The sequence below is a fragment of the Halalkalibacter lacteus genome (assembly GCF_036663595.1).
Lineage (GTDB): Bacteria > Bacillota > Bacilli > Bacillales > Bacillaceae_D > Halalkalibacter > Halalkalibacter lacteus.
Window position 1 is genome coordinate 1 of record NZ_JAWRVL010000005.1, and the last position, 57,671, is coordinate 57,671.

The 57,671-nt window shown below is 41.4% G+C and carries 54 protein-coding genes (1 of these 54 running past the window's edge); 4 read left to right on the forward strand and 50 right to left on the reverse strand.

What is annotated here, in order from left to right; genetic code table 11:
• Nucleotides 1–307: 307 nt before the first annotated feature.
• The 27 genes from spoIIQ to prfA all read right to left on the reverse strand — a co-directional run bounded on the left by spoIIQ (nucleotide 308) and on the right by prfA (nucleotide 26,125).
• On the reverse strand, nucleotides 308–1,207 hold the full coding sequence (gene spoIIQ, locus SAZ04_RS04950) for a stage II sporulation protein SpoIIQ (protein WP_332691962.1): 900 nt from the start codon (nucleotides 1,205–1,207) through the stop codon (nucleotides 308–310).
• Between the two features lie 446 nt (nucleotides 1,208–1,653).
• Nucleotides 1,654–2,679, reverse strand: coding sequence for a stage II sporulation protein D (spoIID, locus tag SAZ04_RS04955; protein ID WP_332691967.1), 1,026 nt, complete (start codon nucleotides 2,677–2,679; stop codon nucleotides 1,654–1,656).
• A gap of 223 nt (nucleotides 2,680–2,902) precedes the next feature.
• Complete coding sequence (murA, locus tag SAZ04_RS04960) at nucleotides 2,903–4,228, reverse strand: UDP-N-acetylglucosamine 1-carboxyvinyltransferase (protein ID WP_332691970.1); 1,326 nt, start codon at nucleotides 4,226–4,228, stop codon at nucleotides 2,903–2,905.
• Between the two features lie 734 nt (nucleotides 4,229–4,962).
• Nucleotides 4,963–5,199, reverse strand: a complete 237-nt coding sequence (locus SAZ04_RS04965) for a DUF1146 family protein (protein WP_332691975.1) — start codon at nucleotides 5,197–5,199, stop codon at nucleotides 4,963–4,965.
• A gap of 347 nt (nucleotides 5,200–5,546) precedes the next feature.
• Complete coding sequence (locus SAZ04_RS04970; protein WP_332691977.1) at nucleotides 5,547–5,948, reverse strand: F0F1 ATP synthase subunit epsilon; 402 nt, start codon at nucleotides 5,946–5,948, stop codon at nucleotides 5,547–5,549.
• A gap of 80 nt (nucleotides 5,949–6,028) precedes the next feature.
• Nucleotides 6,029–7,441, reverse strand: coding sequence for a F0F1 ATP synthase subunit beta (gene atpD, locus SAZ04_RS04975; protein WP_332691980.1), 1,413 nt, complete (start codon nucleotides 7,439–7,441; stop codon nucleotides 6,029–6,031).
• Between the two features lie 235 nt (nucleotides 7,442–7,676).
• Entirely contained in the window at nucleotides 7,677–8,534 is an 858-nt protein-coding gene (gene atpG, locus SAZ04_RS04980) for an ATP synthase F1 subunit gamma (RefSeq protein ID WP_332691983.1), read from the reverse strand.
• A 45-nt stretch (nucleotides 8,535–8,579) separates the two neighbouring features.
• On the reverse strand, nucleotides 8,580–10,088 hold the full coding sequence (atpA, locus tag SAZ04_RS04985) for a F0F1 ATP synthase subunit alpha (protein WP_332691986.1): 1,509 nt from the start codon (nucleotides 10,086–10,088) through the stop codon (nucleotides 8,580–8,582).
• Between the two features lie 21 nt (nucleotides 10,089–10,109).
• Nucleotides 10,110–10,658 (reverse strand): F0F1 ATP synthase subunit delta, encoded by a 549-nt coding sequence (locus SAZ04_RS04990; protein WP_332691989.1) that lies wholly within the window; start codon nucleotides 10,656–10,658, stop codon nucleotides 10,110–10,112.
• Nucleotides 10,655–11,146: a F0F1 ATP synthase subunit B gene (atpF, locus tag SAZ04_RS04995; RefSeq protein WP_332691992.1), complete on the reverse strand. Its 492-nt coding sequence runs from the start codon at nucleotides 11,144–11,146 to the stop codon at nucleotides 10,655–10,657. The genes SAZ04_RS04990 and atpF overlap by 4 nt, the downstream gene beginning before the upstream one ends.
• A 196-nt stretch (nucleotides 11,147–11,342) precedes the next feature.
• A complete protein-coding gene (gene atpE / locus SAZ04_RS05000) occupies nucleotides 11,343–11,555 on the reverse strand; it encodes a F0F1 ATP synthase subunit C (protein WP_332691996.1) in 213 nt (70 codons plus the stop codon).
• 70 nt (nucleotides 11,556–11,625) lie between these two features.
• Nucleotides 11,626–12,339: a F0F1 ATP synthase subunit A gene (gene atpB / locus SAZ04_RS05005; protein WP_332691999.1), complete on the reverse strand. Its 714-nt coding sequence runs from the start codon at nucleotides 12,337–12,339 to the stop codon at nucleotides 11,626–11,628.
• A gap of 6 nt (nucleotides 12,340–12,345) precedes the next feature.
• Nucleotides 12,346–12,738: an ATP synthase subunit I gene (locus SAZ04_RS05010; protein WP_332692002.1), complete on the reverse strand. Its 393-nt coding sequence runs from the start codon at nucleotides 12,736–12,738 to the stop codon at nucleotides 12,346–12,348.
• Nucleotides 12,738–12,965: an AtpZ/AtpI family protein gene (locus tag SAZ04_RS05015; protein ID WP_332692005.1), complete on the reverse strand. Its 228-nt coding sequence runs from the start codon at nucleotides 12,963–12,965 to the stop codon at nucleotides 12,738–12,740. The genes SAZ04_RS05010 and SAZ04_RS05015 overlap by 1 nt, the downstream gene beginning before the upstream one ends.
• Nucleotides 12,966–13,240: 275 nt before the next feature.
• On the reverse strand, nucleotides 13,241–15,496 hold the full coding sequence (locus SAZ04_RS05020; protein WP_332692008.1) for a S8 family serine peptidase: 2,256 nt from the start codon (nucleotides 15,494–15,496) through the stop codon (nucleotides 13,241–13,243).
• 234 nt (nucleotides 15,497–15,730) lie between these two features.
• Nucleotides 15,731–16,360, reverse strand: coding sequence for a uracil phosphoribosyltransferase (upp, locus tag SAZ04_RS05025; RefSeq protein ID WP_332692011.1), 630 nt, complete (start codon nucleotides 16,358–16,360; stop codon nucleotides 15,731–15,733).
• 430 nt (nucleotides 16,361–16,790) lie between these two features.
• On the reverse strand, nucleotides 16,791–18,038 hold the full coding sequence (gene glyA / locus SAZ04_RS05030) for a serine hydroxymethyltransferase (RefSeq protein WP_332692014.1): 1,248 nt from the start codon (nucleotides 18,036–18,038) through the stop codon (nucleotides 16,791–16,793).
• Nucleotides 18,039–18,156: 118 nt separating this feature from the next.
• Nucleotides 18,157–18,711, reverse strand: coding sequence for a TIGR01440 family protein (locus SAZ04_RS05035; protein WP_431308965.1), 555 nt, complete (start codon nucleotides 18,709–18,711; stop codon nucleotides 18,157–18,159).
• A gap of 33 nt (nucleotides 18,712–18,744) precedes the next feature.
• Complete coding sequence (gene rpiB / locus SAZ04_RS05040; RefSeq protein WP_332692020.1) at nucleotides 18,745–19,182, reverse strand: ribose 5-phosphate isomerase B; 438 nt, start codon at nucleotides 19,180–19,182, stop codon at nucleotides 18,745–18,747.
• A gap of 462 nt (nucleotides 19,183–19,644) precedes the next feature.
• Nucleotides 19,645–20,094, reverse strand: a complete 450-nt coding sequence (locus tag SAZ04_RS05045) for a low molecular weight protein arginine phosphatase (RefSeq protein ID WP_332692023.1) — start codon at nucleotides 20,092–20,094, stop codon at nucleotides 19,645–19,647.
• 163 nt (nucleotides 20,095–20,257) lie between these two features.
• Nucleotides 20,258–20,800, reverse strand: coding sequence for a manganese efflux pump MntP (locus tag SAZ04_RS05050; RefSeq protein WP_332692028.1), 543 nt, complete (start codon nucleotides 20,798–20,800; stop codon nucleotides 20,258–20,260).
• 158 nt (nucleotides 20,801–20,958) lie between these two features.
• Complete coding sequence (locus SAZ04_RS05055; protein WP_332692030.1) at nucleotides 20,959–22,020, reverse strand: L-threonylcarbamoyladenylate synthase; 1,062 nt, start codon at nucleotides 22,018–22,020, stop codon at nucleotides 20,959–20,961.
• A 223-nt stretch (nucleotides 22,021–22,243) separates the two neighbouring features.
• Nucleotides 22,244–22,687, reverse strand: a complete 444-nt coding sequence (locus tag SAZ04_RS05060; RefSeq protein ID WP_332692032.1) for a GNAT family protein — start codon at nucleotides 22,685–22,687, stop codon at nucleotides 22,244–22,246.
• Nucleotides 22,688–22,911: 224 nt separating this feature from the next.
• A complete protein-coding gene (gene spoIIR / locus SAZ04_RS05065; RefSeq protein ID WP_332692034.1) occupies nucleotides 22,912–23,553 on the reverse strand; it encodes a stage II sporulation protein R in 642 nt (213 codons plus the stop codon).
• A 143-nt stretch (nucleotides 23,554–23,696) separates the two neighbouring features.
• Nucleotides 23,697–23,924: a hypothetical protein gene (locus tag SAZ04_RS05070; protein WP_332692036.1), complete on the reverse strand. Its 228-nt coding sequence runs from the start codon at nucleotides 23,922–23,924 to the stop codon at nucleotides 23,697–23,699.
• Between the two features lie 259 nt (nucleotides 23,925–24,183).
• The gene (gene prmC, locus SAZ04_RS05075) at nucleotides 24,184–25,044 is read right to left on the reverse strand and encodes a peptide chain release factor N(5)-glutamine methyltransferase (protein ID WP_332692438.1); all 861 of its coding nucleotides are present in this window, start codon (nucleotides 25,042–25,044) and stop codon (nucleotides 24,184–24,186) included.
• 10 nt (nucleotides 25,045–25,054) lie between these two features.
• Entirely contained in the window at nucleotides 25,055–26,125 is a 1,071-nt protein-coding gene (prfA, locus tag SAZ04_RS05080) for a peptide chain release factor 1 (RefSeq protein WP_332692039.1), read from the reverse strand.
• Nucleotides 26,126–26,523: 398 nt separating this feature from the next.
• Here prfA and SAZ04_RS05085 point away from each other — a divergent pair, with 398 nt between their 5' ends.
• Both SAZ04_RS05085 and SAZ04_RS05090 read left to right on the forward strand, forming a co-directional pair.
• Nucleotides 26,524–27,840: an FAD-dependent oxidoreductase gene (locus SAZ04_RS05085; protein ID WP_332692042.1), complete on the forward strand. Its 1,317-nt coding sequence runs from the start codon at nucleotides 26,524–26,526 to the stop codon at nucleotides 27,838–27,840.
• Between the two features lie 339 nt (nucleotides 27,841–28,179).
• Nucleotides 28,180–29,145: a nuclease-related domain-containing protein gene (locus tag SAZ04_RS05090; RefSeq protein WP_332692045.1), complete on the forward strand. Its 966-nt coding sequence runs from the start codon at nucleotides 28,180–28,182 to the stop codon at nucleotides 29,143–29,145.
• A gap of 69 nt (nucleotides 29,146–29,214) precedes the next feature.
• Here the strand turns inward: SAZ04_RS05090 and SAZ04_RS05095 are convergent, their stop codons facing one another.
• From SAZ04_RS05095 to SAZ04_RS05135, 9 genes are all read right to left on the reverse strand, one after another.
• A complete protein-coding gene (locus SAZ04_RS05095; RefSeq protein WP_332692048.1) occupies nucleotides 29,215–29,682 on the reverse strand; it encodes a hypothetical protein in 468 nt (155 codons plus the stop codon).
• 71 nt (nucleotides 29,683–29,753) lie between these two features.
• Nucleotides 29,754–30,374 (reverse strand): thymidine kinase, encoded by a 621-nt coding sequence (locus SAZ04_RS05100; RefSeq protein WP_332692051.1) that lies wholly within the window; start codon nucleotides 30,372–30,374, stop codon nucleotides 29,754–29,756.
• 158 nt (nucleotides 30,375–30,532) lie between these two features.
• Nucleotides 30,533–30,778 carry a type B 50S ribosomal protein L31 gene (locus SAZ04_RS05105; RefSeq protein WP_332692054.1) on the reverse strand — a complete coding sequence of 82 codons (246 nt, stop codon included), beginning with the start codon at nucleotides 30,776–30,778 and terminating at the stop codon, nucleotides 30,533–30,535.
• 171 nt (nucleotides 30,779–30,949) lie between these two features.
• Nucleotides 30,950–32,221: a transcription termination factor Rho gene (rho, locus tag SAZ04_RS05110; protein WP_332692057.1), complete on the reverse strand. Its 1,272-nt coding sequence runs from the start codon at nucleotides 32,219–32,221 to the stop codon at nucleotides 30,950–30,952.
• A gap of 382 nt (nucleotides 32,222–32,603) precedes the next feature.
• Complete coding sequence (gene glpX / locus SAZ04_RS05115) at nucleotides 32,604–33,569, reverse strand: class II fructose-bisphosphatase (protein WP_332692060.1); 966 nt, start codon at nucleotides 33,567–33,569, stop codon at nucleotides 32,604–32,606.
• Nucleotides 33,570–33,905: 336 nt separating this feature from the next.
• A complete protein-coding gene (murA, locus tag SAZ04_RS05120; RefSeq protein ID WP_332692063.1) occupies nucleotides 33,906–35,189 on the reverse strand; it encodes a UDP-N-acetylglucosamine 1-carboxyvinyltransferase in 1,284 nt (427 codons plus the stop codon).
• A gap of 425 nt (nucleotides 35,190–35,614) precedes the next feature.
• On the reverse strand, nucleotides 35,615–36,256 hold the full coding sequence (gene fsa / locus SAZ04_RS05125; RefSeq protein ID WP_332692066.1) for a fructose-6-phosphate aldolase: 642 nt from the start codon (nucleotides 36,254–36,256) through the stop codon (nucleotides 35,615–35,617).
• 131 nt (nucleotides 36,257–36,387) lie between these two features.
• Nucleotides 36,388–37,251: a class II fructose-1,6-bisphosphate aldolase gene (gene fba, locus SAZ04_RS05130; RefSeq protein WP_332692069.1), complete on the reverse strand. Its 864-nt coding sequence runs from the start codon at nucleotides 37,249–37,251 to the stop codon at nucleotides 36,388–36,390.
• Nucleotides 37,252–37,512: 261 nt separating this feature from the next.
• Nucleotides 37,513–37,878: a response regulator gene (locus SAZ04_RS05135; RefSeq protein ID WP_332692441.1), complete on the reverse strand. Its 366-nt coding sequence runs from the start codon at nucleotides 37,876–37,878 to the stop codon at nucleotides 37,513–37,515.
• A 253-nt stretch (nucleotides 37,879–38,131) separates the two neighbouring features.
• Here SAZ04_RS05135 and SAZ04_RS05140 point away from each other — a divergent pair, with 253 nt between their 5' ends.
• On the forward strand, nucleotides 38,132–38,656 hold the full coding sequence (locus SAZ04_RS05140; RefSeq protein ID WP_332692072.1) for a DUF2529 family protein: 525 nt from the start codon (nucleotides 38,132–38,134) through the stop codon (nucleotides 38,654–38,656).
• Between the two features lie 123 nt (nucleotides 38,657–38,779).
• Here SAZ04_RS05140 and SAZ04_RS05145 read toward each other — a convergent pair whose 3' ends face one another.
• The 10 genes from SAZ04_RS05145 to SAZ04_RS05190 all read right to left on the reverse strand — a co-directional run bounded on the left by SAZ04_RS05145 (nucleotide 38,780) and on the right by SAZ04_RS05190 (nucleotide 53,206).
• A complete protein-coding gene (locus SAZ04_RS05145; protein ID WP_332692076.1) occupies nucleotides 38,780–39,373 on the reverse strand; it encodes a CBO0543 family protein in 594 nt (197 codons plus the stop codon).
• A gap of 228 nt (nucleotides 39,374–39,601) precedes the next feature.
• A complete protein-coding gene (pyrG, locus tag SAZ04_RS05150) occupies nucleotides 39,602–41,203 on the reverse strand; it encodes a CTP synthase (RefSeq protein WP_332692079.1) in 1,602 nt (533 codons plus the stop codon).
• Between the two features lie 332 nt (nucleotides 41,204–41,535).
• Nucleotides 41,536–42,069, reverse strand: a complete 534-nt coding sequence (gene rpoE / locus SAZ04_RS05155) for a DNA-directed RNA polymerase subunit delta (RefSeq protein ID WP_332692082.1) — start codon at nucleotides 42,067–42,069, stop codon at nucleotides 41,536–41,538.
• Nucleotides 42,070–42,303: 234 nt separating this feature from the next.
• Nucleotides 42,304–45,567, reverse strand: a complete 3,264-nt coding sequence (gene icmF, locus SAZ04_RS05160; RefSeq protein WP_332692085.1) for a fused isobutyryl-CoA mutase/GTPase IcmF — start codon at nucleotides 45,565–45,567, stop codon at nucleotides 42,304–42,306.
• A 13-nt stretch (nucleotides 45,568–45,580) separates the two neighbouring features.
• A complete protein-coding gene (locus tag SAZ04_RS05165; protein ID WP_332692447.1) occupies nucleotides 45,581–46,183 on the reverse strand; it encodes a TetR/AcrR family transcriptional regulator in 603 nt (200 codons plus the stop codon).
• A 289-nt stretch (nucleotides 46,184–46,472) separates the two neighbouring features.
• Complete coding sequence (locus SAZ04_RS05170; RefSeq protein WP_332692088.1) at nucleotides 46,473–47,615, reverse strand: acyl-CoA dehydrogenase; 1,143 nt, start codon at nucleotides 47,613–47,615, stop codon at nucleotides 46,473–46,475.
• Nucleotides 47,616–47,638: 23 nt separating this feature from the next.
• Complete coding sequence (locus SAZ04_RS05175) at nucleotides 47,639–48,778, reverse strand: acyl-CoA dehydrogenase (protein WP_332692091.1); 1,140 nt, start codon at nucleotides 48,776–48,778, stop codon at nucleotides 47,639–47,641.
• Between the two features lie 33 nt (nucleotides 48,779–48,811).
• On the reverse strand, nucleotides 48,812–49,660 hold the full coding sequence (locus SAZ04_RS05180) for a 3-hydroxybutyryl-CoA dehydrogenase (protein WP_332692094.1): 849 nt from the start codon (nucleotides 49,658–49,660) through the stop codon (nucleotides 48,812–48,814).
• Between the two features lie 70 nt (nucleotides 49,661–49,730).
• Complete coding sequence (locus tag SAZ04_RS05185) at nucleotides 49,731–50,906, reverse strand: acetyl-CoA C-acetyltransferase (protein ID WP_332692097.1); 1,176 nt, start codon at nucleotides 50,904–50,906, stop codon at nucleotides 49,731–49,733.
• 197 nt (nucleotides 50,907–51,103) lie between these two features.
• Nucleotides 51,104–53,206, reverse strand: a complete 2,103-nt coding sequence (locus SAZ04_RS05190) for a heterodisulfide reductase-related iron-sulfur binding cluster (protein WP_332692100.1) — start codon at nucleotides 53,204–53,206, stop codon at nucleotides 51,104–51,106.
• A gap of 185 nt (nucleotides 53,207–53,391) precedes the next feature.
• Here SAZ04_RS05190 and cls point away from each other — a divergent pair, with 185 nt between their 5' ends.
• A complete protein-coding gene (cls, locus tag SAZ04_RS05195) occupies nucleotides 53,392–54,588 on the forward strand; it encodes a cardiolipin synthase (RefSeq protein WP_332692103.1) in 1,197 nt (398 codons plus the stop codon).
• Nucleotides 54,589–54,705: 117 nt separating this feature from the next.
• Here the strand turns inward: cls and SAZ04_RS05200 are convergent, their stop codons facing one another.
• From SAZ04_RS05200 to argS, 4 genes are all read right to left on the reverse strand, one after another.
• Complete coding sequence (locus tag SAZ04_RS05200) at nucleotides 54,706–55,482, reverse strand: alpha/beta fold hydrolase (RefSeq protein ID WP_332692106.1); 777 nt, start codon at nucleotides 55,480–55,482, stop codon at nucleotides 54,706–54,708.
• A gap of 75 nt (nucleotides 55,483–55,557) precedes the next feature.
• Nucleotides 55,558–55,728, reverse strand: coding sequence for a XapX domain-containing protein (locus tag SAZ04_RS05205; RefSeq protein ID WP_332692109.1), 171 nt, complete (start codon nucleotides 55,726–55,728; stop codon nucleotides 55,558–55,560).
• 200 nt (nucleotides 55,729–55,928) lie between these two features.
• A complete protein-coding gene (locus SAZ04_RS05210; RefSeq protein WP_332692111.1) occupies nucleotides 55,929–56,432 on the reverse strand; it encodes a DUF456 domain-containing protein in 504 nt (167 codons plus the stop codon).
• 239 nt (nucleotides 56,433–56,671) lie between these two features.
• Nucleotides 56,672–57,671, reverse strand: partial view of an arginine--tRNA ligase gene (gene argS, locus SAZ04_RS05215; protein ID WP_332692113.1) — the 3' portion only. The gene runs 671 nt beyond the window's last position; the window shows 1,000 of its 1,671 coding nt (coding positions 672–1,671); the start codon falls outside the window, past its right edge — the gene reads right to left on this strand; the stop codon is at nucleotides 56,672–56,674.

A 57,671-nucleotide genomic window follows, 5' to 3' on the forward strand; every position in this document is an offset into this window, starting at 1 on the left:
CATAGTGGACTTAAGAGATTGCAACGGCTCCGCTCATTGCTTCGAGGTTGTTCCAAAAGGGAAATACGCCCTTTTGGCCTTTGAAGTGGCAATGGCTTCTCTCGTTGCTCGTCCACTTTGAGAAGCCCACTCATAGTGGACTTAAGAGATTGCAACGGCTCCGCTCATTGCTTCGAGGTTGTTCCAAAAGGGAAATACGCCCTTTTGGAACAACCTCTCTAACATAAAAGAAGCTGATTCAAGTGATAGTACTCTTGTCCTGTTATGGGCCTCGAGTCTATCTTGAATCAGCTTGATAAGGATAGTATTAACCTAACTCACTTAGTCCGTCTAAGTCTTCTTCTTCGTCATTTTCTTCATCTGGAGTGACTTCTTCATCATCTGTCACTCCATCTTCTTGACCTTCTTTTTCATCGTCAGCTGGCTTTTCTTCTTTTTCTTTTTCTTCTTCTTTTACTTCTTCTTCTTTTACTTCTTCTTCTTTTGCTTTATCATCCGCGATGTCTTTTACAGTATCAATTGGTTGTTGGAACACATCGTTTGGATTTACAGCCATACCATCTTGACGAATTTCAAAATGGATATGAATGCCGGCGTCAGAATTGTAGCTATTCCGTCCAGCCCGTCCAAGGATATCACCTTGTTCGACTGTATCTCCTTCTTCTACTTCAACAGATTCTAAGCTGTGATAGTGTGTGACAACACCAGCTTCATGTGAAATTTCAACGACATAGCCAAGTAATGAATCTTTTTCTGATTTGACAACAGTACCACTAAGAGCAGCAGTAGCTTCAAAGCTTTCGCCATCTACATGAGCAAAGTCCATACCTTTATTCGGGAAATACGTATTATTGTAGTATACGAGAGCTTCTTGCTGTTCCTCAGGTGAACCATTCACATCGTAGAAATAGCCAACAACGGTTACTTCTTCCTCATTTACTACAGGCATTTTTACAACTTCTGATGAAGCAGTTACTTCAACAGCATCTTCACCATACGGATACATATTTCCCATTTGTCCTGAATCTGTTACTTCCACACCTTCTTGCGGTGCAGCTGTTTCATCTCCATCTTGCATAACAAACACGGCACTCAACACACCAGCTGCTGCAACTAAGTAAACTGCAGGCAACACCCAACGCTTACGTAATAAACTTTTAACTTTTAATTCAGATTTAGAAGAGCGATTGTTTTCTTCTTCTCTCATTTTCCATCACCTCAGCAATCATTCTGATCAGATTGCTAGAAATGTATACATCATTAAAAAACTTTTTTGAAATTAGTTTTCGACAAAGGTGGTTTTATTATGCATGAGGGGTCATTTTCTTTTTCTGGACTGGCTTTTTCATGACTGAAATTGTGGGGGCGTTATGTGTGGTTAGACTCGTGAGGACACTGTATTGAATAGAACTTGTTCTCATTTTTTATTTGCGAATTTCAAATTTTATCAGCGAATTTCGATTTTTATCAGCGACTTTCCAAATTTAACAGCGATATTCAAATTTTATCAGCGAAATTTCGATTTTAACAGCGAACCAACTTTTATGAGCAAAAGTTTGGCGATATCAGCGATTTTCAGCTTTAATAAAGACATTTATTCGGCACATAGCAAATAAGCTCTCGAGAAGATCACACTTCCCTAGAGCTCTTGCGTTACTCTGCTTTTGCCATCATATCTGCTACATACGGATCAAGACCTTGAATTTCGATTCCTTGATAATAGTGATTCACAATTGCTTTATAGTCTTTTCCTTCTTTCGCCATTCCATCAGCACCGAATTGACTCATTCCTACGCCATGTCCCCAACCTTTTGTCTGGATCGATATTTGGTCGCCTTGTCGTTGCCATTGAAAGTCAGATGAATCTAATGCTAATTTGTCCCTTACATCGCGACCAGTTAATTCGGTTCCATTTATGACGACTTTTGCGACACGACCACCGTCTGTTCGTTCCACAATCGATCCGACTGAGCCATCTTCTGGCATCGTCACGCCAAGCTTTTCTTGAAATTCAGATAGCGATACGACCTTTTCCCCACTAAACCTCGGAGATGACTGATCCCAAGGGCTTTCGACACTTCGTAAATAAGGATACGCGTCCCCCCAATAGTCTTCCGAGTTTTCCGTATAACCATTGCTTGTTGAGAAGAACATCGCATCAATTGGCTCGCCTTCAAACGTTAAGACTTGCCCTTGAGTCGCTAAAACAGCTTCTTGAATCCGTGCCATGTTCATTTCAAAATCTGCACCCCATTGTTCTCGTAGTTCAGCTTCATTTTTATATACTTGATGCGTCACGGTGTCTGTGACCATTGCCCCTTCTGGGAGCTGAACATCATGTGGCTGCAATATATTTTTCACCATATACGTGCGAGCTGTCAAAGCCTGCGCCTTGAGTGCCTCCATTTCAAAATTAGCATGCATTTCAGAAGCAACTACACCCATCACATATTGCTCAAGTGGAACTTCTTCAATTTCCTCCACTTGCGTCCTATAAATCGCAACTGCTACATCTTCTTCCGGTTCATAAGACCACTTTTCCTGCGTTTCTTCTACCGTAATCGTTCTCGTCACCGTTGTAGTACTTTCTGTAGGATCTGAAACAATTAGTACAAGCATAGTTGGAATAATAAGCACCGTTGTGCATAGAATAGTTGCTACAATGAGAAGTGGTTTCATGTCAGTCCTCCATTTATCATTATCTCTATCAAAGTATATGAGGGCTTGCCATGGGATAGAACTTTTTCTCTTACGTTAGAGCAGTTGATCCGGCTTTTGAGCTTATTTTCCGAGCAGTTGCGCTCGTTTTTCTGTCTTTGTCATCACTACATTTCCGTTCATAGCACCATTGCAATCGGTCCAATCGAAAAAAAGCCCCTACAAGGGACTTCTCTCATTTTGGTTACACTAAATTTGATTTTAAGTGTAGTGGAGCTGGAGCTTCGAGATTTTCGATTTCTTCTTCGATCTCTTCCATTACACGTTCTACATCTGCTCCAAGCAGGTGTAGTTTATCCGCTAGGTCAACGTAGCCGCGGTCAATGTGCTTTAGTTCTGTCACACGTGTAACGCCTTCGGCAACGAGTCCAGCTAAAATTAACGCTGCGCCAGCTCGTAAGTCTGTTGCAGACACTTCTGCACCTTGAAGGTTATTTGGTCCTGTAATAATAGCGGAGCGTCCTTCAATTTTAATATTGGAATTCATCCGACGAAATTCTTCTACGTGCATGAAGCGATTTTCAAATACCGTTTCCGTAATGACTCCTGTTCCGTGCGCTTGAAGGAGTAGGGCCATCATCTGAGCTTGCATATCCGTTGGGAAGCCAGGATGCGGCATCGTTTTAAAATCAACAGGCTTTAATTTGTCTGGACCGATTACGCGCAAACCGTTCTCTTCTTCAATAATCTTAACGCCCATTTCACCCATTTTCGCAATAAGCGGACGAAGATGCTCAGGCACAGCGCCTTCAACTAACACATTACCTTTTGTAATCGCAGCTGCCACCATAAACGTACCCGCTTCGATTCGATCAGGAATGACCGTGTGCTCTGCACCAACTAGTTCATCAACGCCTTCGATTCTGATTTCGCCCGTTCCGGCACCTCTTACCTTTGCACCCATGGCATTCAAGTAGTTGGCAACACAAACGATTTCTGGCTCTTCTGCAGCATTTTCAATGATTGTTGTTCCGTTTGCCATTGTAGCTGCCATCATAATGTTTTCGGTTGCACCAACACTTGGGAAGTCAAGATAAATTTTCGCACCTTGCAAACGTCCATCAATACGTGCTTCAATAAATCCATTTCCGATCTCGACCGTGGCTCCCATTGCTTCAAATCCTTTTAAATGCTGGTCAATCGGACGTGAGCCAATTGCACAACCACCAGGCAAGGCAATTCTCGCTTTCCCTACACGAGCAAGAAGTGGACCCATGACAAGAAAAGACGCTCTCATCTTCCGTACATATTCAAACGGCGCTTCTGTCTTTAATGTTTTCTCAGCATTTACATGAAATACTCCATCATCGTATACAACATCAATATTTAAATTACGTAAAACTTCTTTCATCGTGTATACATCTGCCAATTTAGGCACATCATATATGTGGCTTGTGCCGCGGCCTGCTAAAATTGATGCAGCAATTACGGGTAGAACCGCGTTTTTAGCGCCTTCTACCTTCACTGTGCCGCGTAGCTGATTGCCACCCCGGACAATAATTTTTTCCAACGTATTCCCCTCCGCGTCTAAATTATAGTCTCTTCTCTATCATCAATATTCAGTCGTAACCCTAGGCGTTCCTATTGTCAACGTTGTCCCCGCGCCCAATCAGCAATCTATCTGACCAGCCGTTTCTGGCAAATCGGATGAGAAACGGATTAGAGGAGAAACGACCTTACGTGCTTACTCGATTTTGCAATCGAATTCATGCTTTATTGTAGGACCTGCCTATTGCTTTTTTGAACCTAAACATAGCATTGATCCTTTTACATGTTCCATCACTATATTAGATTCAATTGCAGACCTATACGTTCCAAGCACCTGTTAGTAGGTACATGTAGTTATTTATCTTAGGTGTTGGGATAAGCGAGTATTGAACTGATTTAGCCTTTCATCCTTGGTTTGTCATATGTAAAGTGAGCAATTGATTCTAAACCGTCGTATGAAATCCAACCTGTAAGTTTATTCATTCAAGACAAACGCACGTTCATAATACGTTACGAATAGTCCTAAAGTTTCATTTTTTCCCAATGATTTGAAAAAACTTAGATTGGCAACTAAACGGAACATCACTTATAACTCTCTGAACATGAGGTACCCTCTTTTTAAAAACGTTAAACCAATTCCAACAAAACGCTCTACAACCAAATATGATCTTCTTCCCAAGAGAAAACGTTATTAGTATCATTTTTTCCTGGAAAAGTCTCAGCATACATGGAAGTTGTAGTCATTCCCTGATACTCCTATTCCCACAAAAAACGTAACATTTGCGTAGAATTAAAATAATCAAGAAAAAACTGACTAACCAACTGGGCAATAGCAATCGTTACGATTATCAGTAAGACTTTTGCCTTTGGACCATTTGGTTCCTTTACAAACAGATCAAATCGAAAAGATTGTAATGCCCACCATGTAATGCCTATGAAAAAGACATTGACTACAATATGTAAGACAGCCTGTTGTCCAAATCCACCCAACATTTTCATTACTCCCTCACTTTTGATCGATCATGTAGACTGTAATAGAAATCAGCCCATTTTCCATCATAACTGATTGAAAGTAAAAAATCTATAGGCAGTTTCTAGTTGTTCGGACCTAATTTATAATTGATAAAAAAAGGACGTTCTCCCCTTTTTTTATCAATTATATGCAATAAGTGGAGCCGTTTCCCTCCTAGACCAGCTTTTTAAAATATGAACAAAATAAGAAGATTTTCATCTTTTATTCACATTTGCAGCAAGGAACACATTTTTTTACAGTCTTCATACCAGAAGTATGAACAAAACAAAAAATAAGACGCCTAAAAAGGCGCCTTATTTTGCATGAATTATTTACCTGCCACGTCTAAACGATTCGTTGCTCGCTTCAACGCAAGCTGAGCTCGTTTAAAATCAATTTCATCTGATTTAGCTGAATCTATACGTTTTTTCGCACGTTGTTCAGCTTCGTGCGCACGGTCAACATCAATATCTGAAGGCAACTCAGCTGCCTCTGCTAAAATTGTTACCTGATCTGGACGAACTTCAACAAATCCACCAGTCACAGCAACTTTTTCCACAGTGGTGCCTTTATTTAAGCGTACTGCTCCAACTGTTAATGGAGCAACCAACGGAATGTGGTTTGGTAAAATCCCAAGTTCGCCTTCTAGCGTGCGAACAACGACCATATCCACAGCTCCGTCATACACCTTGCCATCAGGAGTTACAACACTTACTTGAACTGTCGGCATCTGAAAACCCTCCTTACTAGCAAATCCGGGGTTTAATATTTGATAAAGCGAGGGATTCTCGCTTTATCTTTAGCGATTTTTTACGCCATTTGCTTTGCTTTTTCAACCACTTCTTCAATACGACCAACTAGACGGAATGCATCTTCAGGAAGGTCATCATACTTACCTGAAAGAATTTCTTTGAAGCCTTTTAATGTTTCTTTTACTGGTACATAAGACCCTTCTTGGCCTGTAAACTGCTCAGCAACGTGGAAGTTTTGAGATAAGAAGAATTGGATACGACGCGCACGTCCAACGATCAATTTATCTTCCTCAGATAACTCGTCCATACCAAGAATCGCAATGATATCTTGTAATTCTTTATACTTTTGAAGCGTAGATTGAACTTGACGAGCAACTTGGTAATGCTCTTCTCCAACAATTTCAGGAGAAAGGGCACGAGACGTTGACGCAAGTGGATCCACAGCTGGGTAAATACCCATTTCAGAAAGTTTACGCTCAAGGTTCGTCGTTGCATCTAAGTGAGCAAACGTCGTCGCTGGAGCTGGATCTGTATAGTCATCGGCTGGTACATAGATCGCTTGGATTGATGTAACCGAACCAACTTTTGTTGATGTAATACGCTCTTGTAATTGACCCATTTCAGTAGCAAGTGTCGGTTGGTAACCAACGGCAGAAGGCATACGGCCGAGTAGGGCAGACACTTCAGAACCTGCTTGAGTGAAACGGAAAATGTTATCGATGAATAGAAGTACATCCTGTCCATCACGATCACGGAAATGCTCAGCCATTGTCAAACCAGAAAGAGCAACACGCATACGTGCTCCAGGTGGCTCATTCATTTGACCGAATACCATAGCCGTCTTTTTAATAACACCTGAATCTGTCATTTCGAAGAAAAGGTCATTTCCTTCACGAGTACGCTCACCGACACCAGCGAATACTGAGATACCACCGTGCTCTTGAGCAATGTTGTTAATTAATTCTTGGATTAATACCGTTTTACCTACACCGGCACCTCCAAATAGACCGATCTTCCCACCTTTTACGTATGGAGCAAGAAGGTCAACAACTTTAATTCCTGTTTCGAGAATTTCAGTTGAAGTAGAAAGCTCTTCAAACTTAGGTGCTTCGCGGTGAATTGGATCACGCTTCACATCTGCTGGAATCGGATCATTTAAATCAATCGTTTCACCAAGAACGTTGAATACACGCCCTAATGTAACTTCACCAACAGGTACAGAAATTGGCGCGCCTGTATCTACTGCTGCAGTCCCACGAACTAGACCATCCGTTGAATCCATTGCAACTGTACGAACTGAATTATCGCCAAGGTGCAAAGCAACTTCAAGTGTAACGTTGACATCAACAGCATTGTTGTCACTGCCTTTTTGCTCAACAATTAATGCATTGTTGATTTGAGGTAGATTCCCGCTATCGAATTTCACATCGACAACCGGACCCATTACCTGAGTAATGCGACCTTTATTCATTTTTAGTCCCTCCTATTCACATTCTAATCACGGTTGAAGGGTTATTGTTGATTTACCTTCGTCCTTTTTTGTTGAAGCAGCCCTTTTCGCTTTTGTAAGGTAAAAGGGTGCACTGTTATTTAGGGAGGATCAGCCCCCGACTTGTAAGCGAAAATGCAAAAGTGTTGTTCTCTTGTGAAGATCTCAGATACACTTTATTTTGCTTTTGGGGTCAGACCCTCGTGCATATTTCACTCTATTCAAGAGCTGCAGCGCCGCCGACGATTTCGGTAATCTCTTGCGTAATCGCTGCTTGACGTGCTCGGTTGTATACTAACGTTAAATCACCAATTAGAGTAGTTGCATTATCTGTCGCAGAACTCATTGCCGTCATACGTGCACCAAACTCACTCGCTTTTGCATCAAGCAAAGCGCCGAAGATAAGGCTTTCCGCATATTGTGGCAATAAACGTTCTAAAATGGCTTGTTCAGACGGTTCATACTCATACGTCGTCGTTTTCGCACCTTCCGCTATGTTTGTGAGCGGCAAGAGCTTTGACTCCGTTACTTCCTGAGTTAATGGACTTACGAAGTGGTTGTACCAAACGTATAGTTCATCAAACACACCATCGGCAAACATCTCAACCGTTGTTCTTGCAAGATTTTTAATATCATTGAAGTCTGGTTGATCATCAAGCCCAGTGATTTCTTGAATGATTGGAAGATTCCGCTTTTTAAATAAGTCACGTCCGATTCGACCCATGACAACAATTCCATACTCATCAGGTGATTTGTGACGCTCATTAATCGTTTTGAGAAGGGAACGAACTAAACTAGCGTTGTAGCCTCCAGCTAACCCACGGTCAGATGTGATCACGACATAACCAGTTCTCTTTACCGGACGCTCTTCTAGCATCGGGTGAGAGACTTCCGTTGAAGACGATGCAATACTAGCGACAACATCACGGATTTTTTCCGTATAAGGTTGGAATGCTTGAGCATTTGCCTGCGCACGGTTCAGTTTCGCAGCTGATACCATTTGCATCGCTTTTGTAATTTGCTTTGTCTTCTTTGTTGAAGTAATTCGTCCTTTTATATCTCGCATTGAAGCCATTTATTTTCACCACCTTTTCGCAAAACTAAAACGAGTTAACCTGCATTAGTTACTAGGGATAAATCCTTTTTTAAACTCACTGATCGCAGCTTTGAACTCATCTTCATTAGGAAGACCACCCGTTGTGCGAATGTGATCAAGAATCTCTTTCTTGTTATGGTCAAAGTATGTGAATAACTCTGATTCAAAACGAAGAACATCTTCAACAGGAATATCATCTAAGAAGCCTTTTGTTAATGCATAGATAATCGTTACTTGATACTCAACCGGTTGTGGTTTGTGAAGATCTTGCTTCAGAACTTCAACAGTACGTTGTCCACGATTTAACTTTGCTTGTGTTGCACGGTCAAGGTCTGAACCAAACTGTGCGAAAGCTTCTAATTCACGGTAAGCCGCTAAGTCTAGACGCAATGTACCCGCAACTTTTTTCATCGCTTTAATTTGCGCTGAACCACCAACACGTGATACAGAAAGACCTGCGTTAACGGCTGGACGAACACCAGAATAGAATAAATCAGATTGTAAGAAGATTTGTCCATCTGTGATCGAGATTACGTTTGTTGGGATATACGCAGATACGTCACCTGCTTGTGTTTCAATGAAAGGAAGAGCTGTAATCGAACCGCCACCCTTTGCATCGCTTAACTTTGCTGCACGTTCAAGTAAACGAGAGTGTAGGTAGAATACATCCCCTGGGAATGCCTCACGACCTGGAGGACGACGTAGCAATAATGAAAGCTCACGGTAAGCCGAAGCTTGCTTTGTTAAGTCATCATAGATAACTAGAACATGCTTGCCGTTATACATGAACTCCTCACCCATTGTTACCCCTGCATATGGAGCTAAGAATAGCATCGGTGCTGGGTCAGATGCACTTGCTGATACAACAATTGTGTAATCAAGAGCACCACGAGAGCGAAGTGTTTCCACTACTCCAGCTACAGTTGTATCTTTTTGCCCAATCGCAACGTAAATACAAATCATGTCTTGATCTTTTTGGTTCAAGATTGTATCAATTGCAATCGCTGTTTTCCCTGTTTGACGGTCCCCGATAATTAACTCACGTTGTCCACGTCCAATTGGAACCATTGTGTCAATTGACTTGATTCCTGTTTGAAGCGGCTCGTGAACCGATTTACGATCCATAACACCTGGTGCTTTGTTTTCAATTGGACGTGATTTTGAAGTCGCAATTGGACCTAATCCGTCAATAGGTTGTCCAAGAGAGTTCACAACACGGCCAAGTAATTCTTCACCAACTGGAACTTCCATAATACGACCAGTACGTTTTACCTCGTCACCTTCACGGATTCCAGTGTATGGACCTAAGATAATAATACCGATGTTATTCTCCTCAAGGTTCTGAGCCATCCCCATTACCCCGTTAGAGAATTCAAGTAACTCACCAGCCATTACATTTTCAAGGCCATGAGCAAGCGCGATACCGTCACCGACACGGATAACTGTACCTATATCTTGTACTTGAACATCAGACTGAAAATTTTCAATCTGCTGTTTAATTAGAGAGCTAATTTCATCTGCTTTGATGCTCATTACTTTCACCCCTATCTTCTACTAGCGTGTTCCGGCAACTAGCTTGCGCTTCATGCTATCAAGCTGCGCTTTTAGCGTGCCGTCATATATACGATCTCCGATGCGGATTTTTATTCCACCAATTAGCTCTGAGTCGACAATATTCTTCACTTCAAGCTTTGATTTCTTTGCTTTTTTTGCAAATACTTTCGCGATTTCTGCTTGTTCAGCATCTGTTAATGGCTTAACCGAGTAAACGGTCGCTTCTGCCACATCTTGAGCCTCGTAAGCTAAATCTTTGAATTTATTAACCATAGGAACAAGAATGTCCGTGCGTTTTCTCTCAATTAATAAGAGAAGTGTATGTAAGCTAAGCTCACTTACACTGCCTGAAAACTGTTTTTGAACAAATTCTTGCTTTTGTTTCGTTGTTACTTTTGGATGATCAAGGTAAGAAACGAGCTCAGGTGTCGTCTCTACGACTTCCTTTATCGTTTTCAACTCATTGTTCACTTTATCTAGTTGCTTCTTTTCGTTCGCAAGCTGAAAAAGGGCAAACGCATAACGATTCGCTACTGCTTGATTGCTCATAGCTTATCGCCTACCTCTTTGAGATACTCTTGCACAAGTTTTTCTTGTTCTTTCTCATCTAATTCTTTTTCAATTACTTTTTGAGCAATTAAAACAGATAGACTAGCTACTTGTTCGCGAAGAGCCGAAACAGCTTGCTCTTTTTCACGAGTTATTTCAGCTAAAGCAGAGTCTTTTAGACGCTCAGCATTTTCTTTTGCTTGGACTAAAATGTCTTGACCTTGTTGCTCACTTAGCTTCTTCGCTTGTTGAATGATTTCTTGTGCTTCAACTCTTGCTTTTTCTAGCTCTTTACGTTGTTGTACAATAAATTCCTCAGCATCTTTACGGCTCTTTTCCGCTGAGTCGATATTTCCATTAACCAGTTCCTCACGTTTTTCCATTACACCAAGTAAAGGCTTAAGTGCAAACTTATTAAGGAAAAAGAGTAGTGTAAGAAATGCAGCTAATTGAAAACCAATTGATCCCCATGGAATTTCAAAACCCATTCCGATTCACTCCTTTCTTGGATGTGAAAATACTTAACTTAAATACTTAGTAAATTTATGTGCTTAAAATGACTGTAGTAACAGTTATGAAATGTCTAATAAGTTGATGATACATAAGGAATGGCGAAAGGTCCTTTGCCGAACACTGTCGCCATTTTTATGTTAGATTGCTCGCTTAAAAAAGCGAGAACCACTATTAACCAAATAGTAATAGGAAAGAGATAACGATCGCGATGATCGGAACTGCCTCTGCAAGAGGTACACCAATGAACATAAGTGTTTGAAGAGTACCTTTTAGTTCTGGTTGACGTGTTACACCTTCAAGTGTTGCTTTTACGATGATTGCTACTGCAATCGCACCACCGATTGCTGCTAAACCTGCTACAATTGCTACTGCTAATGCTTCCATGAGAATAAGTCCTCCTTAAGGATAATAAGTTTTTTTTTGATATTTTTAAACGCTCTAATTAGAGCATGGTTTAATGATGTTCAACTTTATGTGCCATGTAGACCATCGCAAGCATCGCAAAGATATATGCTTGTAATGTTCCGATAAACATACCAAACGCTTGCCAGATGATCGTTGGAAGGAATGCTCCAAACAGACCAACTAGTCCTGATGAGCCAAGCCCAACTAATAGTACCATGAGAATTTCTTTCGCATACACGTTACCGAATAGACGCATTCCAAGCGTTAACGTATTGGCGAATTCTTCAATAATTTTAAAAGGCAATAGGAACGGTACCGGTCGGACATAGTCCTTAATGTACTCTCCAAACCCTCTAATTTTTATGCCATAGTAGTGGGTCATAATGATGACGAGCGCTGCCATAGTTAAGGTTAGGGCAGGATCGGATGTTGGTGATTTCCACCAAACCTCATGAGTTTCCTTATTATAAATTTCAAAAGGAATCCCTAGCATATTTGCCACAAAGACATAGAACAAAAGTGTAAATGCGAGTGCGATGAACTGACCGCCCACTTTCCAGCCCATGTTTGCTTTGATGATTCCACGAACGAAATCAATCATCCACTCTAGGAAGTTCTGTAAACCACTCGGGCGCATGGCTAGCTTACGTGTTCCGAAAAAACAGACGAAGAATACAATTAGACATGTCACAGTTGTCATTAAAACCGTTGACATATTAAACCATAAGCCACCAAGTTCCCTCATGGGAGATATATGATCCATTTATTTTCACCTCTTTCTACCAGATTCAATAAGTATATCTGCCATAATTATGACATAAATCAGGGCGAACCCTGTAATGACTGAGATTAGATGCAAACGTTCTGGATACTCAAGCGCTAGCCATACACATAATATCGCCAAGCCAATACGAATTAACACACCAAATGCGGCAATTGTGTAGGAAAAAGTTGAATACGTCTTTAATCCAGAAGCAACGTCTCCAATAACTTTTGCTTTTTTAAAGGTTGTCCACAGACTAAGCAAGCTAAAAGAGAGGCCAATAGTAAGGCCGAGGAATTGAGGTTTAAATTCAGTTAGGACGTACATTGTCATAAAGAGTACGATTAAGATACTTGCAACAACTATATAGCGTTTCATCTTACCTTCAAGTGATATCATTACTCTTTACCGTCTCCTAGAAATGGTTCAACAGCTTTGTATACACCGTAAAACCCCGTTGAAAGTCCTAACAATAGACATGTGATGAGAAAGAATGGTTTGGCTCCAAATTGATTCCCTAACCATAATCCAAGAAACACTCCACCAACAGTTCCACCTACTACATACGATGAAATGATAGAAACGAGAGCCATAGCACGCCACGGACTACGTTTGCCATCCGTCATGAACAGGCCTCCTTGTTGTCAAGAATTTCACTTCGGGAACTCTTTCATATTGTTACATATGTAAACCTTCTCATTATACCCTTAGTAATCGTACAATAGTGAAAACCCTGTGTCAATGCGATTTCTCATTAATTTTTGACTTCATTTCCCGTGTTCACATATCTGTCAAAAAAGCTCACATGAAATGTCAGACCACCACAAATGAAAGCTACTGAAAAAGGTGAAAATTGTTTTTTCAGTAGCCTCCCACAAATGGGGCTGACCCCATTTTCTATTTACTTATCTTCAAGCGTTTGCGCTCCAATTACAATTGTTGATTCTAACGTGTCTGCTTTTCCATCCTTTTTTGCATAAATTAGTGCTTTATACGTTCCATCTGGCAAATCAAGCTCTTTCCATTCTTGTTCGACCATTCCTCTTCCAATATCTTGCTTGACATCGAGGAATCGGACAAATTGAAAGGTATCTGGATCATATAAAGCAACGACCAATTCTTCCGCTCCACCTGGTAAATACAGTTCATAACGATATTGTCCAGGACGATCACCATGACCAAAGTTAAAAGCCATCGCTCTCGGATAATCTGGTTCTTCAATAAAAAAGACGTACGGAATTACGATTGGCTCTTTGCCACCTTCAATGACAACATCACCGTGATGGATCCCTTCGGCTAAAACGGCCGGAAATAAATCCAAATGGACGTCGACTTCTGTTTTTTTGCCAGGCTCTACCGTGGTAGAAAAAGGCACATCCCATTGTAAGCCATCTGGCAATTCAAATGGTGGTTTCACATGATAGGTCCGCGTCTTCTCATCATGATTTTCAATCGTAAATGTGACCGTTCGTTTCTCACGCGGGTCGTCTTTTGTATATTTTCCAAATGTAAGCGCCCCAGGATAAGCGAGTGTTGTCGCTTCTAGCGCTTTATCTACTTGCAGTCTGCCCGCCCCTTGCTCGTACGGATAATAGGGCTCTCCGTCTTCTTTTACTAATTTTTTCGCCGTGTTCATGAGTGCCGCCTTAACTTGTTCAGGTGTCCAATCTGGATGTGCTTGCTTAATCAATGCAGCTGCTCCAGCGACATGAGGAGCTGACATGCTCGTTCCATTTAGCCCTAAGTATCCTTTAGGAACAGTACTATCAATGGATACACCTGGCGCAACTAAATCCGGCTTTACTTCCCACGTGTGCGTAACCGGTCCTCTTGAACTAAATGGAGCGATAAAATCTTCTTCGTTCCTGTAAATCGTCCTGGCGTAAGGCGCATCTTTGTCGTTTTCGATTTGTTCTAACAGCCATTCGCCATCCTCTTTTGAAATGCTGACGACCGGAAGTTTCACGCCTAGTTCAACCGCTCCAACAAACGATCCCGGCAAATTGTTGTAAATTAATACGGCTTTTGCGCCATGTTCCAGAGCAAATTTCGCTTTTTCTGAAAAAGGGATCATCCCTCGTTTAACGAGCGCAATTTTGTTTGTTACATCGACTTCTTCCCATTCATTTTCTAACCCACTCCCAACTTCTACTAATTCAAAATCTCGTTTGAGCGCCCAAGGTAGTGCACCTCCGATCGGGTACAAAGTTACTTCTTGATCAAGTCCTGCTATGGTGATATACGGCGTTTTGATCGGGGGAGCCGATGCCCCAACTGAAATTGCTTTTGTTGATGTTCCTGGTGATCCGACCGTCCACATATTCGGTCCACTATTTCCATTTGATGTGACCGCGACAATTCCTACCTCCACCGCTTTATCAAGCGCAATGCTTGTTGGCCAATCAGGTCCGTTCACTGTGTTTCCTAGTGATAAGTTTAAGACATCGACTTCATCTTCGATTGCCTTTTCAATCGCCTCGATTACTTGCTCCGTCGTTCCTTGTCCTCCTGGACCAAGCGCGCGATACGCATACAAATCTGCCTCAGGTGCCACTCCTTTTACTTGTCCATTCGCCGCAATAATCCCAGCTACATGTGTCCCATGTAACGTCGGTGGACCTTGTGAGGCCACCGTTTCCATCGGGTCATGATCATAATCAACGACGTCATAGCCACCTTTATAATTGTTTTTTAAATCTGGATGGCTATAATCAATCCCCGTATCAATAACGGCTACTTTCACACCTTTTCCCGTTACCCGCTCACCATTTTGATCAAGCAATCCTCTTGCGCTATCCCCACCGATAAATGGAACACTGCCATCTAAGTTCGCTCTATATTCAACTACTTTATCGACTCGTTCAACTTCCTGAAAATCTTTTAGCATCCGGACTTCACTTTCAAGCAACTCGATCGAAAACCCATTGAGCGCTCGTTTGAATGTTTTCCGGACTTTACTTGAAGGAAATGCCGCAGATACTTCTTTTACAGCTTGGCTGACATCACCATTTGCCGTAACAATGACTATGACTTTTTCATCTTCCTCATCCACCTCTGCTACGGTTGGGATCTCAGGGTACGTAATGGCACAAACCGTACCAAGACTGACACTACACGCTATTGCCATTGCTAACAAACAAGCGAATCCTTTTTTCATATCCATCTCTCCCACCCTAATCGCATATGTAGATAGTATGAACAGGAACTGAAAAATCATGTATGTTTTTGGGATGAGAGGTGCGGAGGTGTAAACTGGAGGATGGTAAAGAGATTTTTTTGTTTATTTTCTGGTCTTTCTGCCTCTAATTTCGGTCTTTCGCTCTCTTTAAGGATGAAACAAAAAACAAGGACGAAACCAATTTGGTTCCGTCCTCATTAAGCAGGAAATGCTCTACTTCGTTCCAAATAAACGATCGCCTGCGTCGCCTAGTCCTGGAACAATATAACCTTTTTCATTTAATTTCTCATCAAGCGCCGCTAAATAAATATCAACATCTGGATGCACTTCTTTTAAAATTTCGACTCCTTCCGGGGCAGCGACAAGACACATTAACTTAATTGTTTTTGCGCCACGCTTTTTCAAGCTATTGATTGCGTCAACAGCTGAACCGCCGGTAGCAAGCATTGGATCAATGACAATAAACTCACGCTCTTCTACATCAGTAGGAAGCTTGATATAATACTCAACTGGCTGTAACGTTTCAGGGTCACGGTACAAACCAACATGCCCCACTTTTGCAGCTGGAATCATTCGTAAAATTCCATCCGTCATGCCAAGACCGGCACGTAAGATCGGAACAAGTCCTAACTTTTTACCTGCGATTGTTTTAGAATGCGCTGTTCCAACAGGGGTTTCAACTGTTACATCTTGCAAAGGAAGATCACGAGTAATTTCAAACGCCATTAGGCCTGCTACTTCATCAACTAGCTCACGAAATTCTTTTGTTCCTGTTTTTTTATCACGAATGTACGTTAGTTTATGCTGAATTAAAGGGTGATCAAACACGAAAACTTTGCTCATAAGGTTTTTAGCTCCTTTATTCTTTCTCCATCCTTAAGGTGACACTTTACTTCTACAAGATTCTACATAAAAAGCTAGTCCCCTTCAAGGTTTATGAAAAGATTTCACGGAATCAGCTAGTTGAGGTAAGATTACGAATTTTCGCTTACTGGTTTATCTGCTATTTCTGCTAATTTGGTGTCATCTTCCAAAGGACTCGAACCACGATTTATTGGTGGAGTCAGTCTTTCTTGGCGAAACACGCTTAGTTCTTGGCCTTTCCGAGGACCTTGTTGGCTGTTCGACAATGCAACAAAAAAAAGCTGGACCATGGCCCAGCTTTTTTTCTCGCGATATAGTTGCAATGAACTCCGCCGCAACTCGACTGTATCAAGTTTAAAACCAAGCGATGACTTCGCTCATTACACTAACCTTTTGAAACGATCTCTTCTTATAGATGCGTATACATCGGGAACTTCCCTGTTAGGGCTGCTACTCGTGTACGCGCTTCTTCTAATTTTTCTTCATTATCTACATTTTTAAGAGTAAGCGCGATTAACGCACCGATTTCATCCATTGCTTCCGCGTCAAGTCCGCGCGATGTGACAGCTGCTGTTCCGATACGGATACCACTTGTCACAAATGGGCTTTCAGGATCGAATGGAATCGTATTTTTATTCGTTGTAATACCTACTTCATCAAGTGCCTTTTCAGCAATTTTCCCTGTTAGACCAAGCGAACGAAGGTCAAGAAGAAGAAGGTGATTATCTGTACCGTTTGAAACGAGGTCAATGCCTTCGCTCTTTAATTTTTCCCCTAGACGGTTGGCATTATCGATAATTGCTTGTCCATATTCTTTGAAATCAGGCGTTAGCACTTCGCCAAATGCAACAGCTTTTGCTGCAATGACATGCATTAATGGGCCACCTTGGATTCCAGGGAAAATTGATTTATCAATTTTCTTTCCGAATTGCTCTTCACATAAGATCATTCCACCACGTGGGCCACGAAGTGTCTTATGCGTTGTTGTCGTTACAAAATGTGCGTGCGGAACAGGATTTGGATGCAGGCCAGCTGCTACAAGACCAGCAATGTGAGCCATATCAACCATTAAATAAGCGCCAACCTCGTCAGCAATTTCACGGAATTTCGCAAAATCAATTTCACGCGGGTATGCACTTGCACCTGCAACAATTAACTTTGGTTGATGCTCTTTTGCTAGTTCTCTTACAACGTCATAATCTATGAATTGTGTTTCTTTATCAACACCATATTCTACAAAGTTATATTGAACACCACTAAAGTTAACTGGGCTACCATGCGTTAAGTGACCACCGTGTGATAGGTTCATGCCAAGTACGGTATCACCAGGATTTAAAATCGTAAAATAAACAGCCATATTTGCTTGTGCACCAGAGTGAGGTTGAACATTGACATATTCAGCACCGAAGATTTCTTTTGCACGATCACGCGCAATGTCCTCGACGATATCAACGTACTCGCAACCACCATAATAACGACGGCCAGGATAACCTTCCGCGTATTTGTTTGTTAAGACAGAACCTTGCGCCTCCATTACGGCTGCACTGACAAAGTTCTCAGACGCAATCAGTTCAATTTTATCGCGCTGACGTCCTAATTCTAACTCCACTGCTTCAAATACTTTCGGATCTTGATTTTGTAACGTATCTTGTTTCATCTCCAAACCCCTTCCCAAATCTTATCTTTCGTCTTTCTAACAACTGAACAACTTATTCGCTTTTATCTTACCACAAATATTCCTTGATTTCCGTACGAAATTACTCATTTTTTATATTTTATTCATGTTCATTCGTTTTCTCATAATTGGCTCGAATTCCCCCAATTAATTTTGGACGTGTTTTCGCCATAGTGAGATGCGCTTCTCCAATTGATGTAACGGTGCTTCTGATAGGAACGGCGACTTTTTTTAAATGCATGCCAATAAGTGTATCGCCAATATCAATTCCTGCTTCAGCTTCAATTTCCTCCACTAAAACAGGATGCTTCATTTTTGAAAAAGCATACGTCGCCATTGCTCCACCTGCTTTTCGAATGGGAATCGCTGAGACAATCTCATACCCTCGTTCTTTTGCTGTTTCTTCTTCGATCACAAGGGCACGATTTAAATGTTCACAACATTGAAATGCGAGCTGAACCCCTGTTTTTTGCTGAAGATTACAAAGCACATTGTAAATGCCCTTTGCCACTTCATGCGAGCCATTTGACCCAATATGTGAGCCGACCACTTCACTCGTACTTGTTCCAACGACAAGAAGAATTTGATTTGTTAGAGGGAATACTTGATGTAAATCTTCTAGCGCTTGTTTTGTCTCTTGCTCAATTGTTTCAATTGCAAAATTCATAACGCACCCTCCTTGCTTTTTTCATCCTTCGTAGTTCGTAATTTTGTCGACTCGAGTTGCGTGACGTCCACCTTCAAATTCCGTTTCAAGCCAAACACGCGCTATTTCCCTGGCAAGACCAGGACCAATGACGCGCTCTCCCATTGCTAACACATTCGTATCATTGTGTTCACGCGTCACTTTCGCTGTAAATAAATCATGAACGAGCGCACAGCGAATTCCTTTCACTTTATTGGCAGCAATTGACATCCCAATGCCTGTCCCACAAACAAGGATGCCGCGGTCAAACTCACCACTTGCCACTTTTTCTGCTACTGGAAGTGCGTAATCCGGATAATCGACAGATGTTTTGCAGTCACAGCCGAAATCTTCATACGAAATTTGCATGCCATCCATTAGTTGCTTTAGTTCCTCACGAATATGTATTCCACCATGATCTGATGCAATCGCTACTCTCATTGTTACCGGGTCCCCTTTTTAACTATTATTTGCTACAATGTACGCTAACTTTCTAAAAGTGTCAGCCCCACTAATTGGTACAAGATTCGATGGTTATCGCCTTTTTCATGACACAGTATTTGTGCGCTTGGGGTCCGACTCTTGGATTTGCTGCCTTGAAGTGGCTCCGCTCTCCGTTTCGATGTAAAGTTCTTATGCTGCGCTTTCCATTTCATTAATCACTTGCTCTTGTCGGTAGTCATGGAACCAATCTTGGGAACCGGCTGAGGTTTGTTCGACAATGGTCGCGACTTCTTATGACTCGTGAGTTGTTTTCTTTATTAATTCCATTTGTTGTTCCATCATATTCGAAAAATCCGTAATAAAAAAAAAAAGCAACTTCATGAACAGACTTCGCAATGACTTCCTTTTTACGAATGCTCACTCATTAGCTTGTTCGCTCCCCGCCATCCCAGTTCCATCTCAAGTAAGGTCTGATAATTTTTGAGTTAAGTCATCTAAACAACATTCAATTTGTTCAGCTGTCTGCCTATACGCTTCAATTGGTCCTCCAAATGGATCATCGATATCAAGATTGTTCGCCAACGGATCGACATACTCCTTAAGCGTAAAAAGATATTCGCTCACATGTGGATAAAAAAGCTTTATCATCTCTTTATGAGCGTTAGTCATCGTCAATATGATATCCGCCCAATCAAGCAAATCTTCCGTTAAAGGCTTAGACAGATGATTCGAACCAATCCCTTTTTCTGCGAGCACCGCTAACGTATTAGCAGATGCCGGGGAATTCGGAAATGCTTGGACACCTGCAGATTTCACTTGAATGCCACAACCGGCACGAGAACGTAATAACGCCTCAGCCAACGGACTTCTACACGTATTTCCAGTGCAAACAAATAATACGTTCTTCACGTAACAACCCACGTCCTTTCTGTTCTCAATACGATTTCGGCTTCACTATTCCCTACGATGCCATTCCCCTAATGTATTGTTCAAAACTAGTTCAATCTTATCATATTGCTTTTCAAAACGGTACAAGACTGGTGGAGAGTTTTGCCACTATTCAAAGTTGGCCCTACATCGGTAAAATGAGCTTAATTCCAAAGCCAATTAAAATAAATCCACCAAGTAGTTCTCCGTATGACCCGATATATTGCTTAAACCGCGAGCCCATTACTAGTCCAAGCCACGATAACACCATACTTACTAAGCCAATCATCAAAACCGTCAAAGCGGTTTTTGTTCCTAGCATCCCAAAGCCAAGTCCCGCTGAAAAACTATCTAAGCTAACACTGATCGCAAACAGAATTAAGCCAAATCCAACTGGCCGCATTGTCCGGTCATCATCTGACTTAAACGATGACAACGCCATCTGTAAGCCAATGATAAGCAAAAGTCCACCACCAATAAACGTAGCAATCATGCCAAAGTAATTTGATAGTAATTTACCCGTCGCCATGCCAAAAAGCGGCATAATAATATGAAATAAACCGATTATTACCCCAATATTAAAAATCTGCCTTAAACGTAAACCAAGCATTCCCATACCAAGAGCAACTGAAAAAGCATCCATTCCAAGTGCACTTGCCATGATAAACAGCGTCAACATCTCACTCATCCCACGACCACTCCTTGAACATGCTACTACAATGTATGCACGTCCAAAAAGAAATAGACACTTCTTTGGAACAGCTCCCAAAAATATGGAAACGACATCAACTACATTTAATTTATTAAGTTTAACTCAAAAGGGAAAGTGGTCTTTTTTCTTAATAATTATGAGCACGGGAAATCCTCACCCAATTCATTCATAGTGGCTGCTTTTTCAAGTCGGTTCATGATGGCGATTCCGAGGTGTTCATATGGGAAAACTTCGGAAAAGATAATGTCGGCCTCTTTTTCATCAAACATTCGTAAGCTTTCGTATAGTCCACTCGCGATAGATGCTAGATTTTCTCTACTTCCACAGGCAACAATTACATCAGCTTCGTACTTGTGTTCGTTTTCTGTTGTTGTTAAGACACCAACTCGTTTTCCTTCTTCTCGCGCTCGTTTGATTAGTGACGCGATTTTGGTTTGGTCTTCTACTAAATAGAGCGTACCAGTTGGCGAGTAGTGCGTGTACTTCATTCCTGGTGATAGCGGTGCAGCATTTTCTGAATGCAGTGATGGATCTAGGTGAACAGGACCGATAAGAGCTTCAATCTCCTCTTTCGTAACGCCGCCTGGTCGGTACAAAATCGGTGTTGGTTTTGAGCAATCAAGAACTGTTGATTCGACTCCCACGCCAGTTTGTCCGCCGTCAAGAATGCCAGCAATTCTCCCTTTTAAATCATGATACACATGCATTGCTGATGTTGGGCTTGGTTTTCCTGACAAGTTTGCACTCGGTGCTGCAACGGGCACATTCGCTTCTTGCAAAAGTGCTCTTGCAACAGGATGATCAGGGATTCGCACCGCCACTGTGTCGAGTCCAGCTGTTACACTTGGCGCAACTGTATCTTTCTTTTCCAAAATAATTGTTAATGGCCCAGGCCAAAAATGTTTCATTAGTGTATGAGCAACTTCAGGAATATCAGTAACAAGATCCGTTAGTTGATGTTGTTCAGCTATGTGGACAATCAGTGGATTATCGCTTGGACGTCCTTTTGCTTCAAATATTTTTTTCACAGCTTGTTCGTCTAACGCATTTGCCCCTAAGCCATAGACCGTTTCCGTCGGAAATGCTACAACCTCACCTTTTGTTATCCACAGCGCCGCTTCCTTTATCCACGTGAGGTTTTCTCCCCCACTAAAAAAGTTATCCACATTCCAACATTTCGTTTGTTTATAACTCACAGTTCATCTCTCCTATCTACTCCATTTTGCAAGGGATGTCTATTGATGTCAATAAAATGACTCATTTTCGACACAAACCCTTGCCATTCAAAGGGAATAACGAAAGATCTAAACAAATGCCCTCCTCTTTTCGACACTGTTCGCATTCATCACCTAAAAAAAGTTACCCACAGCTGTGGGTAACTTGTGGGTAACCATCTATATTTATCCAGTTATCAACAGATTAATCCAGTAATTCACATGCCCACACCTTAGTTTCGGCCTTTGCATTCCGTTTAAAATGTGGAGAACTTTGCACCGCGCTAGGCACATCTTTTTTTGCAACTTCACGAAAGCCTAATTGATGAAACAATGCATTTGTTCCCTTCGCACAAAGATACACCATTTCAATATGCTGCTCCTCGGCATATTTTAATGTCAGCTGTAAAAATTCCAAACTGAGCTTTGCATTCCAAATTGGAGAGTCTAATACAAGCGAGCGCAGCAGACCATTTTTTTTATATTGCTCGATTCCAACCGTTCCAATTAATTGCTCTTCTTGATCCTCAACAACAAGAAAACTTTTTATCGATTGATCAATTCCTTCATCACGCAAACCAGCTTTTGCAACCAACCTTTGAATAGGAAGCATGTCCTTCTCTTTCGCCTTCCGTACGACAATAGTCATTCGCTCCACCCTCTCTAAATCTAGTACTAGATATGTATGTGGAATGTGAAGCAAATATGCTAGAAAAACTTGGCTCCCGCTAGGTCCCTCTAATGCTAACTATCTTTCTTACTCTTATCTAATCGAAGATCGAACTCAGGCGTAAGCCTTCATCGTCCTTGCTCCCTAACCATTTTAACTCTCTTACCCAGAATACAGTAAGGTTAATCAAGTGATTACCCTTTTTAAACTTTTTCAGATGAAAAAATACGATCTACTAGTTTGGAAAAGATTTCTACTATAAAAAACGAAACTTCAATATTTTCTTCATCTTGCGAAACGGTTTCAACTTGTTCTGCGTCTTCCGTCTCTACTTCTGCTTCTACAGCATCACCGTTCGCCATATCAAGAAAACACAATGGCGGGAATAATACGCACCACCAGTTTTCACCTTTTCCTTCACCTAACGTAATGACTACCGCATCATATAAACCAGCTGGATAAACAATATTGCCATAAAGCTTTGTTGGAAATTGAACTTCTGAAAAACTGACTTCAAACGACTGCTCAAGCCCCATGTTATGTAACTCTTGTTCTACGATCTCTTCAATTTCTACTAGATTGTCTTCAATCATTGTTTTTGCTTCATTTAAATCATGAACACCCATAACCAATTCGGTAATTACCGCATTCACTTCATCACGAATATCGCGTTTTAACGCCTGATCTTTTACCGCATCGCTATTAGCAAGGATTCGCAAACGCACAGCCTCTTCTTGACTCACTTCATTATGTAAAGACGCAACCGCCACTGCATTTTGAGATTCCCAGTTCATGATAAGGACAAATAAAGAGAATAATAGATAAATAATAACATTTGGTTTCATTCGTAAGCACCGCCCCTTCACAAATCATTGTGGACAGGGAAGCAGAATTTTAAACAGAAACTATTCAAAAAAGATTGGGTTTTATCTTTTTTGAATAGTTTCGTAGCAGCGTGCGGAGCCAGTGCTACCTCCTCAGACTTCAACTAGATCCTCTTTTTAACATCTTCCCTTATTGATTCAATGATATCGTCTGATAAATTTGCTGGAATCGATGTTTCATCCTCAAAAAGCCAAGTATTAATAATTTCTAGATCAGATTTATTAAAAGTAATACGATAATCGTTATGATTGTGAGTAAAATCAGCTGTCACCGCTTCTTCGCCATCAAACCCGTCATCAATAATCATCTGTTTTATTTCATATGGTTTCACGATGCAATCTCCTTTTTTCATTCTTTATCATGTATATAGAGTTAACTTCATATTGTCGTTTATTCATTTTTTCTCAAAGAAAAAAGCGTTCCTTTACGTCCTCGGCTCGGAAAAATTAATTTTAATAGCTCACATATATCTGAAGAAGCACTTCCCTTTTCTTTCTGTCACCGACTCTCTACATAATTAATATAGAAAAAGAATGAAACCTTTACGATTTCATTCTCTCAATACTTGTATGCCAGACAGCCCATTTTCATCAACTTCTCATATCCCCATAAGCAAATACCATGCGTTCCTTGCCATTGATATCAACTTTTATTTCAGTCGTTGCATGAGGGAACGTCGATACGAGCATTTTTCTGACGACCTCAGCTTGGCCAACCCCAACTTCAAAAGCAACTAAGCTCTGCTCTTTCAACACGTGTGGAAGTTGCTCCATGAAACGTCTGTACAAATCAAGCCCATCCTCCCCACCAAATAACGCCAAATGAGGTTCGTGATCTCTGACATGAACAGCTAGACCGGGCGCATCACTGAGCGGTATATACGGGGGATTGGATACGACCGCCTCCACTTGCACACTTTCCTCTAGCAAAGGCGTGAGTAAATCACCATGCTTGAATGTAACCTGAGCCTCAAGTTCCTTTGCGTTACGCTTTGCAACGTCAAGTGCTTCTGCCGAAATATCAACAGCCAAAACGTCTAACGTTTCATCCTCAAGCGCAAGCGTAATCGAAATCGCTCCGCTTCCTGTCCCAACATCAACAAGCTTTATTTTTTCTTTTTGAAAAAGTTTCTGTTTTAGCTCCGTGACTGCTACGACTAACTCTTCTGTTTCAGGCCGCGGTATTAGCACATGTTTATTCACGATAAAGCGTCTCCCATAAAATTCTTCATAGCCGATAATATGCTGAACAGGTTCTCCTTGCGCGTGACGTTCAAGATCTTTTTCGAATCTTGTTACTAGTTCAAGTTCGATTGCTTCGTCCAGTATCATGAACAGCTTTGCGCGATTGGCTTGATAGTAATGACGAAGCAACCACTCAGCAACTGGTTGTTCGAGGTTACGCTCCTTTAAAAAAGAAGAAGCCCATTTAAGGGCCTCACGAATGGTCATTTGTTTCATCTTACTGCTCTGCATTTTGCATCGCTTCCGCTTGCTCTTCCAAAATTAATGCATCGATAATTTCATCTAGCTTCCCTTGCAAAATTTGCTCAAGCTTCTGAATCGTAAGTCCGATACGGTGATCGGTTACACGACTTTGCGGGAAGTTATACGTCCGAATTCGTTCTGAACGGTCCCCTGTACCAACAGCAAGCTTACGATTTTGATCGTATTCTGCTTGCACTTCACGATTGATTTTATCGTAAACACGTGCACGAAGAACTTTCATCGCCTTTTCTTTGTTCTTAATTTGTGACTTTTCGTCCTGACACGATACAACCGTGTTCGTTGGTATATGCGTTAGGCGAACAGCAGACATCGTCGTATTAACACTCTGTCCACCTGGGCCACTAGATGTGAACGTATCCGTACGAATATCTTTGTCATGTATTTCAACTTCCACTTCTTCTGCTTCAGGCAAGACGGCAACTGTGGCCGTTGATGTATGAATACGTCCGCCAGATTCGGTTGACGGAACACGTTGAACACGATGGGCACCGTTCTCATACTTTAGCTTTGAATAAGCACCAGCACCATTGACACTGAAAATAATTTCCTTAAAGCCGCCAAGTTCTGTAGTCGTTGACTCAATCACATCTGTCTTCCAGCCTTGTGCTTCAGCAAAACGGCTGTACATTTTGTAAAGGTCGCCAGCAAACAGCTGCGCCTCATCTCCACCAGCAGCCCCGCGAATCTCAACGATTACGTTTTTATCATCGTTCGGGTCCTTTGGAAGAAGTAGAATTCTCAATTTCGCTTCAAGCTTTTCTTTTTGATCGGCAAGCTCTTCAATTTCTTCTTTCACCATTGCATACATTTCATCATCAAGCTTTTCATCCAGCATCGCTCTCGCATCTTTATGCTGTCCATTTACTTCTTTATATTCACGATATGTTTGGACAGTCTCTTGAATATCTGATTGTTCCTTTGAGTACTCACGTAACTTTTTTGTATCATTTATTACATCGGGATCACTAAGTAATTCATTTAGTCGATCATAACGATCTTCTACTGATTGCAAACGCTCTAACACGGCTTTTCACCTCATTAAGATTTTCCAGTGTATAACAGTCTAATTATAGTATACAGAAACAGTCGGGTCAATGTGAGAGGACATTCAAAAAGGCCGATTTTTACCTTTTTGAATGTCCTCGATGCAATGAGCGGCGCCGCCGTTATCTTTTAAGCTTTTTGAGCGACCTTCTCAAAAAGCGCACGGCGAGCAGAGCCATTGCCATTGCCACTTCTACTCTCTCAGCAAAAAGGCCGATTTTTAGAGGCCACTGAAAAAGGTTGCTTTTTAACTTTTTCAGTGGCCTCGATTTTTACCTTTTTGGCGCAACCTCTTTTTATCATGTCCTAGTAGTCTCCCCATTTTTTGCTTAACTACAAGTGAAATGGGGAAAAGTAACATGAAAAGGAGTGATGTCGATGAAGTACGTGATTATCGGTGGAGATGCTGCTGGTATGAGTGCCGCGATGCAAATTGTTCGAGGAGATGAGTCAGCAGAGGTTACGACTCTTGAAATGGGTGAAATTTATTCTTATGCTCAATGCGGACTTCCTTATGTCGCTGGCGGCGTGATTGATTCTTTTGATTCACTTATTGCTCGTTCGGTTGATACGTTCCGCAATAAATACGGCATTGACGCTCGTATCAATCATGAAGTGAAGGCTGTTGATGTAGAAAAGAAACTTGTGTCCGGTAATGGTTTTTCTGTGAGCTATGATAAGCTGCTCGTAGCAACAGGGGCAAGCCCCATTGTTCCTCCGTGGGATGGAGCCGATTTACAAGGGATTCATTCTGTTAAAACGATTCCCGACACAAAAGCATTAGTCGCAGATTTAGATGGCGTTTCTCGGATTGCTGTCATTGGCGGAGGCTATATCGGACTTGAGATGGCTGAGAACTTTGTTGAACTTGGCAAAGAGGTAACAATCATCGAGCGCGGAGAACGCTTAGCTGGAATTTTTGATAAAGAAGTTAGTGAAAAAATCGGTGAAGAAGCGCAAAAGCACGGAGTCTCTCTACGTCTGAATGAATCGGTCGAGTCATTTCAAGGTGGAAGCAGCGGCCGAGTTGAGCAAATTGTGACCGATAAAGGAACATTGGAAGCTGATCTCGTTGTTGTCGCCATTGGTGTGAAGCCGAATACAAGTTTTCTAGAAGGAACAGGCATTCATTTGCATGAAAACGGCGCGATTAAAGTGAATCGATTTATGGAAACAAATATTCGTGATGTTTACGCAGCCGGAGATTGTGCGACTCAGTATCACCTCGTGAAAGAGCGAGATGATTATATCCCACTAGGCACACATGCGAATAAACAAGGACGACTCGCCGGACACGCGATGATTGGCGCCCCTCGTCCATTCCAAGGAATAGTTGGCACGTCGATCATTAAGTTTTTTAACTTGACGCTAGCGCGGACTGGCTTATCCGAAGCGGAGATTGAGGCACAAGGCTATCCCTTTAAGACGGTTACCGCATCGATACCGCATATTGCCGGTTACTATCCAGAACCGAAAAAGATGGATATCCGCCTTAGTTACCATGCAGAGTCCGAGGTATTGCTCGGTGGACAGATCATCGGCGAAGCGGGCGTTGATAAACGAATCGATGTGCTCGCAACCGCTCTTTATCACAGGATGAGGATATCTGAGCTAGAAGACTTAGATTTAGCATATGCCCCACCCTACAACGGCGTGTGGGATCCTATTCAGCAAGTCGCGAGAAGGAAGAAGTAAGTGCGTAGTGCGGCGTGGGGACTATGGAGCGCCCCATACCGCTTCCGCTTCGCTTTTACGCATAAAAAACCGCTGATATCATCTAAACACTCGCTATAAAAGGCTGTTCGCTGTTATTTTAGGAATATAGCTGATATATTTTGATTTTCGCTGTTATATTTCGAAAATCGCTGTTATATTTTCGTTTTCGCTGTTATATTTCGAAAATCGCGATTAAATTTTCTCACCTTTCTCACCTTCAAGTCATAACCCCTCTCTTTAATAAAAAATCCATTTTCAAGCAGGAATTCCTAACTATTTTGTCGTAATATTGAATCAAAACAGTAGTGAGGTGAGGCTATGATTATTAAAAAAAGAGAAATTCCACTCCACATCAAGAAGTTACAAGCTCTTCTTCGACGAACACCACCAAACCATCCAAAGATCCCTGCAATCAAAGAAACACTCGCAAAACGATTAGCCGGTTATCGAGGCGAAAATTCAATTGATTATCCTTTAAGCTTCCTTCCAGAACATCGATATTTTATCATTCATGATCTTCGACTCCTTCATAATATTTATTACTTCCAAATCGATTCACTCGTCATTTCGCAAAATTTCATCTTACTCTTAGAAGTAAAAAACATCGCTGGTACCCTATTTTTCGATCCATCCTTTAACCAGCTTATCCGAACTCTTGATGAAAAAGAGGATCGCTTTCCTGATCCGCTTATCCAAACACAAAGACAGGAATTTCAATTAAGAGAATGGTTACAAACTCATAAATTCCCCGATATCCCCCTAATCTCTTTTGTTGTCATAAGCCATCCTCAAGCCATCATTCGAACAACACCGGAAAACAAGAAAATTGCTCAAAAGGTATCCCATCTCGATGCATTACCTGGTAAATTGCAACACCTAAATAACTCGTATCAAGACGAAAAATACTCCGAAAAAGAAATCAAAAAGCTCATAAGGCTTATTTTAAAACAACATACTCCGAGAGAGGCTGCGATCTTAGAACAATTTCAATTAACCAAAAAGGAACTTCTAAGTGGCGTCCAATGTCCTAACTGCACTTACTTGCCAATGAAACGTATTCATGGAAACTGGTTTTGCCCAACATGCTTAATCAAAACGAAAAATGCTCATTTTGATGCTTTAACAGACTATTCTCTTCTATTCAGTACTACCATTACCAACAGCGAGGCCATGGACTTTCTTCAAGTAGCTTCACCATTTGTCTGTAACCGTCTTCTCCACTCTACTAGCTTTAGCTACACCGGTTCGAAAAAAGGACGTACTTACTTTCTGATCGAAGGTTGAAAACACAATTATTTCCCGGGACAAGAATCGACAATAACTCATACATTTATCAAAAAAAGAACGCCCGACCTAGGCGTCCTTCTCACTTACATGCAACTGGTAACTGGGAATCTCCAGCAGAAGAGACCGCTTTAACTTTCCCATTGTTTCTTTCTTATTTTCTTCATCCATTCCTGCTGGTGGAGTCACATTGACAAAAGCATGACTGCCAGCAATAACGACCACACCTGCATTCATTCCATATTCGTCTTCAATAATATGGCGAATCAACTCTTGATCATTTCCTAGATGTCTACGTTCTCTATTGAGCGTTTTAAAGCTAGTCCCTGAATTTATTTCACCCATATGATCATACGTCGGGGTTTGGCGATACAAGCTTCCATAGTTAATGGGCCCTGGTCCGAGCAAGCCATATGCAACTGACCCCTTCGCTTGTGATTGGACGGTCTTACTTTGCGCCTGTGGTGGCTCTGGATCATTGCAACCAGTCACTAGAAAAAGACCGACCGCAACACAGCTTAACCATTTTTTGTCCATGTCAGAACACCTCCATGCTACCGAAATGGGCTGTATGAATAGTATGCCCAAACATCTTCCGTATCTCGCTGTTAGATTTGACCAGACTTAACAGCAAAATCAGATAAACATTGTGGTTTATTCGGCACTTCATGGCAATGACGACAACGCGGCTCATATGATTCTGATGCACCAACAAGAATAACTGGATCCGTATACGAGGCTGGCTTGCCGTCAATTAAGCGCTGCGTTCGGCTAGCTGGAGATCCGCAACAAGGACAAACAGCTTGTAGCTTAGTGACTTCTTCCGCTAATGCCATTAAACGCTGAATCGGTCCAAATGGTTCGCCGCGAAAGTCTTGGTCAAGACCTGCACAAATGACGCGAACTCCGCTACATGCAAGCTTATCGACGACGGCGAGAATGTCTTCATCAAAAAATTGCACCTCGTCAATCGCCACAACTTGCGTATCCTCTTTCACTATATCTAAAATGTCTAAAGAGTTGGCTACTGGAGTTGCGAGAACCTTCGTTCCGTTATGAGAAACCACTTCTTCTTCACTATAACGGTTATCCAATTCCGGTTTAAATACTTGGACACGAAGCTTCCCAAAACTAACTCGGCGAACTCGTCTAATGAGTTCCTCTGATTTCCCTGAAAACATACTCCCGCAAATGACTTCAATCCAGCCTTCTTGTTTCATAACGTGCATCTTATTAACCCCACCTTACAACTTAAATATATACGTTTATCTTACCGGTCTCAGCGCCCGTAAATGTTTGAATTTTTTCCTAATTAACACGTAGCTATCAATAGTATGTGCAAAAAAAACAGGCAAGAGCTGTGCGCTTGCCTGTTCGTCTATACAATTTACTTCATGTTGTATTTCTTCTTGAACTTGTCAACACGTCCACCAATATCAGTAAGCTTTTGCTTACCAGTGTAGAACGGGTGAGAATCCGAGCTGATTTCAACTTTTAGAAGTGGGTATGTGTTGCCATCTTCCCATTCAACTGTTTCAGCTGATCCTTTAGTTGAACCAGATAGAAACTTAAAACCAGTGCTTGTATCCAAGAATACCACTTTTTGGTATTTAGGGTGAATTCCTTGTTTCATTACTTTCATCTCCTTTTGCCCTGAATCTCTTCGAAACAGAGTTATCTAAATCACACATGTCGAAATTATAACAAGTTGACCAATAAAAATCAACTCAATTTTCAATAGAAAAACTTGGCTTCTGCCAGGTAGCTTCTAAAAAAAGGATCGAGTGTTGCCTTCTGTCTACAATTACGAACGTTTCCCTCTTCGTTTCATTTCTTCATCCATCGCTTCAAAGAAGTCGACATTTGTCTTCGTTTCTTTCACGCGCTTAATAAATTGATCAACAAATTCTGGTGAATCTGTCATCGTTTTGCGAATGGCCCATAGTTTGTCTAGCTGACTTTTTGGCAAAAGAAGTTCTTCTTTCCGTGTACCAGAACGACGAATATCGATTGATGGAAAGATGCGGCGTTCAGCCAATTTACGGTCAAGATGCAATTCCATGTTTCCTGTACCTTTAAATTCCTCGTAAATGACATCATCCATACGAGAACCTGTTTCAACAAGGGCTGTCGCTAAAATCGTTAAGCTTCCGCCTTCTTCAATGTTACGAGCTGCCCCGAAGAAACGCTTCGGACGATGAAAAGCCGCTGGGTCAATACCACCAGATAATGTACGGCCACTTGGTGGAATCACAAGGTTATAAGCTCTTGCTAAACGAGTGATACTATCCATAAGGATGACGACATCTTTTTTATGCTCAACAAGTCTCATTGCTCGCTCAAGAACAAGCTCTGCTACTTTTATATGATTTTCTGGAACTTCATCAAACGTTGAGCTGACGACTTCTGCTTTTACAGAACGTTCGATATCGGTAACTTCCTCAGGACGCTCATCAATCAAAAGAACAATGAGTTCCACATCAGGATGATTTTCCGCTATGCAATTAGCTACTTCTTTCATCAACGATGTTTTTCCGGCTTTTGGAGGAGCGACGATCAATCCACGTTGACCAAAACCAACTGGGGAAATCATATCAATGATACGAGAAGAAACACGGCCTGGCACAGTTTCAAGTTCAATCTTTTGCTCAGGATAAAGCGGTGTTAAAGCTGGAAAATAAGGACGATCTCGTGATGTTTCTGGTGCATCACCATTAACAGCTTCTACATGCAATAATCCGTGATACCGTTCATTTTCTTTCGGTGGTCGTACCTTACCTGAAACTTTGTCTCCATTTCGTAAATCAAAGCGACGAATTTGCGAAGCTGAAATATAAATATCTTCAGAACTTGGCATGTAATTAATCGGTCTTAGGAACCCGAAACCTTCTGTCTGAATAATTTCAAGAACACCTTCCATAAACATAAGGCCATCTTGCTCTGCTTGTCCTTTAAGGATCGCAAAAATCAATTCTTTTTTTGTCAATTTACTGTAATAGGATACTTTGTACTCTTTAGCAAGTCCATAAAGCTCTTTAAGCTTCATACTCTCTAACTCTGAGATATTTACTCCCATTCATAACACCACACTTCTATAGGTAATAAATCCATTCACACGTATACTTCTCGCGCAAAACCGGATTAATGTTTGTTCTTAGTCAACAGGAAACATACAACGTTATGCATCCTCACTATTCTAGTAATCTTATACTTTAAACTTTAAGGAATTCATTCATAAAGTGTAAAGGAAGAATCGAGGTTTCTTGGAGATGAAAGCGGTGATAAGTCTCAAAAAAACAAAATCGAACATATATACTATTTTAACCATAATGTAGCGAAATATTCAACTAAAACATTTATGAGGTTGTTCAAAAAGAAAAAAAACCTCTTTTTCAACAACCTCTTATAACACGCAAAGAAAGCCGAAAATGTATTCACCAAACTTTCTCTGGGTGAGGTTAACGAATGACTAGATCTGGTTTCTTTTTCATACTATGCTTTCCGTCGACAAAACGAACAGTGCCTGATTTTGCGCGCATTACAAGTGATTGTGTTGTAGCTGTGGAACCGTGATAACGGACACCTTTAAGTAGCTCTCCATCCGTTACTCCTGTTGCAGCAAAAATACAATCATCACCTGAAACGAGGTCATCCATATGAAGCACCTTGTTCACATCTTTGATGCCCATCTTTAAGCAACGCTGTAATTCTTCTTCGTTCGCTGGTATAAGTTTTCCTTGGAGCTCTCCACCTAAACACTTTAACCCAACAGCAGCAATCACGCCTTCTGGTGCCCCACCAGAACCAAGCATAATATCAACACCCGTATCTCCAAATGCCGTGTTGATTGCAGCAGCAACATCTCCATCTGAAAGCAACTTAATTCTTGCACCTGTTTTACGAATGTCATCGATCATCTTTGCATGACGCTCACGATATAAAATCGAAACGACAAGATCTGCAATATCCTTATTTTTCGCTTTTGCAACCGCTTTTAAGTTATCTAGTACTGGAGCATTGATATCAACCTTGCCAACAGCTTCTGGTCCAACTGCTATTTTATCCATATACATATCTGGAGCGTGCAGAAGATTTCCATGATCAGCAATTGCAAGTACCGCTAGTGCGTTCCATTGACCAGAGGCAACGATATTTGTTCCTTCAAGGGGGTCGACTGCAACATCGACTCTTGAACCATAACCGTTTCCTAGCTTTTCTCCAATGTAGAGCATTGGAGCCTCGTCCATTTCTCCCTCGCCAATGACAACGGTTCCTTTCATAGGAATCGTATCAAATACATCACGCATTGCTTCTGTTGCAGCACGGTCCGCTTCATCTTTATTGCCTCGTCCCATCCAACGACCTGATGCAAGTGCAGCTGCTTCTGTTACTCGAACCAACTCCATCGATAAGCTTCTTTCCATTCTGCTCCCCCCAGTGTATTTAATTGTCGAGAGTGGAAAAAAAGGGCAAGGTCGGCCCTTCGGCTCGGTGGTGAGCGGCAATGGCTTCACTCGCTGCGCGCGTTTAGGAGAAACCCACTCCTAAACGCTTAAAAGATGGCAGCGGTTCCGCTCATTGCTTCGAGTTAGTGGAAAAGGGCAAGTTCGGCCCTTTTCTCAGCGGAGAGTGGCAATGGCTCCTCTCGCTGCGCGCTTTTAGGAGAAGACCACTACTAAAAGCTTAAAAGATGGCAGCGGTTCCGCTCATTGCTTCGAGTTAGTGGAAAAGGGCAAGTTCGGCCCTTTTCCACTAACTCTCTAGCTCTTCACCTGGTCCAATTCTTCTTCTGTCATTTTCTCTCGCCATATTTTCGCGCCGAGGCCTATTAGTTTTTCTTCTAGGTTGGCGTATCCGCGGTCGATGTGTTCGAGGCCTGACACTTCTGTGATCCCTTCGGCTAACAATCCAGCCACAATAAGGGCAGCTCCTGCGCGTAAGTCACTCGCTCTGACCTTTGCACCTTGCAGATTTGTTTTACCGTTAATAATTGCAGAGCGGCCTTCAACTTTGACGTTTGCACCCATGCGTCTCAGCTCGTCAATATGCTTAAATCTAGCATTATAAATCGTATCTGTTACAATACTCGTCCCTTCTGCTTGAGTAAGTAGACTTGTAAATGGTTGTTGTAGATCTGTTGGAAAGCCAGGGTAGACAAGTGTTTTAATATCTACGCCTATTTTCTCTCTATTGTTATGTATTAACAATTTATCATCAGATTCTTCAATGGTAACACCCATTTCTCTAAGCTTGGCGATAAGTGATTCGACATGGTACGGAATAATGTTATCAATGACTACTTTTTGGCCGACCGCAGCCGCTATGATCATATACGTACCAGCTTCAATCCGGTCTGGAATAATCGAGTGTCTGCATCCTGAAAGAGAATCGACTCCATCGATCCGAATCACATTCGTTCCTGCCCCTTTGATTTTGGCACCCATACTTGTTAGCAACGTAGCGACGTCAATAATTTCTGGCTCTTTTGCCGCATTTTCGATAATCGTTTGTCCTGTTGCTCTTACTGCAGCAAGCATAATATTGATCGTTGCGCCCACACTAACGACATCAAGGTAAATTCTAGCACCACGTAATTCTTCTGCACGTAAGTAGATCGCACCTTGTTCGTTGGTGACCTTTGCGCCTAACGCTTCAAACCCTTTTATATGTTGATCAATTGGTCTAGGACCTAAATTACAACCGCCTGGAAGGCCAATGACTGCTTTTTTAAACTTTCCAAGCATCGCACCCATTAAATAATAAGAAGCACGTAACTTCTTCACTCGACCGTTTGGAAGTGGCATCGATATCATCGCTTCTGGGTTTACTGTAATTTCGTGTTTGCCAAGTTCAACTTCTCCACCAATTTCTCGCAATAGTTCAGCAAGTAAATGAACATCAGAAATCTCTGGTAGATTATCAATTGTGACATGCGAATCTGCTAAAATGGCAGCTGGAATTAAGGCAACTGCACTATTTTTAGCTCCACTAATCTGTACTGTACCTTCTAGCGGATAACCGCCTTGAATCATTAATTTATCCATAACCGCATCCCTTCCATTGGTGCATTTTCAGTAAGGCACACAAATAGCTCTCTTTCTTCTCATTATAACCATATCAATGAAAATGTAACGAGTTTTTCTGTGTCTGATTGTAACGGAAATAACAAAAAAATGCCATAGCAAGGAATGGGTTTGGGTATTTATGCTCTCAAAAAAGAGTATACAATGGCTACAGTTAGTGTACCCACTCCTAACTGACTAAACCTGGCTAGCTGTTCCGCTCATTGCTTCGAGCTTTTTGAAAAAGGTTAAAAACCGAACCTTTTTTATATAATAGCAATGGCTCACTCACTGCGCGCCAGTGAGGAGAAGCCCACTCCTCACTGGCTTAAAACCTTGCAATGGCTCACTCATTGCTTCGAGCTTTTTGAAAAAGGTTGAAAACCGAACCTTTTTCAAAAAGCTCTTTAACGATTATTCCAGTCAGCCAAAAATTTCTCAATGCCTTGATCTGTTAGTGGGTGCTTTGTTAATTGTTTAATAACATTAAAAGGAATCGTCGCAATATGGGCGCCTCTGCGCGCAGCTTCTGTTACGTGTATAGGGTGGCGAACGGATGCTGCAATAATTTCTGTAGGAATGTCATGAATTTCAAAAATCTCAGCGATTTCATTAATTAATTCCAAACCATTTTGACCAATATCATCCAGTCTACCTAGGAACGGAGACACATACGTTGCTCCTGCCCTTGCAGCAAGCAATGCTTGAACACCTGAAAAAACAAGCGTTACATTCGTTGTAATTCCAAGTTCTGAAAACGCATGTACAGCTTTTAATCCTTCTGTTGTCATTGGAACTTTCACCGTAATATTTGGAGCGATTGCTGCTAATTCTTTTCCTTCTTTAATCATTCCTTCAGCATCAAGTGCAATGACTTCTGCACTTACAGAGTTTTCTTTCACAACGTTTGTGATTTCACGGAGGCGGTCATGGAAATCTACGCCCTCTTTTGCAACTAGTGATGGATTTGTCGTCACACCCGCTAAAACTCCTAGTGCTTTTGCTTCTTTAATGTCTTCTATATTTGCTGTATCAATGAAAAATTTCATCTCTCTCATCTCCCTACTTTTCACTTATAGAAGCGTTTACAATTTAGTATTTTCAGAATTCGGTATCCAAAAAAATATAATAATGCCATTAAAAGCAGTTCTAAACGAACTGCTTTTAATGGAACTTTCAATTATGCTTTATTTGAAGAACCAAATTCACGCATCTTGCCGCTAACTGTTTCTTTAATCGCATCACGAGCAGGTCCTAAATATTTACGAGGATCATATTCGTCTGGCTTAGCAGCAAGTGTTTCACGAACTGCTTTCGCAGAAGAGATTTGGCTTTCTGTGTTTACATTGATTTTCGCATGTCCAAATGCAATCGCTTTTTGAACATCGCCAGTTGGGATACCAGTACCACCGTGCAATACAAGTGGAATTCCAACTAATTCGTCAATTTCCTTCATACGGTCAAAACCAAGATTTGGTTCACCTTTGTAAGGACCATGTACAGAACCAAGTGCTGGAGCAAAGCAATCTACACCAGTTGCTTCAACTAGTTCTTTACACTCAGATGGGATTGCATAAGCTGCATCAGCATCATCAACAACAAGATCATCTTCTTGTCCACCGATACGGCCAAGCTCTGCTTCAACTGATACGCCAAGAGCGTGAGCAACAGCAACAACTTGTTTTGTAATCGCAATGTTTTCTTCTAAAGGATGGTGAGAGCCATCAATCATAACAGAAGTAAATCCTGCATGAATCGCTTCAACACACTTTTCAAAACTTGAACCGTGATCTAGGTGAATCGCAACAGGTACTGTTACTTTGTACTCTTCCATAAGAGACTCAACGATTGCAACAATTGTTTTGAATCCACCCATGTAACGAGCCGCACCTTCAGAAACACCTAAAATAACAGGTGATTGTTCTTCCTGAGCTGCTTGTAAAATCGCTTGAGTAAATTCAAGGTTATTTAAATTGAATTGACCCACTGCATAACTTTCCGCCTTTGCTTTGTTAAGCATGTCTTTCATTGATACTAAAGGCATTGTACATCCTCCTTCATAGTAAGAGCGAATCTATAGATTACGACAATCGTCGCCATATCTATTTAACAAGTTACCCTAAGAACTGAGCAAATATCCAACTTGCTTATGTATATAGTCTCTTGCCAAATAAAACAAAATCTATAAAAGCTCTATTATTGAACGAATTCATTATAGCATATATCGCTTAAATTTCACGCTTTTCTGACAGAATTCTAAAAGTTTTTACAAGTAAGCGTTTTATTTAGGGTGAGTTTTTCACATTCACGAAATGGCTAGACTATTTTTGATCACTTCTCTAATATCGTCAATATCAAATGGCTTGGCAAAGTGCGTAATCGCCCCTAAGCTCATCGCTTCATTGATTAAATTCAGTTCTCCATAAGCTGTCATCATAATCACATCAACTTGTGGATTATCTTCTTTAATACGTTTTAATATTTCAAGCCCGTCCATTCCCGGAATTTTCATATCAAGCAAAACAAGATCAGGATTTTCCTGCTCGACAATTTTCAAAGCTTGGACTCCATTTGCTGCTTCATGCATTTTGTAACCGTCTTTTTGAAGAATTTCACAAAGCAAGACACGAATTCCATATTGGTCATCAACAACTAAAATTTTCTTCACGATCAGGTCACTCCTCCCATTTTCAGTGTGTATTTCATTTTTTACAGTTAGTTAAGATAAACGACACACCCTTTTCACACAACAAGAGTAATTCGTCATTTCCTTCTAAAATCCTCCTATAATTTCACGCAATTTTTGAACAATATCCGACAAAGATGTCTAAGTATGTCGATTTATTTATGGTTTCGCTTTTTCATCATCTCCCTTCTACGTTATAATGCTCTTACTTAGTATGTCTTAGAGAGGATGTTTCCATTTGCAAAAAATATTCACAACCCAACTAACCGGCCTCATGAACAACACACTAGATGACTTTTTGATGGAAGATGCTGCACGACTCCTCAGCCAAGCTCTCGTTGGCGATGGCTCTATATATGTATATGGCAAAGAGGAAATGGCTGCTGTAACTGCAGAAGCTCTTTACGGAAAAGAAAAACTTAAGAATGTGAAGCCGTTATTTTTGGTGGATGGTGAGATGGTCGATCTTCATCCTACAGATCGGGTTCTTCTCCTTTCACGAAATTCAAATGATGAAGAGATGGTAGCCATTGTCCAAAAGCTTGAAGAACAGCATATTCCAATTCTCGCCATAACCTCAACACATACAGAAGGCAGACAATGGACCGATGACGCCTGGATCCATCTCGACCTTAATGTAAAAAACAGCCTTGTTCCGACAGACTCAGGTGACCGTATCGGCTATCCTGCTTCTCTGTTAGCTCTTTATACGTATTATTGCTTATTTTTGCTTATTTCTGAGCTCTTATCCGAGTATGAATAACCTTCAAGTATGATGATTACGGGTTTCGAAGTCGGTGAATAATTTCACTGTCTGATCCGAATGATTTATTATCCAATCTATAAAAAAGCAAAAACGTCGCGTTTGGCGTTTTTGCTTTTTTCATTATCTCTTAGTGTTTCTTTTAATAAATATGAACAGTTTTGTTATCCAAAGGACAATAATCGATACGAGATAATTACCTAGAAATATGTAGAAGTTTAAAAATTCATTACGTAATTGGAGTATGTTCATTTTCTCATTGATTTGAAATAAGTTTAATTGCTTATGAACCTCAAGCCAGAGCAACCCGACGAATGCACTAACAGCTAATGACCATAAGTAGAAATTTTTCTCTCGATCCGTACAGTACTGATACAATAACATATAAACTACGGGCAAAATCGCTGCATTTACAGAAAACGAGAAGGGAAATTGAGATATAACCATGTAAGGATGATCAACATAACCATATCTGACTAGATAAGAATCGTTATACGTAATAATCACATGGATTGTGTATCCATAAAATAGAATCTCAAAAAAACGTTCTCTGCTAATGTAACGATATAAAACGACTAGAGGAATAATGACCCAAGCTAAATGATACCAAAATTGCCATGTTGATAGATCCGAAAACTGTATCCAATACTCGTCAGTCATCTGATTAACTTTCGTTTGTAGTTTATTAATATTCTCAATGAATTCCTGTTGCTTCATCAAATCTCCCCTTTATACCAGCGCCTACTACATCCATATTTTAGGCTATCTGAATAATAATTATTCAGATAGCCTAAAAGCGAACGTAAATATGTTGTCCAAAACAAGTAAAAAGCACACCATATCAGTTTGATTTGGTGTGCTAAACGTTAAATTGGCTGTATTCTTCACTTCGATATAAAGGAATAAAACAATCTAGGAGAAGAAGCAAATTGCGCTTCTTCTCTTCTATTTTTTCAATGATGCTCCAACAAACTCTTTAAATAGTGGTTGTGGGCGTGTTGGTCTTGAGCTGAATTCTGGGTGGAACTGAGATGCGATGAAATACGGATGATCTTGTAGTTCAATGATCTCAACCAATCTTCCGTCTGGGCTTGTCCCAGAGAAAATAAAACCGGCCTTCTCCATTTGATCTCGGTATTCATTGTTGAACTCATAACGGTGACGGTGGCGCTCATAGACGATTTGCTCACTATACGTACCAGCCGCAAGCGTTCCGTCAATTAGCTTACAAGGGGCTAAACCAAGACGAAGCGTTCCTCCCATGTCTTCCACATCTTTTTGTTCTGGCAACAAATCAATGATCGGATATGGCGTTTCTGGATTTAACTCAGCTGAGTGCGCACCTTCCATACCAAGAACATTACGTGCATACTCAATCGAAGCAAGTTGCATTCCTAAGCAAATACCTAAAAACGGTACTTTCTTCTCACGAGCGAAGCGAATTGCTGAAATTTTCCCTTCAACACCACGATCACCGAATCCGCCAGGGACTAGGATTCCATCCGCTGTGCTAAGTAATTCCGCAACATTTTCATCTGTTACTTGTTCTGCATCAATCCACTGAATATCAATATCAGCATCGAATGCATAGCCTGCATGACGAAGTGCCTCTGCTACGGATAAATACGCATCTTGTAATGCTACGTATTTTCCGACAAGTGCAATCGACACTTTTCCAGATAAGTTTTGAACTTTATTAACAAGAGCCGTCCACTCGGTCATTTCTGCTTCTTTGCATTCAAGCTTCAAATGTTTGCATACAATTTTATCAAAATGTTGAGCTTGTAAATCTAGCGGTACTTGATACAGTGTATCCGCATCGCGTGCTTCAATTACCGCATTTTTGTCGATATCACAGAATAGGGCAATCTTTTCCTTCATCTCTTGAGGAACAGGCTTCTCTGTACGAACGACAATTACATTCGGTTGAATCCCAAGACTACGTAGCTCTTTTACGCTATGTTGCGTTGGTTTTGATTTCATTTCACCAGCTGCAGCTAGGTATGGAATTAATGTACAGTGAACATACATCACATTATCAAAGCCAACATCACTTTTAATTTGACGAATTGCTTCTAAAAACGGCAAACTCTCAATATCCCCAACCGTTCCACCGATTTCAGTAATAACGACGTCTGCACTTGTCTCACGTCCAGCTCTAAAGACACGCTCTTTGATTTCGTTTGTCACATGTGGAATAACTTGAACCGTTCCACCTAAATAGTCACCGCGACGTTCTTTCTTCAGAACAGTTGAGTACACTCTCCCTGTTGTCACGTTGCTATTTTGACTAAGGTTAATATCAATAAAACGCTCATAATGCCCTAAGTCTAAATCTGTTTCCGCACCATCTTCTGTAACGAACACTTCTCCGTGCTGGTATGGACTCATCGTTCCAGGGTCTACGTTGATATACGGGTCAAACTTTTGAATCGTTACTTTTAATCCACGATTTTTTAGTAATCGTCCAAGTGATGCAGCTGTAATTCCTTTTCCAAGTGATGACACAACGCCACCTGTTACAAAAATATACTTAGTTGTCGCCATTTTTTCGTCTCCCTTGCTTGTATAAAAGTATTCTTCATGGAGCGTATTCAAAAGGTGTTTGCAATGCTACGCTCATTGCTGTCTGAGGAGGTTGTTCAAAAAGGGAAAGCCATCCTTTTTGAACAACCTCTACATAGGGTATGCTATATAAAAATAAAAAAACAAAAGTGACAACTCTCCCTAGGAAGGGGGCGCACTTTTGTTTTTGTTTTAAATAATCATGAATTGATTTTCAAAGCCCTAAATGATTCTACCTATATTAAACAAAGAAGTCAAGAGGATAAACGTCCAAAGGATTAGGTAAACTGATCCATTGAAAACAAGTTCAAATCCTACTTTAATTCTTCGTCCTCATCGTCGAGATCTTCGTCTGTATCATCTGCATCGTCTGCATCATCGCCAAGATCTGGAATCGCTTCCTTGTCATCAAAATCATCATCATCATCGTCATCATCGTCATTCGTAATTTCATCTAACTCGTCTTCAAGATCTTCATACTCATCTTCATAATCTTCAAAGCCATCATCAAGTACGCCAGCAACCAAATCAGCTTTTTTTGCTTTGGTTTTTTTGCGTACTTTTACAGGAGTTGTAATTTCTTCTTCTGATTGCTCTAATGGATACCAACTCTTTAAACCCCAACGGTTGTCCCCTAGTGAATGGAATCTACCGTCAATGTTCATATCTGTATAAAGGTTGGCAATTTTCTCTTTTACTTCATTTTTTGTCATTCCCTTTACTTCTGCCACTCGCTTAACTAGATCATAATAATCAAATGGGGTGCGTTCTTTTTTCATAATTTCAAACGCTACCTCAACCATCGATACTTCTTGTATTTCTGCTTTAGTCATCTCTTGTAAATTCATTAAAAGGCACGTCCTTTCAGTCAATCTTCTATCTATTTGTCCAATCGTTGTTGGTAATACAAATCTGTTCAAAGAGGAAAGTCAAAGAGTCGTTCTAGACCTTTTCGAATATCCTTTTCAAGCATACTTTTCATTATAAACACATTTCAGGTGATTATGCTAGTTCATGGAAGAAGAAAGTAGTCACCCAGGCAAATCTAGGAAGCCACTGAAAAGGCAAAAACCCACCTGTTTTTACATATTGCGGCGATATTGTCCGCCTACTTCATAGAGGGAAGTTGTTATTTGCCCTAAGCTTGCTACTTTTACCGTTTCCATTAGTTCGGCAAAGACATTGCCTCCTAATATCGCTACTTCTTGTAACCGCTCGAGCGCTGGTCCCGCATTTTGTTCATGACGCTTTTGGAATATTCGTAAGTTTACAATTTGCTGCTCTTTTTCTTCTTTCGTTGCGCGTGCTAGTTCTAATTCGAACTCTGAATCGATCTCCTGATTCGGGTTCATATACGTATTTACCCCGATAATCGGCAGATCACCTGTATGTTTTTTCATTTCATAATACATTGATTCCTCTTGGATTTTGCTTCGTTGATACTGCGTTTCCATCGCTCCGAGCACCCCACCGCGATCATTGATTTGTTCTAGTTCCTTTAATACAGCTTCTTCAACAAGGTTCGTTAATTCTTCTATAACAAACGAGCCTTGCAAGGAATTTTCATTTTTCGCGAGCCCTAATTCTTTTGAAATAATCATTTGAATCGCCATCGCACGACGGACGGACTGCTCTGTCGGTGTCGTAATCGCCTCATCATAGGCATTTGTATGAAGGGAATTGCAATTATCATAGATCGCCATCAGCGCTTGGAGCGTCGTTCGAATATCATTAAAATCAATTTCCTGCGCGTGAAGAGAACGGCCGGACGTTTGAATATGATATTTCAATTTTTGACTTCGCTCATTCGCTTTGTATTTTTCTTTCATGACCGTTGACCAGATTCGTCTTGCTACGCGCCCAATCACCGTGTACTCCGGATCAAGTCCGTTACTGAAGAAAAACGATAAATTCGGAGCAAACTGATTAATATCCATTCCGCGACTTAAATAATACTCGACATACGTAAAGCCATTTGCGAGTGTAAACGCCAGCTGCGAAATCGGATTAGCGCCAGCCTCAGCAATATGATAGCCAGAAATGGAAACGGAATAATAATTTCGCACATTATGATCAATAAAATATTGTTGAATATCACCCATCATTCTTAGTGCAAACTCTGTTGAAAAAATGCATGTATTTTGCCCTTGGTCTTCTTTTAAAATATCAGCCTGAACAGTGCCTCGCACTGCTTGCAGTGTCTTCTGCTTGATCATCTCTCGTTCTTTATCAGATGGCTCCTGCCCTTGTTCCTGTTCAAAACGTTCTAGTTGCTGATCAATGGCTGTATTCATAAACATCGCTAAAATAATCGGAGCGGGTCCATTGATCGTCATCGACACCGATGTTAGCGGTGCGCATAAATCAAAACTAGCGTAGAGCTTCTTCATATCATCAAGTGTACAAATACTCACACCGCTTTCGCCCACTTTTCCATAAATATCGGGCCGATAATCTGGATCTTCTCCGTATAACGTAACCGAATCAAACGCCGTACTTAAGCGCTTGGCCACATCATCTTTTGACAAATAATGAAAGCGGCGATTCGTCCGTTCAGGAGTTCCCTCGCCAGCAAATTGTCGTTTTGGATCCTCACCTTTTCGTTTGAATCGAAACACACCTGCAGTAAACGGAAACCTGCCAGGGACATTTTCTTCCATCGACCATTTAACGATATCCCCCCAATCGCTGAATTTCGGGAGCGCGACTTTTGGAATTTTCAGTCCTGATAAACTTTCGGTTGAAAGTTCGGTCACGATTTCTTTCTCGCGAATTTTTGTGACCAATGTATCTTGTTTGTATGCCGCTTTTAACTCATTCCAGCTCTCTAATATGTTTTTTGAGCTTGAGAACAGCTGCTTTTCGTAATGTTGTTTGATCTCTTTTAGCTGATTAAGCGTCTCTTCATTGCCCGGGACATGCTCATTGACTGCTTCAATCGCGCCAGCTAGTTGAAAAAGCTTGCGAGCGACTTGTGCTTGCTCATCGGTTGTTTTTTTATATTGGCGAATCGTTTGGACGATATCTCGTAAATATTGCGTTTGTTCAGGCGGAATGATAATGTTTTGTTTGATCACTTCGTTGCTCGTTTCAATCATCGTTTTCCAGTTTTTCTTACACTTCTTTGCAACTAAATCAATGATCGCAGCAAACAATGTGTTCGTCCCAAGGTCATGAAATTGACTCGCAATCGTCCCATATACCGGCATCGCTTCAAGTGGTTCATCAAATCGATTGTGACTACGCTGATATTGCTTACGAACATGTCTAAGTGCATCCTCTGACCCTTTTCGGTCAAACTTATTAATCGCAATCAGATCAGCAAAATCGATCATATCAATTTTTTCCAGCTGAGACGGCGCACCGTACTCACTCGTCATCACATACAAGGATAGATCGGCAACGTTCGCGATCTCAGCATCGCCTTGCCCGATCCCACTCGTCTCGATAATGATCAAATCATAGCCTGCTGCCTTTACGACAGCTAACGTCTCATAAATACTAGCTGACATTTCCGTTTTTGACCCACGTGTTGCCAGACTACGCATAAATACACGTGGATGGTGAATGGCATTCATCCGAATTCGATCGCCAAGAAGCGCCCCACCTGTTTTTTTCTTCGTTGGATCTATTGAGAGAATCGCAACTGTTTTCTCACCAAACTCAAAGAGAAATCTGCGAACCAGTTCATCCGTTAACGAGCTTTTCCCCGCTCCACCTGTTCCGGTAATTCCAAGTACCGACGAAGCAGATGACATCTTTTTTATCTTTGTTAACGTGCTCTCAAGAGTTGTTGCAATCTCTTTGTTCGCTTCTACAAAGTGCTCTGCCATCGTAATACAGCGTGCGACCGCTCGGCTATTCTTGTCTTTTAATTGCTCCACTTCTTCTTTTATATACTCAACCGTTGCAAAATCACAGTCTCTCATCATTTGATCAATCATGCCTTGAAGCCCGTGCTTGCGCCCATCTTCAGGGGAGAAGATTCGTGCAATGCCGTACTGATGAAGTTCGTTTCTTTCAGGTGGGGTAATCACGCCGCCCCCTCCACCGTAAATGCGAATATGTCCTGCCCCTTTTTCTTGCAAAAGATCATAACAATATTTAAAAAATTCTACATGTCCACCTTGATAAGAAGATATCGCAATGCCTTGGACATCCTCTTGTATGGAAGCGTTTACAATTTCTTCGACAGAGCGATTATGCCCAAGGTGAATCACCTCAGCACCGCTCGCCTGCAGAATCCGCCTCATAATGTTAATGGATGCATCATGACCATCAAACAAACTCGAAGCGGTCACAAAGCGAACATGATGTTTCGGACGATAGATTGCCTGTTCTGTCATGCTTCTTCCCCCCTTAATTCGGACGACTAACTCCTTGAAGCAACTGCTCTATTTGTAAGTTCGTATACTCTTCTAAACTATAATGCTTCTGAATGGACCATCTTCTAAACGTCCACATATGTCCTTGTACAAGAATATTATGAGCTACTAAGTTGATTTGATTTTCTTGGATGTGAATCACATTTTCTTTCATACAGTCACGGAGGACGTTCTCAATCATCTCCGTCATTTCGACTTCTTTTTGAAGCACATACGCCAGAGCCTCTTTTGGGAGCGATTTCGCTTCTTGATACATGACCAGCACTTCATCCTGCATATCATGAATCACTTGAAAATAAGCAGCAATCGCCTTTTTCAATCTTTCAATGCCTTCTGTATTCGTATTTAATTGATACGCGAGACGATCTCGCACTTCCTCATAAATCGCATCACAAACAAGGTACAGCACATCTTCCTTCGACCGAATGTACTCATAGAGCGTTCCAATGCTAAATCCCGACTCTTTGGCAATTTCTCTCGTCGTTGTACGGTGGAATCCTTTTTCAATAAATAAGCGGACAGCTCCCTTTACCATTTGCTCGCGACGCTTTTTAATTAACTCTGGGTCTTTGACCATTGATGGAACGGATTTCTTCAATTCTGCCAACCTACTTCCTCTTACTTTTGCTTATAGCATACTAGACTTTGGGAAAATGCACCACATGAAAATGTGAGTTTTGAGGAAGGGGGAGGATGGTTGGCGTCGTTACGGAGGTGATTCCGGTCGATTGATTGCTTTTTTCGGTCTTTCCAGCTCTTTTTCGGTCTTTCTCTCTCGGATTCCTGCCTAACTCTTTCTTTTCCGGTCAAACGCTCGCCCAACTCCTATTATCGTCTCGAATACTATCCCTAAGCAAAGCCTTCCTCTAATCAGCCAACAGCATCTTCGAAATCACTAATCTCTGAATCTCATTGGTCCCTTCATAAATTTGCGTAATCTTTGCATCGCGCATATAGCGTTCGACCGGGTATTCTTTCGTATAGCCATATCCACCGAATACTTGAACTGCTTCTACCGTGACTTCCATTGCTGTGTCACCTGCAAGAAGCTTCGACATGGCTGATTCCTTCCCGTAAGAAAAGCCCTCGCTTTCCTTCCAGGCTGCTTGGTAGGTAAGCAGGCGGCTCGCTTCGATTTTCGTTGCCATATCAGCAAGCTTAAACGCAATGCCTTGCTGCGCACCAATTGTTTTGCCGAACTGCTTACGTGCTTTTGCATAGTCAATGGCAGCATCCAATGCTCCTTGGGCAATTCCGACTGCTTGTGCAGCAATGCCATTTCTACCACCATCGAGTGTCATCATTGCAATTTTGAATCCTTCTCCTTCAGCACCGAGTCGGTTCTCTTTCGGTACGCGGCAATCTTCGAAAATGATTTCTGTCGTTGGGGATGAGCGGATTCCTAATTTTTTTTCTTTCTTTCCGACAGAAAATCCCGAAGTATCGCTATCGACAATAAACGCAGTGACCCCTTTATGACGTAAATTTGGGTCGGTGACTGCAAACACAACATAAATATCGGCTATCCCGCCATTTGTAATAAAAATTTTTGCCCCATTTAGGATGTAATGATTACCGTCTAACACAGCGGTTGTCTTCATTGCTGCAGCATCAGATCCTGAACCTGGTTCTGTTAAACCATATGCTCCGATCTTTGTTCCTTCTGCTAAGGCGCGCAAATACGTTTGCTTTTGCTCCTCACTCCCAAACTTATAAATCGGCCAGCCAGCAAGAGAGGTATGCGCTGATAGTGTTACCCCAGTTGAGGCGCAAATGCGTGATAATTCCTCTACAGCTATGACATAGCTCATATAGTCAGCACCAATTCCACCGTACTCTTCTGGCCACGGAATTCCCGCTAAGCCGAGTTCAGCCATCTTGTCAAAAATCACGCGGTCAAACCGTTCTTCTTCATCTCGCTCGGCTGCCGTTGGTGCTACTTCTTTTGCAGCAAAATTCCGCACCATTTTTCGAATCATCTCTTGCTCTTCCGTTAATAAAAAATTCATCGTGTCCCCCCCTATGCCAGCATCTAACTCAATAACTGTTTGCTAATGACCATTCGTTGAATTTCACTCGTACCCTCATAGATTTCACATACTTTCGCATCACGGAAATAGCGTTCAACCGGATAGTCCGTTGTATAGCCATAGCCGCCAAACACTTGCACCGCTTCAATTGCAACTTCCACGGCTGCTTTAGACGCATAAAGTTTGGCCATTGATGCTTCATGACCACAACGCATCCCGTTGTCTTTTAAGTTTGCTGCCCGGTATGTTAACAATTTCGCTGCCTCGACTTTCGTTGCCATGTCCGCGAGCTTAAACGCAATCCCTTGCTGAGATCCGATTGCTTTGCCAAATTGTTTCCTCTCTTTTGCATAAGCAACAGCCGCTTCAAGAGCTGCTTCAGCAATGCCTAACGCTTGTGCGGCAATACCAATTCTTCCGAAATCGAGGTTCGCCATCGCAATTTTAAAACCATCTCCTTCTTGGCCAAGAAGGTTTTCTTTTCGTACGAGTGCCTCTTCAAAAATAAGCTCTGTTGTGTTTGAGCCGTGCAAGCCCATTTTTTTTTCTTTTTTTCCGATTGTAAAACCAGGCGTATCCTTCTCAACGATAAACGCCGATATCCCCTTCGCTCCTGTTCCGAAAGACGTGGATGCAAAGACAATATACGTATCTGCTTCTCCTCCGTTTGTAATAAACACTTTTGATCCTGTTAATTTATAATTGTTTCCGATTTTGGCGGCTGTTGTTTTTAAAGCAGCGGCATCTGACCCGGCACCTGGTTCCGTTAAACCGAAAGCTCCTAAAAAGGCACCGGTCGCTAATTTCGTTACATATTTTTTCTTTTGTTCGTCCGTTCCAAAATAAAGAATCGGGTTTGTGCCAACCGATGTATGAACCGATAAAATCACACCGACGGTTGCACTTACTTTTGACAGCTCATGGATCGCGATAATATAGGAGGTAAAGTCCATTTCTGCTCCGCCATACTTTTCTGGTATTGGAATGCCCATCAGGCCAAGCTCACTCATTTTTTTGATAATCTCTCTTGGAAACGTTTCATGCTGCTCCATCTCGCAAATAAATGGAGTGATTCTCTCTTTCGCAAACGCCCGCACCATTTTTTGCATCATGGCCTGTTCATTTGTAAATCGCAAGTTCATCCCTTGCACCTCCTTATAGGGGGCAGACCCCACTCAATACTGATAAAAGCCGCGGCCTGTTTTTTTGCCGAGCCAGCCGGCTTTGACGTATTTGCGAAGAAGTGGACATGGGCGGTATTTGTCATCGCCAAACCCTGCGTGTAACGTCTCCATAATATAGAGACATGTGTCAAGGCCAATGAAATCAGCTAATGTGAGCGGACCCATTGGATGGTTCATGCCACGTTTCATCACTTCATCAACCGCCTCTGGTGTGGCAACTCCTTCGTACACAGTAAAAATGGCTTCGTTAATCATCGGCATTAAAATGCGATTGGAGACAAAGCCTGGAAAGTCATTGACTTCTACTGGTGTTTTGCAAAGCCTATGCGCCAACGCAACAACCGTTTCATATACGTCATCAGTTGTTGCGAGACCGCGAATAATCTCAACAAGCTTCATGACAGGTACCGGATTCATAAAATGCATGCCAATGACTTGCTCTGGTCTAGAAGTTGCTGCAGCAACTTCAGTAATGGACAACGCCGACGTATTTGTTGCTAAAATCGCCTCAGCTCGTGCAATCGTGTCAAGCTCAGCAAATAATGACGATTTCACTTCGATGTTCTCAACAGCTGCTTCAATGACCATGTCAACATCTCGTGCATATTCCAAGTCAGTCGAACGTTCAATTCGATTGATAATGATGGCTTTATCAACTTCGGTTATCCGACCTTTTTCGACCTGGCGCGAAAGGTTTTTCAAAATCATTTTAAATCCTCGCTCGGCGGCCTCTTCATTTACATCATGAAGAATCACTTCAATTCCTGCCATCGCGTGCACTTGTGCAATGCCTGAACCCATTTGCCCTGCTCCAATGACCATCACTTTTTTTACTTTCATAAAAAAACCTCCCCTACTTTGTTTTAAAATGAACTAGCTAAATTTCATTCGTACATCTATAAGTTCGTGACTACACCTCAATCAAAATGGCATCTCCCTGACCTCCACCACTGCAAATCGCGGCAATCCCTAAGCCTCCCCCTCGTCTTTTTAGTTCATAGGCAAGCGTTAAAATGATTCTAGTTCCACTTGCGCCAATTGGATGACCAAGAGCGACTGCTCCGCCGTTGACATTGATAATGTTTAGATCAAGTCCAGCAATTTGCTTACTAGCAAGGGCAACGGCTGCAAATGCTTCGTTGATCTCAAACAAATCAATATCGTCAGCACGTCGATTCGCTTTTTCAAGTAGTTGGTTGATAACAAGACCTGGTGTTTTCGGAAAATCCTCTGGTTTTGTCGCCATTGCGGTATGCGCGACAATCGTTGCAAGCGGCGTGAGTCTTTGCTCTTTTGCTTTTTCCTCAGACATGAGGACGAGTGCAGCTGCTCCGTCATTGATTCCTGGAGCATTTCCAGCTGTAATCGTTCCATCTTGAGAAAAGACCGGTTTTAGTTTCGTTAACGTTTCGACTGATGTATCTTTTCGTGGAGCTTCATCGGTTTGCACAATTAAATCATCGCCTTTTCGTTGGGGGACAGGCACCGCAACAATTTCTTCTGCTAGTTTCCTAGATTCAATCGCGTCCATTGCTTTTTTGTGACTTTCATAGGCCCAGCGGTCTTGTTCTTCTCTTGAAATCCCTAATTCCCGAGCAACATCACTTCCATATGTGCCCATATGAACACCGCGGAACGAGCATGTTAACCCGTCATGTATCATGCCGTCAATCAGCTCTCCATTGCCCATTCTTTGTCCCCATCTTGCACTTGGAAGATAATACGGAGCGTTACTCATCGACTCCATCCCACCAGCGACAATCACGTCCGCCTCTTGCAGGCGAATCATCCGATCAGCCATCGTGACACTTCTCATTCCTGAAGCACATACTTTGTTAATCGTTTCGGTTCTAACTGTCCAAGGCAAGCCAGCATAGTGTGCTGCTTGACGCGATGGAATTTGTCCTTGTCCTGCCTGCAACACATGTCCCATAATCACGTCATCGACTTGCCCGCTCGGAACATTCGCCCTCCTTAGTGCTTCTTTAATCACATAGCCTCCAAGCTCACTAGCGCTCAAGGGACGTAGCACACTTCCATATTTGGTAAACGGGGTTCTAGCACCACTTACAATCACTGTTCTCATTCGTTTCTCCCTCCACTTCCAGACTGAGCGAACGCTCACTCAACTCAATAGATGGAAAAAGCGACTAAAATCATCTGCAAAACAGCTCGATTTTTTAGTCGCTTTTGTAGAAAAGGGGCAGCGCACCCTCTTCGAACATTCCTCAATCCGCTCATGTATTCTTTTACTTATTTTATGAAAGCCTTTTCTTTTTTATTCTAGTAAACAGCTTTGTTTTCCTGCTCAATCAGCGATTTTTCTAAAATTTCAACTAAATCCAGTGTTTGAACGTCTTCTTCCACTTCTTTTGCCTTCGTTCCATCACTTAGCATCGTTAAGCAATACGGACAGCCACTTCCGATCACGGAAGGCTTAACTTCAAGCGCTTGCTCTGTTCGGACAACATTGACGCGCTGGCCTGTATCTTCTTCCATCCACATCAACCCGCCGCCTGCCCCACAGCACATGCTGTCGGTGCGATTCCGCTTCATTTCTACGATTTCAATTCCTGGAATCGCTCGTAAAATCGCGCGTGGAGGCTCATAGACTTCGTTGTAGCGGCCAAGATAACAAGAATCATGATAGACAATTTTTTCGTTCACTTCATACTTTGGTTTGATTCGTCCACTTTTGATCAATTCGGCTAACAATTCGGTGTGGTGGTACACTTCGACGCCTTCAAGACCAAATTCAGGATACTCATTTTTAAATGTGTTATACGCATGAGGATCAATCGTCACGATCTTTTTAATGTTGTGCTTTTGAAACAGTTCAATGTTCGCTGCTGCAAGCTCTTGGAATAAAAATTCATTGCCAAGACGGCGTGGCGTATCGCCTGAGTTCTTTTCTTTGTTCCCGATGATCGCAAATGTGACTCCTGCCTCGTTCATCACTTTTGCAAATGATTGAGCAATTTTTTGGCTACGCTTATCGTAGGAACCCATTGAACCAGCAAAGAATAGAAATTCAAATTCCACCCCTGCTTTCTCCATTTCCTTTACAGTTGGAACATGAATATTATCACGCCCCTCACGCCAATTCTCTCGTTCTTTTCTACTAATGCCCCACGGATTGCCTTGGCGCTCAATATTAGTCATCGCGCGCTTTGCGTCTGCATCCATTTTCCCTTCGGTTAAAACGAGATAGCGGCGCAGATCAATAATTTTATCAACATGTTCATTCATGACTGGACATTGATCTTCACAGTTTCGGCACGTCGTACAGGCCCAGATTTCCTCCTCAGTAATGACATCACCAACTAAGCTAACATCATAGCCAGCAGCAACTTCCTGTCCGCTTGCTCCTTGCATAGCCAGTTGATTGGCTTTCGTTTTTGAAAAAGCAAATTCCGGAAGCCACGCGGACTTTGACGTAACAGCTGCGCCCTTTTCCGTTAAATGGTCACGCATTTTCACAATTAAGTCCATCGGAGAAAGCATTTTTCCCGTTCCAGTTGCCGGGCACATATTTGTACAGCGTCCACACTCGACACAGGCATATAAATCAAGCAATTGCTTTTGATTAAAATCTTCAATTTTATTGACGCCAAATACTTCTTGTTCTTCATCTTCAAAATTAATCGACGCTAATTGACCGACCTTATGTGTACGCCCTAAAAAGACATTCGCTGGTCCGGCGAGTAAATGTGCGTGCTTGGATTGCGGGACGTAAACGAGGAATGTTAACAGAAACAATAAATGCATCCACCAAAATAGAAAGAATAATCCGCCTGCAACAACTGGAGGGACAAAGCTAAACACAGCCGCAATCCCTGATGCAATTGGTTCAAACCCACTTAACGATTTTTCTATCCAGATCATTTCCATTCCTTTTGCTAAAAGCTTGGACGTCATCAATCCCCCGATAAAGATTAGAACTAACCCAGCTTTAAAGCCACGTTTTAAGCGAACAAGCTTTTCAATATAACGGCGGTGAAAGGCCCAAACGACAGCGACTAAAATCATGAGTACAACAATTTCCTGGAAAAAGGTGAAGAACGGGTACACAGGTCCAAGCGGCAAATGGGAACCCGTCGCTAACCCTTTCCAAATTAAATCGATGGCCCCTAATTGAACAAGCAAAAAGCCATAAAAGAACATGAGATGAATGATGCCACTTTTCTTATCTTTCATCAGTTTCTTTTGGGCAAAGACATTGACCCATACTTCATTAAAACGTTCTTTCATCGTATGATTAAATTCCGCCTTCTTGCCTAACTTGATGTAAGCATACCTCGTCTTAACTAGTGTTACAAACAAGTAAACTGCATAGCTCGTAACAAGTAGAAACATGATCCAGTTAATCAATGTCAACGCTCCCATAAATGCTGTCCCCTTTCCTCTGTACACATTTCTGTTCCTGTATTATATATTCAGAATTTTTATAAAATTAGTATAGCACACCTCAAATGAATGATCATTCATTTTTTATTTTAATTTTTTTTTCATGATTTGCCCATAATAAGCAAATGCTAAACACAGGACTCTAGTAGAAAGAAGGTTATGCTATGACTGGATGGATTATGACCATTATCATCGTAATTGCGATTCTTGCATGGTTACGAATTGACTTTGTCTTAGGACTTACACAGCAACGAAAAGAAGCAACTCGTCATGTCCAGAAAACGAGGTACAGTGATGTAACATTACTACCTACAGGCGATGACTTTTATAAACGCTTGTTTGCTGACATTGAACAAGCTACAAATCATGTGCATTTACTCTTTTACATTATAAAAGATGATCATATTAGCGAAAAAATGTTAAAAATATTAGAAGGGAAAGCAAAAGAAGGGGTTACCGTTCGTCTTCTTGTTGATAAGTTAGGAAGTCATATTCCAAAAAAGCAACTGAAGCAATTAAAAAAAGCAGGGGTATATTTTGCCTATTCACACCCAATTTCGTTGCCGTATCTCTTTTTTACACTTAACCGGAGAAACCATCGCAAATTAGCCATTATGGACGGAAAAATTGGTTACATCGGTGGATACAATGTCGGAGATGAATATTTAGGTAGAGATCCGAAGTTTGGTCCTTGGCGTGATTTCCACCTAAGGCTAGATGGCGACGGTGTACAAGATATACAAGAGCAATTTATAGAGGATTGGCAAACAGCTAAGCAAACATGTATGGTAACAGAAAATCATTATCCTCCCTTAAAAAAAGGGCCGATTCCACTACGTATTCTCCCAACTGATGGAGTCTATCTGGAAGAGACATTTATCGATTTAATAAAACAAGCAAAAGAAAGCATTATCATTGGGACCCCTTATTATATTCCTGGCAAAGCACTACAAAAAGAATTAATCGCCGCATCTGAAAGAGGGGTTGATGTTAAGTTGATTGTCCCGAAAAAAGGGGATCACCCACTTGTAAAAGAAGCAGCGTTTCCTTACTTTGAGCCCCTATTAAAAACCGGGGTTTCCGTGTATCAGTATTATCGCGGGTTCTTTCATGCTAAAGTGCTTGTGATTGACGATCAAGTATGTGATATCGGTACAGCAAACTGTGACCAAAGAAGCTTTCACATTAACCATGAAATTAACTGCCTCATTTACGATAGCGACTTTATCCAACAAGCTATACGTGAAATGGAACATGATATTTCTATTTCAGAACGCTTAACACTAGAAGCCTACCAAAAAAGACCGCTTTCTCAAAAAGGGAAAGAAAAAGTCGCCACACTTATATCTGGTCTGTTGTAGAGTTTGATCAAAAAGGAATGATCTTCTCCTTTTTGATCAAACTCTACGCAATGAGCGGAGCCGCTGCCTTGGTTTTAAGCCCCTAAAAGGGTCTGACCCCCAAATTACATTAGGAGGTCAGACCCTTTCTATTTTTCGTTTGATCCAACTATCGATAATCACGTTGCATTGACCTGGTCGTTTTGTCGGTACTTGATGCGCGACTCCCTCAACAAAAACAACATCAAGTTCTTTTAACTCAGCATAAAACATGAGCGTATATAAAGGAGCAACAGCGTCACGCTTACCGTAAATTAAGAGAACGGGGACTGTTATCTGTTTTAACCGATCAGTTGAAGCATATCGCTTACCTTGTTCGTATATTTTCTGTAAAGTTACCGCGTCTCCTCTTCTGATAAAGAATTCCATTTTCTTTCTATCTTTTTCAGAACGAAAATGGGCAGTTGGTAACACAAATGAAAAAAGGTTCATGAGTCCATTTTTTGCAGCCCATATGCCTAGATCAAATTCTTTTTCTAGCAAAAGGGAAGATACTTCTGGAAAACCACCAATTAAAATAACTCCTTTTGTTACTTCTGGATACAAAAGCGCAAATTCTTGTGCCGTCGATCCACCATTTGAATACCCACATACAATGACAGACGTTACGTTTAATTTTTTTATGAGAGAATGAGCTAATGTAGCGAAGTCTGTTACTGATGTTTGTGGAGCTCGTTTTGCGCTACGCCCACTGTCCGTTAAGTCAAGAAAAATGAGTTGATACTCCTCTGCTAAAGCTCGTTGGTACTGAAATGTTTCTATTCCCATAACGGGTGGGTGAAAGAAAAGAATTGGCGTTCCCCTTCCGTGAACTTCGTAATAGAAATGAGCATCGTCTACTTTTAAATACGGCAAATTCTTCTGCCTCCTTTCTTACTGTAGAGAGTTCAAAATGGATGCACTGGATTCGTACGCAGCTTCGAGGCTGTTCTATGATTGAATAAACGGAAGAAGCCAATGAAAAATTTTATAGCCTGTATAGACCCCAAAGATCCCCATAACCCCTGCAAGTGCTGGTGGAGCTGGAATGGGTAACTTAATAAGAGCAAAGAAAAAACCAACAACAAGACCTGCAATAAAGGCGAGAACAATTTCTTGCATGATTATCCCTTCTTTCTTACCTTTACTATGTGTGAAATGACTTCGTTTATTCGATTTGGGCGTCTACCAAATAATCTCTATGAGGGTGCTGTTCAAATAGAAAAAGTTTCTAAGTAGGAAGTAGAAGTGACTTGTCGATCATGATATGTGCAAAAAATAGCGCACTAGCTCCATTTAGCTAGTGCGCCTATTGCTGTTGTTTAAAAAGAAAAAATCGATCCTTTTAGTACAACCTCCATGAAAAACCAAACAACCATTACGAGTTGAATAATAAATTTAGCAAATGTACTACTTAAGAAAGCAAGTAAAGAAGCTACAGCGACTTTACCCGCATACTGGGGATTTTTCTCGTTAATCAGTTCGGTTACAAAGACAAGGATAAACGGGACAAAGATAAGCCCAAATGGCGGATAAACAAATGAACCGACAATGACCCCGATTGCCGCCATCCGTTCCCCCCATTTTGAGCCTCCATATTTTTTTACAAAATACTGACTAGCAATCAAATCTGCACAAAGAATCAACAACGTTAACAGTGCTGCTCCAATCCAAAACCATAGCGACAGCACCCCGCTATTTATGGCAAACGTATAAAGAAGAAATCCTCCCCACAACACGAGTACGGAAGGAATAATTGGAAAGACCAATCCGATAAAACTTAACAGAAACAATGCGATGATTAGAATCCAAATGACAATCGTCATAGCAACAGCCTCCTTGAGCCTACGTTTATTCGCGAATTCTTCAATATATCAGCGATACACGATTTTTATCAGCTAATTACGAAATTTATCAGCGAAAAACAGATTTTATCAGCGAAATCGAAAATATAACAGCGAAACTGCTTTTATTTGCAAAAAATAACCGTTATCAGCGATTTTACACTGCATATCAGACACGAAAACGCTTGGCAGCTATCTCCAAGCGTTCCGGTATGACTGTTTTACATTTTTTCAGGTGCTTGAACGCCAACTAACGCAAGAGCGTTTTTAATCGTCACTTGAGTTGCTTTCATTAATGCGAGTCGTGCAGATGACGCGGCTTTTTGTTCAGGATCGATGACACGTTCTGCATTGTAGAAACTATGCAGTGTTGATGCTAACTCATGAACATAGTTCGTTATGCGGTGTGGAATTTGCTTTGTAGCAGCCTCTGCGACCACTTCAGGAAAATCGCCAATCGCTTTTAACAAATCATATGCTTTCTCCGATGATAACGCTGAAAGATCAGTTGACTCATCGAACGTGAGGCCTTGTTCTGCTCCTTGGCGAAGCATGCTACAGACGCGCGCATGAGCGTATTGCACGTAATACACAGGATTTTCACTTGATTTTGAAACAGCTAAATCCATATCAAAATCAAGTTGTGAGTCCGCACTGCGCATCGCAAAGAAGTAACGTGTCGCATCAATTCCTACTTCTTCCATTAAGTCACGAAGGGTGACAGCTTTTCCTGTACGCTTGCTCATTTTCACTTTTTCGCCACCTTGAAATAAGCTGACCATTTGGATAATTTCTACATCGAGTTGCTCTGGTGTATAGCCAAGCGCTTGGATCGCAGCTTTCATACGCGGGATGTAGCCGTGATGATCCGCACCCCAAATATTGATTAATTTATCAAAACCACGATTCATTTTATCTTGGTGATACGCAATATCAGGAGTTAAGTATGTGTAGCTCCCGTCATTTTTGATTAACACACGATCTTTATCATCTCCATACGTTGTTGATCGGAACCATGTTGCGCCGTCTTCCTCGTACGTCTCGCCTTTTTCGTTTAAGACATGTAATGTTTCTGTTACTTTTTCCGTCTCATATAGAGAGGTCTCTGAAAACCAATTATCAAAATTAACACGGTATTCTTTTAAATCGAATTTGATTTTTTCTAATTCCTTTTCAAGACCATATTGACGTAAAAATGCATGACGCTCTTCTTCTGTCACA

Coding starts and splice junctions, on each gene's coding strand:
- SAZ04_RS04990 (WP_332691989.1), bottom strand. CDS start 10,658: ATGAGCAATCAAGCAGTAGCGAATCGTTATGCGTTTGCCCTTTTTCAG.
- rho (WP_332692057.1), bottom strand. CDS start 32,221: ATGGGAGTAAATATCTCAGAGTTAGAGAGTATGAAGCTTAAAGAGCTT.
- SAZ04_RS04970 (WP_332691977.1), bottom strand. CDS start 5,948: ATGCCGACAGTTCAAGTAAGTGTTGTAACTCCTGATGGCAAGGTGTAT.
- SAZ04_RS05180 (WP_332692094.1), bottom strand. CDS start 49,660: ATGAAAGTAAAAAAAGTGATGGTCATTGGAGCAGGGCAAATGGGTTCA.
- fba (WP_332692069.1), bottom strand. CDS start 37,251: ATGCCTTTAGTATCAATGAAAGACATGCTTAACAAAGCAAAGGCGGAA.
- SAZ04_RS05145 (WP_332692076.1), bottom strand. CDS start 39,373: ATGAAGCAACAGGAATTCATTGAGAATATTAATAAACTACAAACGAAA.
- SAZ04_RS05085 (WP_332692042.1), top strand. CDS start 26,524: ATGAAGTACGTGATTATCGGTGGAGATGCTGCTGGTATGAGTGCCGCG.
- SAZ04_RS05100 (WP_332692051.1), bottom strand. CDS start 30,374: ATGCACGTTATGAAACAAGAAGGCTGGATTGAAGTCATTTGCGGGAGT.
- SAZ04_RS05105 (WP_332692054.1), bottom strand. CDS start 30,778: ATGAAACAAGGAATTCACCCTAAATACCAAAAAGTGGTATTCTTGGAT.
- atpE (WP_332691996.1), bottom strand. CDS start 11,555: ATGGAAGCATTAGCAGTAGCAATTGTAGCAGGTTTAGCAGCAATCGGT.
- atpD (WP_332691980.1), bottom strand. CDS start 7,441: ATGAATAAAGGTCGCATTACTCAGGTAATGGGTCCGGTTGTCGATGTG.
- atpF (WP_332691992.1), bottom strand. CDS start 11,146: ATGGGTTTTGAAATTCCATGGGGATCAATTGGTTTTCAATTAGCTGCA.
- cls (WP_332692103.1), top strand. CDS start 53,392: ATGACTGGATGGATTATGACCATTATCATCGTAATTGCGATTCTTGCA.
- spoIIQ (WP_332691962.1), bottom strand. CDS start 1,207: ATGAGAGAAGAAGAAAACAATCGCTCTTCTAAATCTGAATTAAAAGTT.
- murA (WP_332692063.1), bottom strand. CDS start 35,189: ATGGATAAATTAATGATTCAAGGCGGTTATCCGCTAGAAGGTACAGTA.
- icmF (WP_332692085.1), bottom strand. CDS start 45,567: ATGACAGAACAGGCAATCTATCGTCCGAAACATCATGTTCGCTTTGTG.
- SAZ04_RS05010 (WP_332692002.1), bottom strand. CDS start 12,738: ATGATATCACTTGAAGGTAAGATGAAACGCTATATAGTTGTTGCAAGT.
- SAZ04_RS05170 (WP_332692088.1), bottom strand. CDS start 47,615: ATGAATTTTTTATTAACGGAAGAGCAAGAGATGATTCGAAAAATGGTG.
- rpiB (WP_332692020.1), bottom strand. CDS start 19,182: ATGAGAGTAGCGATTGCATCAGATCATGGTGGAATACATATTCGTGAG.
- upp (WP_332692011.1), bottom strand. CDS start 16,360: ATGAGCAAAGTTTTCGTGTTTGATCACCCTTTAATTCAGCATAAACTA.
- spoIID (WP_332691967.1), bottom strand. CDS start 2,679: ATGAAACCACTTCTCATTGTAGCAACTATTCTATGCACAACGGTGCTT.
- glpX (WP_332692060.1), bottom strand. CDS start 33,569: ATGGAAAGAAGCTTATCGATGGAGTTGGTTCGAGTAACAGAAGCAGCT.
- atpG (WP_332691983.1), bottom strand. CDS start 8,534: ATGGCTTCAATGCGAGATATAAAAGGACGAATTACTTCAACAAAGAAG.
- atpA (WP_332691986.1), bottom strand. CDS start 10,088: ATGAGCATCAAAGCAGATGAAATTAGCTCTCTAATTAAACAGCAGATT.
- SAZ04_RS05175 (WP_332692091.1), bottom strand. CDS start 48,778: ATGAACTTGCGATTTACAAATGAACAGGCCATGATGCAAAAAATGGTG.
- rpoE (WP_332692082.1), bottom strand. CDS start 42,069: ATGAATTTACAAGAGATGACTAAAGCAGAAATACAAGAAGTATCGATG.
- spoIIR (WP_332692034.1), bottom strand. CDS start 23,553: ATGAAACCAAATGTTATTATTTATCTATTATTCTCTTTATTTGTCCTT.
- fsa (WP_332692066.1), bottom strand. CDS start 36,256: ATGAAATTTTTCATTGATACAGCAAATATAGAAGACATTAAAGAAGCA.
- SAZ04_RS05090 (WP_332692045.1), top strand. CDS start 28,180: ATGATTATTAAAAAAAGAGAAATTCCACTCCACATCAAGAAGTTACAA.
- SAZ04_RS05060 (WP_332692032.1), bottom strand. CDS start 22,687: ATGACTATTGTCGTACGGAAGGCGAAAGAGAAGGACATGCTTCCTATT.
- atpB (WP_332691999.1), bottom strand. CDS start 12,339: ATGGATCATATATCTCCCATGAGGGAACTTGGTGGCTTATGGTTTAAT.
- SAZ04_RS05165 (WP_332692447.1), bottom strand. CDS start 46,183: ATGGTCAAAGACCCAGAGTTAATTAAAAAGCGTCGCGAGCAAATGGTA.
- SAZ04_RS05185 (WP_332692097.1), bottom strand. CDS start 50,906: ATGAGAACAGTGATTGTAAGTGGTGCTAGAACCCCGTTTACCAAATAT.
- SAZ04_RS05020 (WP_332692008.1), bottom strand. CDS start 15,496: ATGAAAAAAGGATTCGCTTGTTTGTTAGCAATGGCAATAGCGTGTAGT.
- SAZ04_RS05095 (WP_332692048.1), bottom strand. CDS start 29,682: ATGGACAAAAAATGGTTAAGCTGTGTTGCGGTCGGTCTTTTTCTAGTG.
- SAZ04_RS05015 (WP_332692005.1), bottom strand. CDS start 12,965: ATGACGGATGGCAAACGTAGTCCGTGGCGTGCTATGGCTCTCGTTTCT.
- pyrG (WP_332692079.1), bottom strand. CDS start 41,203: ATGGCGACAACTAAGTATATTTTTGTAACAGGTGGCGTTGTGTCATCA.
- SAZ04_RS04965 (WP_332691975.1), bottom strand. CDS start 5,199: ATGTTGGGTGGATTTGGACAACAGGCTGTCTTACATATTGTAGTCAAT.
- SAZ04_RS05190 (WP_332692100.1), bottom strand. CDS start 53,206: ATGGGAGCGTTGACATTGATTAACTGGATCATGTTTCTACTTGTTACG.
- glyA (WP_332692014.1), bottom strand. CDS start 18,038: ATGAAACAAGATACGTTACAAAATCAAGATCCGAAAGTATTTGAAGCA.
- SAZ04_RS05210 (WP_332692111.1), bottom strand. CDS start 56,432: ATGACGATTGTCATTTGGATTCTAATCATCGCATTGTTTCTGTTAAGT.
- SAZ04_RS05205 (WP_332692109.1), bottom strand. CDS start 55,728: ATGCAAGAAATTGTTCTCGCCTTTATTGCAGGTCTTGTTGTTGGTTTT.
- SAZ04_RS05050 (WP_332692028.1), bottom strand. CDS start 20,800: ATGAGTGAGATGTTGACGCTGTTTATCATGGCAAGTGCACTTGGAATG.
- prmC (WP_332692438.1), bottom strand. CDS start 25,044: ATGACCATTCGTGAGGCCCTTAAATGGGCTTCTTCTTTTTTAAAGGAG.